The sequence below is a fragment of the Nonomuraea sp. NPDC004580 genome (genome assembly GCF_040609855.1).
GTDB classification, from domain to species: domain Bacteria; phylum Actinomycetota; class Actinomycetes; order Streptosporangiales; family Streptosporangiaceae; genus Nonomuraea; species Nonomuraea salmonea.
This window is the reverse complement of the sequence record NZ_JBEXLH010000042.1, coordinates 1-57,111: the sequence shown is the minus strand read 5'-3', so window position 1 is coordinate 57,111 and position 57,111 is coordinate 1. Positions and strand designations below refer to the sequence as shown.

The 57,111-nt window shown below is 68.6% G+C and carries 49 protein-coding genes and 4 pseudogenes; 28 read left to right on the top strand and 25 right to left on the bottom strand.

All coding sequences use genetic code 11. The annotated features are described in order from the left end of the window. Positions 1–185: 185 nt before the first annotated feature. On the top strand, positions 186–6,188 hold the full coding sequence (locus ABZW11_RS32395) for an RHS repeat-associated core domain-containing protein (protein WP_355425397.1): 6,003 nt from the start codon (positions 186–188) through the stop codon (positions 6,186–6,188). 4 nt (positions 6,189–6,192) lie between these two features. Then, positions 6,193–6,783, top strand: a complete 591-nt coding sequence (locus tag ABZW11_RS32390) for a hypothetical protein (protein WP_347624688.1) — start codon at positions 6,193–6,195, stop codon at positions 6,781–6,783. On the opposite strand, the gene ABZW11_RS32385 is transcribed toward ABZW11_RS32390, so the two are convergent. From ABZW11_RS32385 to ABZW11_RS32375, 3 genes are all read right to left on the bottom strand, one after another. Further along, positions 6,773–7,027: an integrase core domain-containing protein gene (locus ABZW11_RS32385; protein ID WP_355425446.1), complete on the bottom strand. Its 255-nt coding sequence runs from the start codon at positions 7,025–7,027 to the stop codon at positions 6,773–6,775. The genes ABZW11_RS32390 and ABZW11_RS32385 overlap by 11 nt on opposite strands. A gap of 127 nt (positions 7,028–7,154) precedes the next feature. Further along, entirely contained in the window at positions 7,155–7,331 is a 177-nt protein-coding gene (locus tag ABZW11_RS32380; protein WP_355425393.1) for a hypothetical protein, read from the bottom strand. 41 nt (positions 7,332–7,372) lie between these two features. After that, on the bottom strand, positions 7,373–7,591 hold the full coding sequence (locus ABZW11_RS32375; RefSeq protein WP_355425390.1) for a hypothetical protein: 219 nt from the start codon (positions 7,589–7,591) through the stop codon (positions 7,373–7,375). A gap of 709 nt (positions 7,592–8,300) precedes the next feature. Here ABZW11_RS32375 and ABZW11_RS32370 point away from each other — a divergent pair. Further along, a complete protein-coding gene (locus ABZW11_RS32370; RefSeq protein WP_355425387.1) occupies positions 8,301–9,368 on the top strand; it encodes a beta family protein in 1,068 nt (355 codons plus the stop codon). On the opposite strand, the gene ABZW11_RS32365 is transcribed toward ABZW11_RS32370, so the two are convergent. Continuing rightward, on the bottom strand, positions 9,369–9,845 hold the full coding sequence (locus ABZW11_RS32365) for a hypothetical protein (protein ID WP_355425384.1): 477 nt from the start codon (positions 9,843–9,845) through the stop codon (positions 9,369–9,371). Positions 9,846–10,346: 501 nt separating this feature from the next. Between ABZW11_RS32365 and ABZW11_RS32360 the strand changes: the two genes are divergently transcribed. The 5 genes and pseudogenes from ABZW11_RS32360 to ABZW11_RS32340 all read left to right on the top strand — a co-directional run. Further along, entirely contained in the window at positions 10,347–10,811 is a 465-nt protein-coding gene (locus ABZW11_RS32360) for a hypothetical protein (protein ID WP_355425380.1), read from the top strand. A 1,056-nt stretch (positions 10,812–11,867) separates the two neighbouring features. Next, positions 11,868–12,965 (top strand): NucA/NucB deoxyribonuclease domain-containing protein, encoded by a 1,098-nt coding sequence (locus tag ABZW11_RS32355; protein WP_355425377.1) that lies wholly within the window; start codon positions 11,868–11,870, stop codon positions 12,963–12,965. Positions 12,966–13,680: 715 nt separating this feature from the next. Next, entirely contained in the window at positions 13,681–13,893 is a 213-nt protein-coding gene (locus tag ABZW11_RS32350) for a hypothetical protein (protein ID WP_355425455.1), read from the top strand. Between the two features lie 59 nt (positions 13,894–13,952). After that, positions 13,953–14,981, top strand: a complete 1,029-nt coding sequence (locus tag ABZW11_RS32345) for a DUF6461 domain-containing protein (protein ID WP_355425374.1) — start codon at positions 13,953–13,955, stop codon at positions 14,979–14,981. A 998-nt stretch (positions 14,982–15,979) separates the two neighbouring features. Continuing rightward, positions 15,980–16,406 (top strand): annotated as a pseudogene (locus tag ABZW11_RS32340) (transposase family protein); the annotation flags it as partial. A gap of 48 nt (positions 16,407–16,454) precedes the next feature. On the opposite strand, the gene ABZW11_RS32335 reads toward ABZW11_RS32340, so the two are convergent. Beyond that, positions 16,455–17,042 carry a TetR family transcriptional regulator gene (locus ABZW11_RS32335; RefSeq protein ID WP_355425371.1) on the bottom strand — a complete coding sequence of 196 codons (588 nt, stop codon included), beginning with the start codon at positions 17,040–17,042 and terminating at the stop codon, positions 16,455–16,457. Between the two features lie 73 nt (positions 17,043–17,115). On the opposite strand from ABZW11_RS32335, the gene ABZW11_RS32330 reads away from it, so the two are divergent. Both ABZW11_RS32330 and ABZW11_RS32325 read left to right on the top strand, forming a co-directional pair. Continuing rightward, complete coding sequence (locus ABZW11_RS32330; protein ID WP_355425369.1) at positions 17,116–17,688, top strand: dihydrofolate reductase family protein; 573 nt, start codon at positions 17,116–17,118, stop codon at positions 17,686–17,688. Positions 17,689–17,705: 17 nt separating this feature from the next. Then, the gene (locus ABZW11_RS32325) at positions 17,706–17,864 is read left to right on the top strand and encodes a hypothetical protein (protein ID WP_355425366.1); all 159 of its coding nucleotides are present in this window, start codon (positions 17,706–17,708) and stop codon (positions 17,862–17,864) included. A gap of 424 nt (positions 17,865–18,288) precedes the next feature. Here ABZW11_RS32325 and ABZW11_RS32320 read toward each other — a convergent pair whose 3' ends face one another. Beyond that, positions 18,289–18,654 (bottom strand): hypothetical protein, encoded by a 366-nt coding sequence (locus tag ABZW11_RS32320; RefSeq protein WP_355425363.1) that lies wholly within the window; start codon positions 18,652–18,654, stop codon positions 18,289–18,291. A 50-nt stretch (positions 18,655–18,704) separates the two neighbouring features. Here ABZW11_RS32320 and ABZW11_RS32315 point away from each other — a divergent pair, with 50 nt between their 5' ends. Together ABZW11_RS32315 and ABZW11_RS32310 are read left to right on the top strand one after the other, a co-directional pair. Continuing rightward, the gene (locus ABZW11_RS32315) at positions 18,705–19,454 is read left to right on the top strand and encodes a DeoR/GlpR family DNA-binding transcription regulator (protein ID WP_355425360.1); all 750 of its coding nucleotides are present in this window, start codon (positions 18,705–18,707) and stop codon (positions 19,452–19,454) included. Between the two features lie 70 nt (positions 19,455–19,524). Next, entirely contained in the window at positions 19,525–20,325 is an 801-nt protein-coding gene (locus tag ABZW11_RS32310) for a GNAT family N-acetyltransferase (RefSeq protein ID WP_355425357.1), read from the top strand. Positions 20,326–21,032: 707 nt separating this feature from the next. On the opposite strand, the gene ABZW11_RS32305 is transcribed toward ABZW11_RS32310, so the two are convergent. Then, positions 21,033–21,935 (bottom strand): MerR family transcriptional regulator, encoded by a 903-nt coding sequence (locus ABZW11_RS32305; RefSeq protein WP_355425354.1) that lies wholly within the window; start codon positions 21,933–21,935, stop codon positions 21,033–21,035. A 67-nt stretch (positions 21,936–22,002) separates the two neighbouring features. On the opposite strand from ABZW11_RS32305, the pseudogene ABZW11_RS32300 reads away from it, so the two are divergent. After that, positions 22,003–22,086, top strand: a pseudogene (locus ABZW11_RS32300) (IS5/IS1182 family transposase); the annotation flags it as partial. Positions 22,087–22,198: 112 nt separating this feature from the next. Here ABZW11_RS32300 and ABZW11_RS32295 read toward each other — a convergent pair. Both ABZW11_RS32295 and ABZW11_RS32290 read right to left on the bottom strand, forming a co-directional pair. Further along, the gene (locus tag ABZW11_RS32295) at positions 22,199–23,416 is read right to left on the bottom strand and encodes a pectin acetylesterase-family hydrolase (protein ID WP_355425351.1); all 1,218 of its coding nucleotides are present in this window, start codon (positions 23,414–23,416) and stop codon (positions 22,199–22,201) included. A gap of 58 nt (positions 23,417–23,474) precedes the next feature. Next, the gene (locus ABZW11_RS32290) at positions 23,475–24,671 is read right to left on the bottom strand and encodes a GDSL-type esterase/lipase family protein (protein ID WP_355425348.1); all 1,197 of its coding nucleotides are present in this window, start codon (positions 24,669–24,671) and stop codon (positions 23,475–23,477) included. 278 nt (positions 24,672–24,949) lie between these two features. Between ABZW11_RS32290 and ABZW11_RS32285 the strand changes: the two genes are divergently transcribed. Further along, positions 24,950–25,540: a helix-turn-helix domain-containing protein gene (locus tag ABZW11_RS32285; RefSeq protein ID WP_355425344.1), complete on the top strand. Its 591-nt coding sequence runs from the start codon at positions 24,950–24,952 to the stop codon at positions 25,538–25,540. 150 nt (positions 25,541–25,690) lie between these two features. On the opposite strand, the gene ABZW11_RS32280 is transcribed toward ABZW11_RS32285, so the two are convergent. After that, a complete protein-coding gene (locus tag ABZW11_RS32280) occupies positions 25,691–27,214 on the bottom strand; it encodes an FAD-dependent monooxygenase (protein ID WP_355425340.1) in 1,524 nt (507 codons plus the stop codon). A gap of 49 nt (positions 27,215–27,263) precedes the next feature. Continuing rightward, positions 27,264–27,962, bottom strand: coding sequence for a helix-turn-helix domain-containing protein (locus tag ABZW11_RS32275; protein WP_355425337.1), 699 nt, complete (start codon positions 27,960–27,962; stop codon positions 27,264–27,266). Positions 27,963–28,094: 132 nt separating this feature from the next. Here ABZW11_RS32275 and ABZW11_RS32270 point away from each other — a divergent pair, with 132 nt between their 5' ends. Then, positions 28,095–29,225, top strand: a complete 1,131-nt coding sequence (locus tag ABZW11_RS32270; RefSeq protein ID WP_355425334.1) for an NAD(P)/FAD-dependent oxidoreductase — start codon at positions 28,095–28,097, stop codon at positions 29,223–29,225. Positions 29,226–29,591: 366 nt separating this feature from the next. Beyond that, positions 29,592–30,638, top strand: a complete 1,047-nt coding sequence (locus ABZW11_RS32265; RefSeq protein ID WP_355425331.1) for a DUF6461 domain-containing protein — start codon at positions 29,592–29,594, stop codon at positions 30,636–30,638. A 642-nt stretch (positions 30,639–31,280) separates the two neighbouring features. Here the strand turns inward: ABZW11_RS32265 and ABZW11_RS32260 are convergent. Then, positions 31,281–31,670, bottom strand: a complete 390-nt coding sequence (locus ABZW11_RS32260; protein WP_355425329.1) for a helix-turn-helix domain-containing protein — start codon at positions 31,668–31,670, stop codon at positions 31,281–31,283. A gap of 99 nt (positions 31,671–31,769) precedes the next feature. On the opposite strand from ABZW11_RS32260, the gene ABZW11_RS32255 reads away from it, so the two are divergent. The 5 genes from ABZW11_RS32255 (at position 31,770) to ABZW11_RS32235 (ending at position 36,675) form a co-directional block, all read left to right on the top strand. Next, positions 31,770–32,177, top strand: a complete 408-nt coding sequence (locus ABZW11_RS32255; protein WP_355425326.1) for a RidA family protein — start codon at positions 31,770–31,772, stop codon at positions 32,175–32,177. 219 nt (positions 32,178–32,396) lie between these two features. Then, entirely contained in the window at positions 32,397–33,323 is a 927-nt protein-coding gene (locus ABZW11_RS32250; RefSeq protein ID WP_355425323.1) for a glucosyl-3-phosphoglycerate synthase, read from the top strand. A gap of 90 nt (positions 33,324–33,413) precedes the next feature. Beyond that, on the top strand, positions 33,414–34,622 hold the full coding sequence (locus tag ABZW11_RS32245) for an acyl-CoA dehydrogenase family protein (RefSeq protein WP_355425320.1): 1,209 nt from the start codon (positions 33,414–33,416) through the stop codon (positions 34,620–34,622). Between the two features lie 467 nt (positions 34,623–35,089). Further along, the gene (locus ABZW11_RS32240; protein WP_355425317.1) at positions 35,090–35,641 is read left to right on the top strand and encodes an RNA polymerase sigma factor; all 552 of its coding nucleotides are present in this window, start codon (positions 35,090–35,092) and stop codon (positions 35,639–35,641) included. Beyond that, on the top strand, positions 35,638–36,675 hold the full coding sequence (locus ABZW11_RS32235) for a CU044_5270 family protein (RefSeq protein WP_355425314.1): 1,038 nt from the start codon (positions 35,638–35,640) through the stop codon (positions 36,673–36,675). Before ABZW11_RS32240 ends, ABZW11_RS32235 begins: the two co-directional genes overlap by 4 nt. A gap of 85 nt (positions 36,676–36,760) precedes the next feature. Here ABZW11_RS32235 and ABZW11_RS32230 read toward each other — a convergent pair whose 3' ends face one another. Further along, on the bottom strand, positions 36,761–38,131 hold the full coding sequence (locus ABZW11_RS32230; RefSeq protein ID WP_355425311.1) for a glutamine synthetase family protein: 1,371 nt from the start codon (positions 38,129–38,131) through the stop codon (positions 36,761–36,763). 124 nt (positions 38,132–38,255) lie between these two features. Further along, positions 38,256–39,296, bottom strand: coding sequence for a PP2C family protein-serine/threonine phosphatase (locus ABZW11_RS32225; RefSeq protein ID WP_355425308.1), 1,041 nt, complete (start codon positions 39,294–39,296; stop codon positions 38,256–38,258). 294 nt (positions 39,297–39,590) lie between these two features. On the opposite strand from ABZW11_RS32225, the gene ABZW11_RS32220 reads away from it, so the two are divergent. The 5 genes from ABZW11_RS32220 to ABZW11_RS32200 all read left to right on the top strand — a co-directional run bounded on the left by ABZW11_RS32220 (position 39,591) and on the right by ABZW11_RS32200 (position 43,991). Beyond that, a complete protein-coding gene (locus tag ABZW11_RS32220) occupies positions 39,591–40,592 on the top strand; it encodes a hypothetical protein (protein WP_355425305.1) in 1,002 nt (333 codons plus the stop codon). Further along, complete coding sequence (locus ABZW11_RS32215) at positions 40,589–41,881, top strand: hypothetical protein (protein ID WP_355425302.1); 1,293 nt, start codon at positions 40,589–40,591, stop codon at positions 41,879–41,881. The genes ABZW11_RS32220 and ABZW11_RS32215 overlap by 4 nt, the downstream gene beginning before the upstream one ends. Next, entirely contained in the window at positions 41,878–42,264 is a 387-nt protein-coding gene (locus ABZW11_RS32210) for a hypothetical protein (RefSeq protein ID WP_355425299.1), read from the top strand. Before ABZW11_RS32215 ends, ABZW11_RS32210 begins: the two co-directional genes overlap by 4 nt. 106 nt (positions 42,265–42,370) lie before the next feature. Beyond that, on the top strand, positions 42,371–43,312 hold the full coding sequence (locus tag ABZW11_RS32205) for a sulfite exporter TauE/SafE family protein (RefSeq protein ID WP_355425296.1): 942 nt from the start codon (positions 42,371–42,373) through the stop codon (positions 43,310–43,312). A 136-nt stretch (positions 43,313–43,448) separates the two neighbouring features. Next, positions 43,449–43,991, top strand: coding sequence for a hypothetical protein (locus ABZW11_RS32200; RefSeq protein ID WP_355425293.1), 543 nt, complete (start codon positions 43,449–43,451; stop codon positions 43,989–43,991). On the opposite strand, the gene ABZW11_RS32195 is transcribed toward ABZW11_RS32200, so the two are convergent. The 3 genes from ABZW11_RS32195 to ABZW11_RS32185 form a co-directional block, all read right to left on the bottom strand. Next, positions 43,975–45,036, bottom strand: a complete 1,062-nt coding sequence (locus tag ABZW11_RS32195; RefSeq protein ID WP_355425290.1) for an endo-1,4-beta-xylanase — start codon at positions 45,034–45,036, stop codon at positions 43,975–43,977. The genes ABZW11_RS32200 and ABZW11_RS32195 overlap by 17 nt on opposite strands. Positions 45,037–45,161: 125 nt before the next feature. After that, the gene (locus ABZW11_RS32190; protein ID WP_355425284.1) at positions 45,162–46,268 is read right to left on the bottom strand and encodes a DUF418 domain-containing protein; all 1,107 of its coding nucleotides are present in this window, start codon (positions 46,266–46,268) and stop codon (positions 45,162–45,164) included. Between the two features lie 89 nt (positions 46,269–46,357). Beyond that, the gene (locus ABZW11_RS32185; RefSeq protein ID WP_355425281.1) at positions 46,358–47,332 is read right to left on the bottom strand and encodes an aldo/keto reductase; all 975 of its coding nucleotides are present in this window, start codon (positions 47,330–47,332) and stop codon (positions 46,358–46,360) included. A 75-nt stretch (positions 47,333–47,407) separates the two neighbouring features. On the opposite strand from ABZW11_RS32185, the pseudogene ABZW11_RS32180 reads away from it, so the two are divergent. Then, positions 47,408–47,839: pseudogene (locus tag ABZW11_RS32180) on the top strand (CHAT domain-containing protein); the annotation flags it as partial. A gap of 70 nt (positions 47,840–47,909) precedes the next feature. Further along, entirely contained in the window at positions 47,910–49,589 is a 1,680-nt protein-coding gene (locus tag ABZW11_RS32175; protein ID WP_355425278.1) for a RyR domain-containing protein, read from the top strand. 150 nt (positions 49,590–49,739) lie between these two features. Here ABZW11_RS32175 and ABZW11_RS32170 read toward each other — a convergent pair whose 3' ends face one another. The 8 genes and pseudogenes from ABZW11_RS32170 to ABZW11_RS32135 form a co-directional block, all read right to left on the bottom strand. Further along, a complete protein-coding gene (locus tag ABZW11_RS32170) occupies positions 49,740–50,102 on the bottom strand; it encodes an STAS domain-containing protein (RefSeq protein WP_355425275.1) in 363 nt (120 codons plus the stop codon). Between the two features lie 140 nt (positions 50,103–50,242). Continuing rightward, complete coding sequence (locus tag ABZW11_RS32165) at positions 50,243–51,139, bottom strand: class I SAM-dependent methyltransferase (RefSeq protein WP_355425272.1); 897 nt, start codon at positions 51,137–51,139, stop codon at positions 50,243–50,245. Positions 51,140–51,168: 29 nt separating this feature from the next. Next, positions 51,169–51,777: a TetR/AcrR family transcriptional regulator gene (locus ABZW11_RS32160; protein WP_355425269.1), complete on the bottom strand. Its 609-nt coding sequence runs from the start codon at positions 51,775–51,777 to the stop codon at positions 51,169–51,171. A 59-nt stretch (positions 51,778–51,836) separates the two neighbouring features. Then, entirely contained in the window at positions 51,837–52,280 is a 444-nt protein-coding gene (locus tag ABZW11_RS32155) for a CBS domain-containing protein (protein WP_355425266.1), read from the bottom strand. 138 nt (positions 52,281–52,418) lie between these two features. Then, positions 52,419–53,081, bottom strand: coding sequence for a TrkA family potassium uptake protein (locus tag ABZW11_RS32150; RefSeq protein WP_355425443.1), 663 nt, complete (start codon positions 53,079–53,081; stop codon positions 52,419–52,421). Beyond that, entirely contained in the window at positions 53,074–54,426 is a 1,353-nt protein-coding gene (locus ABZW11_RS32145) for a potassium transporter TrkG (protein WP_355425263.1), read from the bottom strand. The genes ABZW11_RS32150 and ABZW11_RS32145 overlap by 8 nt, the downstream gene beginning before the upstream one ends. A gap of 162 nt (positions 54,427–54,588) precedes the next feature. After that, positions 54,589–56,721, bottom strand: coding sequence for an ATP-dependent RecD-like DNA helicase (locus ABZW11_RS32140; RefSeq protein ID WP_355425260.1), 2,133 nt, complete (start codon positions 56,719–56,721; stop codon positions 54,589–54,591). A 35-nt stretch (positions 56,722–56,756) separates the two neighbouring features. Then, positions 56,757–57,111 (bottom strand): annotated as a pseudogene (locus ABZW11_RS32135) (acetate kinase); the annotation flags it as partial.

Below are 57,111 nucleotides of genomic sequence, written 5' to 3'. Positions count from 1 at the left end.
ATCTCCGGCTTGGGGATTCCTGACAACCTCGTTGTTCCGGCGGCGGCGTCGGTATCAGGTCCAGATCCTGAGACGTCGGTGGACGGCCGGCCGGTGACGAAGGCCAAGGTGGCTAAGGGGGCGGAGGAGTCCCAGCCGAAGGCCGAGCGTAAGGAGCCGGTCTGGCCGAGCCCGGGAGTCGCGAGGTGGATCCTGGCGAGAAGGCGATCAGGGCGGGCCAACTGCCGGTCCGGCTGTCCGAGATAAAAGGCACCGATGCCGGCACGGTGAAGGTGGAGACGCTGCCCGCCGATACCGTACGCAAGCTCGGCGGAGTGGGCGTCGCGGCCCGTCTGACGGCCGATAAGGCTGGCAAGGTACGGGCGGAGTTCTCGTACGCGAGCTTTCGCGACGCCTATGGCGGTAACTTCGCGACCCGTCTGCAGCTTCTGCGAGTGCCGGCCTGTGCGCTGACGACCCCGCGGCCGCGCGACTGCGTGGTCCGCCCGCAGCAGGTCAAGGCGCACAACGACGTCAGGACCGGCACGCTGACCGCCGACGTCGATGTCGACCCCGCCGCCGGTAAGGCGGCCCCGCTGACGCTGCCCAAGAGCCAGACGGGCAAGGACGCCACGCCGAACGCGGCGCAGGCGTTCACGTCGGGGTCGATGTACATGCTTGCGGCCGGCATGACCGGCCCGGACGGGAACTTCGGCGCCACCGACCTCAAACCGTCGGGCACCTGGCAAGCGGGCACGTCGGGTGGCGGTTTCTCTTATGACTACCCGCTGCCGGAGGCGCCATCACCGGTGGGCACCGGGCCGAACCTGTCGCTGCAGTACGACGCCTCGTCGGTGGACGGTCAGGGCAACTGGACCAACAACCAGTCCGGCGTGACCGGGATCGGCTGGAACCTGTCGAGTGGGTTCATCGAGCGTAAGTACCGCCGTTGTACGGCGTGGAACGAGTTCGACCCCAACACGGCCGATCTGATCTGGTATGCCAACGAGGACGGACCGTTCAGCTCAGCGGTGTGCTGGGAGTCGCCGGACGAGGCCGACAGCAGCATCCCGGCCGCCAGCAAGGACTACACCCAGTCGGAGCTGGTGCTGAACCTGGCCGGCCGCTCAGCCTCGATCGTCAAGGACCGCACCAGCGGGCTGTGGAAGACGGTACCCGACCTGGGCTGGAAGGTTGAGCAACTGACCGGCGGCGCCGACGGCTTGGAGTACTGGAAAGTTACCTCCAACGACGGGCAGGTACACCGCTTCGGCTACACCAAGGACGCCCAGTGGCAGTTGCAGTACATCGGCAACCAGCGTGCCGAGCCATGCGCGGACCGGTACTTCAACGACATGATCCCGCCAACCTGCGCCGGGGTGTGGCGGTGGAACTTGGACCAGTCGATCGACGCCAACGAGAACGTCATCGACTACACCTACCAGCGCGAGACCAACTACTTCTGCATGCCCGGCTGCGACTACGAGACTTATCGGGTGTTGCCCTACGATCGGGGCGGCTTCCTCAAGCAGGTCAGCTACGGCCACAACACCCAGGTGACCGGCAGCACGCCGACCTCGCGGATGACGTTCACCACCTCCGACCGCGGCGGTCTGGACGTGCCGACCGACCTGACCTGCACCACCACCTGCACGACCAACGACGCGATCGCGTTCTACTCCACCCGCAAACTCGACTCGGTCCTCACCGAATCCAAGAACCCCACCTCCGGGGCCTGGGAGCCGGACACCCGCACCGACTTCCGCTACCGGTGGATCTACACCCGCACCGACTTCGGCCCCGCCTACGACCCAGTGCTGTGGTTGGACAGCGTGCAGCAGACCGGCTTGGCCGGCGATAGCCCTGTCATGCTGCCGCCGGTTGCCTTCGACGCGGCCATGGTGGCCGGGCGGATGGACTACGACAACTGGTCAGACTGGGCCGATTTCCTGTCCTGGCGCATGGTTCCCCGCGTGGCCGGGATCGGCAACGGGATGGGCGGCCGGATCGAGGTCACCTACGGCCAGGCCGACCCGTGCGGCGGCGGCAAGGGCCGCGACGGCACCAACTACTTATCCGACGCCACCGGCGACTGCTACCGCGTCGACTACGACGCCGACCCGGAAATCGGCTACGAAAGCTGGGCCCGCTTCTACAAGCAACTCGCCATGAAGGTCGTCGAACGCGACCTGGTCGCAGGCTCTCCCGACATGGTCACCAGCTACGACTACCTCGGCGCCCCGCGCTGGACCAACCCCGTGGCCTACGCCCAGCCCGACCTGGCACCCGGCAGCAGCGACTGGCGCGGCTACCAGGCGGTGCGCACCACCCGCGGCTCCGGTGCCGATCCGAACGATTACAGCGTCACCTCCGAGACCTTCTATCGGGGCATCGACGGCGCCGCCATCACCACCTTCGAAGGCGTCACCATGACTGACGCCCGCGCCTTGCAAGGTCAGCTGTTGCAGACACAGACCTGGAAGCTGACGAGTACAAACCCGCCTTCTTACTCCGAGCTCGAGTCCGTCCGCTACGAGTACGAGGTCAGGTCTACCGGCAGCGGTCCTGGCGTGCTCGATCCAGCCTTCGTTTTGCAAACTCGTGAACGGTCGCGCGAGCAGGTCACGGGCGGTGGTTGGCGGTACACGGACAAGAGGATCGAATACAACGCCGACGGTTTGCCGGTGAAGGTAAACGACCGGGGTCAGGACAGTGTCTCGACAGACAACTCCTGTACTGCGACGACGTATGCCCGCAACGTCGAGGGAGGCCAGTACTTCACGAAACTCCCGTCGACAGTCGAGCGTCGAGCAGGTGACGACTGTGCGACCGGCGCTCTCTACGGCAAGTCAGTCTTTCTCTACGACGGCGGATCGAACCCAGCGGCCAACGCGCCCAGCGACGGGAACGTCACAGAGACCCGTCTTCACTTCAGCGCCACGGGTACCTCCGTTTCCAAGGCAACTTTCGACGAGTACGGGCGCACACTATCGACCACAGACGCACTGAACAAGATCACCACCACGTCCTATGACCCGCCTGTCGGGTGGCCGCTCAACGGGGTCACGACGACGAACCCCCTGGGGCAAAAGACAACGACGAAGTACGGGCACCGCACCGGCATGGTGACTTCGGTCCTCGACGCCAACAGAAGATTGACCGAGATCGACTACGACAGTCTCGGCCGGTCGGTCAGGTTGTGGGCCACGGGAGAGCCGAGAAGCGGTGGGACACCCACCGCCACTGTTGCCTACGTGATCCCCGTCGCAGGTACCGGTAGCCAGCCGAACGGTCCCATCAAGACCGTCATGCGGCAGTTGCAATCCGGTGCCGGAAATTCGGCGAAGTACACCGAGTCGCACACGTACGACGACGGATTCGGCCGGGTCCGTGAGGTGCAGACACCGTCACCCACAGGGGGCCGCACGGTAGCGGTCACGGCCTATGACCCTCGGGGCCTGGCCTACGTCAAGGCGCTGCCGGTCTACAACGGAGCCTCCCCCGGCAGCGGGTTGCTCAACCCGGTATTCGAAAGCCTGCCGCAGTGGACGAAGACGCTCTACGACGCGCTCAAGCGCCCGATCGCCAACATCGACATGAACCTCGCGGTCGAGTTCCGGCGGACCCGAACCAGTTATCCAGGGATGGATCGCGCCGAGGTACAGCCATCGGTGGGCGGAAAAGTGGCGACCGTCCTCGACATCGCAGGACGTACGGTCAAGAAGGAAGAGTGGAGCGACGCCTCAACGCACCACGACACGACGTACACGTACAACCTGGCTGGAAAACTGACCCGGCTCACTGACGCCAACGGTAACATTCGCACTTTCTCCTATGACTGGCTCGATCGTCGAACCGCAACAACCGCCCCAGACAGCGGTAGCACCTCCACCGGGTACGATGCCGCCGGACGGATCCTGTGGAATGTGGACGGGAACAACCAGAAGACCTCCTACACCTACGACGACCTGGGCCGTAGAAGGACTCAGTGGGCTGGAGAAGTCAACACAGGCGTCAAACTGGCCGAATGGGTGTACGACACACTCGAGGAGGGCCAGCTCTCCTCCAGCACCCGCTACGTCGGCGGCCAAGCCTATGTCAAGGCTGTCACCGGATACGACAGTTCTTATCGCCCTACCGGCACCAAGGTAACCATTCCCGCCGTTGAGACAGGGATCGCGGGGGAATATGCCTTCGCTGCCACCTATGACAAAGCTGGAAACCCGCTCACGCGCACTTTGCCGGCGGTAGGGGGGCTTCAGGAGGAGACGCTCACCTATGGCTACTCGGACCTGGGGCTGCCCACGGGACTTTCATCGGACCTGAACGGCGGCACAGTCTATGTCAAGAACACCTCTTACAGCTCCACCGGCCGAATCGCCGAACGCTCATATGGATCCGACGGTGAGGTGAAACGGACCTTCGCTTGGGATCCCGAGACCGGCTGGCTGAGCAAGCTGACCACTTTCACGAAAGCGAACACATCGAGCCCCATTACTGCCCAGGATGACATTTTCAGCTATAACAAGGCCGGTGAAATCACGCGCGTCCTTGACGCCACGTCGGCGGCCGGAAGCAGCCCAGGGCAATCGGAGTGCTTCGGCTACGACGGTCTGAGCCGGCTCACGTCGGCCTTCACCACCACAAGGGCTGACTGTGCCGCAGGCTCTGATGGACAAGGCATCGACCCCTACCGCCATGCCTATGCGTACGACGCTGTGGGCAACATCACGTCCCTGGACGATGGAACGGAAACTGCTACCTACCAGTACCCGGCGCCCGGATCTTCGGCGATACGTCCTAACGCGGTCACCTCCATCACGCGGCCATCCAGAACTGACACGTATTCGTATGACAACGCTGGCCAACTAATCAGCCGCACCGTCAATGGCAAGCAGACAACATTTACCTGGAGCCCGACGGGGCAGTTGGAAAAGGCCACTGTTGACGGCTCTGACACCTCCATGGTCTATGACGCCGACGGCGAGCGGCTGATACGGCGTGAACAAGGCGGCGCCACTCTTTATCTGGATGGAATGGAGGTGCGCACCTCCGGCGTTACAAAGGCGACGCGCTACTACGTCTCAGCCGACGGCGCAGTCATCGCCATCCGCACCACCGATGGGTTCCACTGGGCGGCCTCAGGCTTGCACGGCTCAATGCAGTTGGCCATTGACGGCACCACCGGCCAGGCCGCCCGGGAACGCTATCTGCCCTACGGCCAGCGCCGTGGCGGAGATGATCTGCCCTTCACCGACCGTGGCTTCTTAGGCAAGACGGAGGACTCCGCCACCGGGCTGAGCTATCTATCCGCGCGCTACTACGACCCTTCTACAGCGAAGTTCTTGTCTCCCGACCCCAAGTTCGACACCGAAAATCCGGAACTGACGAGCCCCTACGGCTATGCGGCCGACAACCCCGTCGGCCTATCCGACCCGGACGGTCTCGATGTTGACGCGGGAGGCGGTAGCGGCAGTTATGTGTCTGCTATCGAGATCATCATCGGAGCGCTCCCGAACGAAGCGGTAAGGTCCAAATTCATAGAACGTTGGCGCGCCCGCGCCCCAGACCACTTCAAGAAATACTCCGATGCATTGAAGGATGATCGCCTCAGGACACAACAGGAATTCTTCCTGGCCATGTCCATCTGCGAGGAAATAGGCTTCACATCTTGCGGAAAGAAGGCCACCGACTTCTTCTTCAATGGGATCTGGGCGCGCCACGATCTTGATGAGCTCATGGGTAGCGATAGGGGCAAGGTTGGTGGTAAGGCCAGCATGTTCAGTAGATTCCGCATAACTCCTGGAAAGGGGTTCAGGGTAGACGTGCCGAGCGCGGCCGGCGGAAGGAGCTACATCACCTACGTGATCCGCAACAGTAAGGACCAGATCGTTTACGTAGGCAAGGCCAGCGGCAAGGGAACGCCCCAGCAAGTGCTCAACGCACGCTTCAAAAAGCAGAAGTCCGGGCATGACCATTACCACCCAGAGTTAGGTGACAAGGCGCCGGAGATTATCGACGTATATGCCTCCAGGGATGCCATGTCCGGCGGCGAGCAATTCTACATCGAAGCTTATCGAGAAGAGGGCGCGCATCTCAGGAACAAGATCGAGGGTATGAGCTGGGACCGCCCGGATCGCCGCAAGAGGTCACTCACGAAGCTGGACGCGTTCTTCCTTGAGAAGATGTTCAGAGGGCAGATAGAGTAGAGCCGTGGAAGTATTTATCAGCTGGCTGGGCGATGCGAGTGCTAGCAAAGCCGATATCGAAGATCTGATCGAGGGTATCCTCGGCGAGCAGGGTGAGGTGACGGGGGGAGGCGAAGGTGACACCGGCGGAAATATCGACCTAGAGATATTTGAGGATGCCGACACCGACCGACTGATGTCTGAAATCGTCCAAGCGATCTCGGACCACCTCCCGATGAACGCCTCGTATGTCCTTGCCGACGACGAGGAGAGGCATTTGCTGCGGGACCAGTTGCCAGGCGCACCCCAGGTGCCCATGCAGCTACAGGCGGCCAGCGAGGGTATATGCGGCGGTCTCAACCGGGCACTGGAGGCCGCCGCCCGAGCGCGAGGAGAGGCCATGCCCTTCAAATGCTTGTATGGCATGGTGGTAGGCACGACAGTGGTCTCCCAGTTGGTGGGGCGCCTCCCCGTTCAGACAGTGCGAGAACGACTCGAATCCTGGGTGAACGGCGAGGCCGCTGCCATGATCAAGCAACCACTTGATCTTGTCGGCGCCACCGCTTGGGAGGCTCACTACAACGGTTCGCCTCTTCTGCGCGTGCCTATTCCGTGAGTATGGGGCCGACGGCGCCTGATTGGGGTCGCTCTGGTGGATGAGACCGGGCCCACATCCTTGGGACGCGGGCCCGGAGCTCGTCGGGCGGGAGGTGTCCGATGGCTGAGTGCAGGCGGGTGGTGCTGTACTGGGCGACCCATTCGGCGACGGTCAGTTCGGCGTCGGCCAGGCTGCGCCATGGACCGCGGGGTGAATCGCCCTGAGCTTCCCCCCGTTCTCCGGACACTTGACCTGAGGTCATCCTTGAGGAGCCCCAACTGCGGGTGCTGTTCGCAGGCGGGCTGCTGTCGGTCACCGCGCACCGCCTTCAAGGAGGGGTCTGTCCAGTAACCGGGCTCTGGCCCACTTTCGGTGGCGACGAAACGTGGCTAGCCGAGCAGGATGCGGTGGCGAAGGTGAGCGAACCCGGAGCGGCCGCACATCTGCCGTTTGAGGAGCTTGGTCTTGGTGTTGACGCCTTCGGTACCGCCGTTGTGGAATGGCAGGCTGAGCGCGGCGTTTCCCGCGGCGCGATCATTGGCCAGCCCCCGGGTGAAGGCGTGCACGTGCGGCAGGTCGACCTGTCGTGCGAGCTCTATCCAGGCGGTCAGCAGCCATCGTTGCCGTCCTTCGGGTCGAGGAGGGCGGCGAAGTCCCGGACGAGGCCACTCAGCATGGTCATCTCACCGCAGTCGGCGATGGCGGCATCGAGGCGTTCCCGCTGGGCGTCGGTCAGGGGGCCTGGTTCACTGAGGAGCAGGCCCGCCAGCCGCTTCGGCGAGAGCGCGAGCTGGAGCCGAAGAGCCCGCCGTCTCGACGCCGGCACCACCCGGATGTTGCCCCGTCTGCTGAAAGGCCGGGAGCTTCGCAATCAGGAGCAGCCTCAGCTCCTTGCACTCAAGATTTTTCTCAGCGCCAACGGCTGTCCGCCGGTTCCTCAATCCCGGGATTCCCGCACGGTCAAGAATCGGCGCATCCTGACCACGACCTCGCCGGGTGGGTGGGCGTTGTGGGCTATCTCGATCCAACCCACGGCGAGGGCCCTGCCAATTCCTGTCCGCGCCGGCGATCTCACGTCCCGTTACGTGTAGGAATTTTCGGATGCCGCTTCGTTGGCCAGTGTGCTGCCGGCCCTGCCGTTAGATCGTCGATACACCCGTTCGGTGGGACACCACAGACCGCTGGCGTACTGCCTGGGCTGTGGTTCTGCAGACATGGACCGGTACTTACCGGACTTAGCTGAAGGCCGACTCCGATCGCCTCGTACAGGGGGAGAAGCGGGCCGCAGGACGGTGCTCGCATCTGGGCACACGAGGCAACAAACGCCGCTGCAATTGCAATGCATATCCCCTCGCTCGCCGATGCCCGCGATTCACGCCAGTGAGGCATTCTCGTAATATCTAACTGTATGGATATTGACGCCCTTGCAGTACCGGTTCACTGTCGAGGCACGGGACAGGTGGCGGACTGTCGGTAGGCGAGGGACGGCCGCTCCACCGGTCATGAGGTTCGCCAACCGCACGGAGAACCAGGTCATGACGGTGTACATGCCGATACTGAAGGGTCGCGCGAGCGAAATTCAGGCTCTAGGAAAGATCCAGAAAGAAAATCTCGCGTCCGTTCGGGCGCTGATCGAGGTAATGCCCCCCGACCAGAGTCCAGAAGATGGGCGCCAGGCAGTGATAGAAGCCGCCACTATTTTCGAAAAGCGCGTCAAGGATCATCTCCCACGCCAGCGAGTTTTTGCTGTCGATTGCACGCGCCTACTGAGTAGGCGCTGGCCTCATGTATGCGGGGCTATATCCGGCGTTTCCAACATCATGCACAGGCACGGATACAGCGTCATCCCAGTGATCAGGCCGACAGACCGTGACTGCGAGCTGGTTGACGCTGGCCGGGCCGCCAAGCAGCACCAGAAGGGTGTCTGTCTTCGGGTGCAGTGGGGGGAACATCGAACCGCGGCCGATGATGGCCAGTTGGCTCGACGGGTACGCCAGCTCATGGGTCTGGGTCTCTCAGACTTCGACCTCCTCGTCGACGTGTGGTCGGTGGATTCCGACAGTCGGCTCCGGAAGGGCATCGAACGCGCCCGCCAAGCCCTTACCTGGGCCGGGAAGTGGCCGTTCAGGTCATTGACCTTGGCCGCCGGCGCGTTCCCCAAGGATCTCGGCGACGTCCCCTTCGACACCCCGACGGCGATTCCTCGACATGACGCCTGCCTGTGGAGCAGTGCTGCCGCCGCCTACGAGGGTCCCTTGGACGTCTTCTACGGTGACTATGGCGTCTCGAGCCCGCGTGCTGGCCAGGGCTTCAATCCGCACCCCAACCTTCGCTACACCGTTCGCGATCAGTGGGTTGTTTACAGATGCAAGAAGCTTGAAGGGCCAGGTGCTCTCCGTGGCTTCCAAGATCTATGCAGGGCCGTGATCGCCGACCAGTGGCCACCCTTTGCCGCCTCGTATTCCTGGGGGGACCAGCAGATCGAAAGATTCGCCCTTGGCCAGCCGGAGTTGCCGTGGAAGATGGAGTCCTGGCAGATCTGTGGCATGTCGCACCACTTCGCCACAGTGCTTGACCGGCTGGCCAACCTCGGACAGGCGTGATCAGCCTGCTCGCTCTTGCCTCGACGTTGGTTCGGAGTCGGCGTTGCTGCGAGCGTGGATGCATTCCATCCACGCCACCGCAGTGGCTGCGACCTGCGCCAACTGTGCGTATAGGCGTTTGTCGAGTTCGTCGCGCCCCGTGGCGAACCGGTCTTGGTTGAATACCCTGCCGACTCCCCCCACTTCGTCGATCAGGGCGGCGAGCTTGGCCTCCTCGATCAGATTCGGGTTGGACGGGTCGAGTATGCCGTTTGTAGCCCGTTGGCGTGCCCGTTCCTGCTGCACTGACACCAGCGAGCTTTCCAAGCGAAGCTGACCGGCGTGGCCAGTCACCGCATCCACAACGAATTGCGCGGTCTTCCTGGGTTCCTCAGCGCCTAGGACTTCCATGTAAAAGCTGTGCTCGTCGCTGCCGCCGCCGACGATGCCCCAGGCACCGTACTCGTTCTCGTCGGGATTGGACTTGCCGGGGACCACTCGCCAAGTGGTGAGCTCGACGGAGCCAGTCTGTTCGGGCTCAGGTATCACGATCGTCCTCCTGCTCGTAGTCATTCGGGGTGGTACGGAGGTGGTGCGTGAGGCTGGTCCTATGCTTGCGGGACTGCGTGATCGGCGTATGCATAACGCGGTGGAACGGCCGGGCGGATTGTGTGGCTTGTTCGCGACTTGACGTGCAACCTGCTGCTCCTGCTGACCTTTGGCCTAATAGGGGCCCGGCAAATGACGCTCCCGTGCCAGCGATCCAGCAGACGTAGCCGGATGGGTTCGGGCCCAGCACGTCAAACCGCGGGACGGCGAAGGATCACATGCGCGGAGCGCCCGAGGCGTGCCCACGCTCGTGCCCGTGCGGCGTCGCCCGATAAGGGCGGCATGGTGGAGGGCCCATGACACCAACATGAGCACCGGGCCAACTAAGTAGCTCTACGCAGCGTCCTACCTACCGCTCGTGTTCGCCACGTCTACGGAAAGAAGCCCCCCATGCCCGCCTCCAAGAACAGCAACGCTAAAGGCTGTGGCTGCCTCATCGTCGTCGCCCTCCTCATCGCAGGCGGCTGCAGCGCGCTGTTCGGCGGAGGTGACAACACCGACCCTGCCTCCTTCACGCCGCCCTCTATCCCGTCCTACACGCCATGGACCCCAAAACCCTGGACACCAGGCGCCACACCAAGCCCCGACCTCGACGGCGATGGCATCGAAGACCGCTACGACGACGACGCTGACGGCGACGGCGTCCAAGCTCACAACGACATCGACGACACCGACCCCGACCAGGGCAAGCGCCGCCCCAAACGGAAGGCCACCCGCCGACCGCAACCCCAGCCCGAGCCCGAGCCCGAACCGGTCCATATTAGCAACGTCCACCTGGGCGGTTTCTGCGGCACCCCCGGCGCTGTTGGGACGGCCTCGAACGGGCGCACTTACACGTGCCTCGACGGGCACTGAAGGAGATAGTGGCAGATCCGCTGAACGTCGCCTATCTCAGCGTCGGAGGAACGCTCGCTGCCACGGTCATCAACTTCCTTGGCACCAGTTTCCTTCAGTGGCACAAAGAACGCGTCGCCGACCGCAGGGCGCGTGAGCAGACCCTGTGCGACACGCTCGTGGCCGCCGTCATGTTCTCCACAGCCGTGCAGGTCTTCCGTACCGCGTGGGTGGATCACGCCACCTGGCGAAGGACGGCACTCAATCTCCTCGCCGTCTTCCCGACAGGGCAGACGAGCGCCGGGTGGCCAGGCCGCGACGGTTGCGTCCACGGGAGTGGTGTACGAGCCGGCCCTGTCCGCGGCATCGCTCGGTTGGCTGAGCCCGGCCCTGCAGTGGGAAGAATTGGGCATGGTGGCTGGCCGATGCGGTGGTCTGCGGCCAGTTCGTCGCCCAGGGGAGCGACGACGCCCTCGATGACGATGGCCGGTTGCCGTTCCGGGTTGTACGCACGTATTTGGCACGATCGACGGCTGCGTCACCCACGGATGGAGGCGGTCGTAGCGGGTTGTCGCTGCATAAGTGCTCCGGAATCGGTAGTTGACCTGGGGAAACGTCTTCAAGATCATCCCCTGAATGTCCCCTGATCATGGTCGTACGGCTGCGTACGGGCACTGTCCGCTGCCTATCGAGGGTGGTGAAGCAAAAGATCTGCGGCTGTGAAACCGCAGGTCAGGGGCCATATATGGCGATCTAGGTGAGTGCCCCCGGCAGGATTCGAACCTGCGGCACCCGCTTTAGGAGAGCTCCAGCAACAGCGAGTCCAGTTTCTCTACTAATGGGACAATATGTAGGTGCTCCTTGACATGTGTTGAGCTCTTCGGCGTGGGCCTGCTGAGGATCAGCTCATCATGGGTGTTGCGCCTGGTCAGAGCCACATTTGTGGAAGGAGGACCGCAAGGCGTTCCCGCTGTTCACATGCGGGTGCCTGTATGCGAGTAGTGCTGCGCAGTCCTCCACCGACGCGACCGAGGGCTGGGGCTGGCCGCGTGCTATTACAGCATCACTCTCGGTGGCGTGGCCTTACGCGTCGTAAAGGACGCACAGGGTCGTCCGGCAACCACCGATGAGGTCTGGTTCCCGCAAATTTTGATCGGGCGCACCTATCAGGGAAGTCGGACCATAGAATTCGATCTCTGGGTGGACGAAGCGATTCATAACCCCTTCAAAGGTGACTACTTCAAGGGGAAGACGTTCTCCATCGGTATGATGGGGACCGGCTACCCCAACGGAAATGCCTGCCTTCCGGTCACCAGAGACGGCCTGAAAACGTCGTACATCGGAAACGAAGATTACTGGGACGACCGAACGGTGCACTTCAAGTTCGAGTCCTATGTCGACGCAGGATCGGCAGGGTCCAACAACCGCGAACTGATCGGAACCTGTACTACGAGGACCACCCTCCATCTCATCGGTTTCAACGACTATCAAGAAGGAATGGCTCCGCCGAAGCAAAGCATCCGATGCGATTCCGCCCACTATGTTGGATATGCGGAAGGATGCATCTTCGATCACGAGACACCCTCGATCGCTCTGAAGGAGAGCATTTACCCGAACGCATACTCGCACATCTCCTTGGCCTACTCCAACCCCAATGCCACTCATCCCAAGCCAACGGACCATGCGAACGCCTGGCCCACGAATGTTCCGGAAATCCGGAAGGACACTCCAAAAGTAATTCCGGGCTTCACAAAGGATAAAGTCATTCACCGGCTCTACCAATATGAAGACGAACGCGTCCGAGACGGTAACTGCAATGCCCGTAACCGCGGCAGGTCGCAATCGGCATGCCGCTGGTCATACTTCCCCACGTGGAGCGGCACGGGGCAAGCGCCATGGGTTACCGCTGGAAACGAATGCGACGAATTCCCGTTCGCTTCTACCTACGAAGGCTCGTGGGTATGGTGGCAGGAAAATCTTCCGAACGACGCGGGTAACTACCGGCCACGAGGCGTCAACTACTCGGTGAAACCCATCCCAGCCGCAGAGAACGGTGCATGGGGCGACAACCGTCAAGGCGGCATCCTGTATTACTATGCATACGATCGCATGCTGGATGGAGACGCCTTCTTCCTCCGCCTCTACAACAGGGCGGGCACGCGAATCAATCCCTAGTCCGACTCAACACAAAAACGTGATGCCCATCTAAATGCAGTGTGCTGCCTCCGCGGAGGCAGCACACTGCATCATTATTGGACGTATGGAGAATGAATGTCACAACTTGTTGATCGCCTCCACGAGGTCATCACGGTGGAGAGAAGCCAATTTCTGCTGAGAGATCAGGAGGGTACACTGGACGAGCCACCTGGTTGGCCTCGCCTGGAGGAGATCTCAGCACGTCTCAACCATGGCTCCTGGTTCGAGGCGACCTTGAACTGGGCAGTATTCCTGAGCAGTGCTCCGTGGCACGAAACCTCGGTCACCCTGGAATTATGGGATGGCCCCCCTCCCGACATCTCCGGCTCCTGGGAGAGAAGTAAGACCGCATCCTTCTACTCCAGTTCGGGTCTCGTCTACTTGAGCGAGCTGTTCGGCAGCGGGCCCCCGAGTGTCCTCATGGATCTGCGCAAAAATGCCAGCGATTGGGCAATCAAGGCAAGTCGTCGTCCAGGAAGCGGCTGGAGCTGGCCAGATGAAGATGCTCCTCCACGAGGAGCTGAGGAGTGGCTTATACAGTTCTGGCCGTCGCAAGGCTTTGATTCCAGCCTCACTAAAGCCCCTCGTAGAACAGAGTAATCGCCAAGCATCCGAAAGAACCTCGAGACCCTGCCCAGGACACACATGTGATGCTCCAGCCTGTTGATCGGGGGAAGCGTTGTGGTGTGCGGAGATGCTCCGCCTGGCCGGCGCCGGCCTGGTCAAAGCCCACGACGAATGGCGGGTCGCCGACCGCCATTGCCTGCCCGAAAGCTCCATGGCCCTCGTCACGGCATCCAGCGCCAATCTCCAGGAGGTGGCGCACACCGAACTGACGACGGGCATAGTCAAACCAGCAGAGCCTCACGCGAGAGCCGAGATGCACCACCAGCCACCCGCCCAGTAAGCGCTGAGCCGGCGGGCGTTCCAGGACGCCCGCCGGTTCCTCACAATGGAGACCGCGGCATGAGGGAAGACGACTTCACCCATTACGAGGGACTCGTCTCCGCGTGGTTCTCCGATCCCACCTGTCTGACCTGGTGCGAGGCATCGGGGCTGGAGGACGTGGCGCGAGCCTTCGGTGCCGACCTCGCCGCGGCCGAGTCTCTGAGCTTCGAGGATGCCCAGCTCGAGCAGTACAACGCGGACATTCCCGGCCTTCTGCCCATTCTGGTGGCCGGGACGATCGGTGACTGGATGCTGGTCGTCGAACCGAACGGGTGCGAGGGCGCACGGCCCGAGGTGCTGAAGGCGTTGTCGGTCCGGGGGCGGGTGGTGAACGTGCTGCTCGACGGAGGCCGGTACGACCGACTCAATTATGCCGCCGCCGGGTGGTTGCCGGCCGTCCGGCTGACGTCCTCCCCGTCCCGCTCCGGCCGCCTTCCGGGTGACGCCGACGCGGCCATCGACGCGGTCGGCACCGATGATGTCATCGGGCTCCAAGCCGCCACGCTCCTGGAGGCGGAGCACATCACCGGTGCTCGCCTCACGGAGGAGTGGTTGCTGGGTGGCGGTCTCACGCGTCTGCTCGTCGAGATTCCGCTCCCCGAAGACATTGTTCCCGATCAGTTACGCGACCACCGCGTACTGAACCGACCCGACGTACGGGCCATCCTTGATGGTCTGTCGCCCGGCAACGCGGCTCCCATCCGCTATCTGATGACGGAGGCGGTGGTCCAGGGTTCGCAGCTGTCGCACCCCGCAGTGGACGAGGCGCTGGAGTTCCTGCGCGGCGACGACGACGCCACCTGGCGGCGGGAGGTCCGCCGCCAGGTCGCGTTACTGCGCGACGAGGTCTCACGAGAACCTGGCCCGGACTGGACACCGCGCCGTGCGGCCGTGAAGGTGCTGCTGGACGCGCTGGGAGACGATCTCACCGAATCCGCGGACGCGGTCGCGGGCCGCGCCTACATGGGACATCTCACCGACGATCAAAAAGCCGTCGTCGTCATCATGAAGCGGTGCCTGCAGCGCATTGGCCGCACCGCGCCCTGAACGCGTATCAGAGCTGCTGACAAGCCGGCAGGGCCGGTCATCGACGCGATGTGCCTCTGACCACTCGTCCCGTCGCCCAGGGTGTGAGCCGGGCGGCCGTCGATGCGGCGACGGACCTCGTCGGTGCCGAAGTGGTAGTCGATGCGCCGGGTGGCCTCGGCCCAGTCCTCCATCGAGCGGACCGCTGACAGGGCCTCCACGACGAACGGATCGCTCCATCGTTCCTGGACGCGCTCCCCCAACAAACAGCGGCCCCTCGGAAGGCGCCCTTCGATGGAAGGGTGCCTTCCGGTGATGGCCATACTCCACGATTTAGTGCCGCGTGTCAGGGGTTGCGTCCACGGGAGTGGTGCACGAGCCCGCCCTGCCGGCGGCATCGCCCGGTTGGCTGAGCCCCGGCTCTCCACGGGAAGGATCTGGCATGGTGGCTGCCCGATCGCGATGGTCCGCGGCCAGGGCGTAGTCCAGGAGAGTGACGACGCCCTCAATGGCGATGACCGGTTGCCGTTCCGGGTTGTACGCACGTATTTGGCACGATCGACGGCTGCGTCGCCCGCGCGCGGAGACGGTCGTAGCGGGTTGGCGCTGCGTGGATGACCCGGAATCAGGGGTTGACCTGGGGAAATGTCTCCAAGATCATCCCCTGCATGTCCCCTGATCATAGTCGTACGGCTGCGTACGGGCACCGTCCGCTGCCTATCGAGGGTGGCGAAACAAAAGACCTGCGGCTGTGAAGCCGCAGGTCAGGGGCTATATATGGCGATCGAGGTGAGTGCCCCCGGCAGGATTCGAACCTGCGGCACCCGCTTAGGAGAGCGGAGGTTTCCTTACTCGTTCAGGTACGCTGAACTGGGTAGACAGCCCATGCAGTGAGGTTTCCAACCTGAAGCCGCAGGTTGCGGGCATGGCGTGCGGGGGATACTGATCGACAAGTAGGAGAGCCCCTGGTAGAAGGGTTGTCGACCAAGATCAACCGTCATACCAGAGGCTCCGAGTAGCTGTTCTACCGCGCCGCGCTGTCGTTGTCATCTCAGACCCTGTCCTACCTGTCCGGCGTCCTGCGCCGGCACCGCAAGGCGATCGACTCGCCATGGCGGCGCCTCAACCCCGGCCAGCAGGCACCTCATCCACCTACGCAAAAGCGAGACGTTCACCGAGGTCGCCGCCGGTTCCGGCGTCGGTGTGGCCACCGCCTGGCGTTACATCCGCGAGGCCATCACCTTGCTGTCGGTCCGCTCGCCCCGCGTGGATCAGGTGTTACGCGCCGCCAAGCGCGCCGGCCATCCCTTCCTGGTGCTGGACGGCACCCTCATCCCCATGGACCGCGTAGCCGCCGACCGCCCCTACTATTCGGGCAAGCATAAGAAACACGGCATGAACATCCAGGTCCTGGCCACGCCCGACGGCACACCGCTATGGGCCTCCGGCCTTGCGCAGGTGGGTGACCAGCGCGGCGGCCGTTCGGCCAGGTGCTCATCCTCCCGTGATCCCGTCACGGAGCGATCTACGTACGGCGGCGTCCACCAGATCGTGGACCTCCTGCTCGGTGAAGATGTCCGGCAGTGTCAGCCGTTCCACGATCAGCCAGTTGAGGGTGAGGTAGAGCAGCACCACCGAGGTGGAGTCGCCGGGCAGGCCGGAAGCGGCGTGGTAGCCGATGTTGGCGTCGATGTCCTCGCGGATGCGCTTGGTCAGCACGGCGCGCAGCTCAGGACGCCGAGTGGACTCCAGCCGTAGCTCCAGCAGAGCCAGATAGCCGGAGTTGAACGCGGAGATGCGATCCACCAGCTCGTGCATGAGCTCGGCATAGCGGGCTTCGTCCTGCACGCCCTCGCGGCTACGGGTCACGGTGGCCTCGTCCGGCAGCAACCGCTCATAGATGCGCCCGCCGACCTGGGTGAACAGATCATCGCGGTTGGCGAAGTAGTTGGACGCCGTGCCTGGGGGGACGGCCGCCTCCGTGTCGACGGCCCGGAAGGTCAGCCCGCGGGCTCCTTCCCTGGCCAGCACCTCGATGGCCGCGTCAATCAGAGCCTGCCGCCGCTCCGGGTTTTTCCGCACTTGACACCACTCCATCCGTAGTGCTACTTTCAAAGTACTTCAGTCATAGTACTATAGCAGGAGTTGAAAGCGCATGCGTAAGCTCGTCTACTACATCGGCGTCTCCCTCGACGGCTACATCGCCGGCCCCAAGGCCGAGGTCGACTTCTACCCGTTGTCGGACCAGATGGCCGCCTGGATCAACAGCCGCTACCCCGAGACCCTCCCCACCCACGTCCGCAAGCTGGTCGGCCTCGAGAACGTGCCCAACCAGGTCTTCGACACCCTGGTGATGGGCCGCGGCACGTACGAGCCGGCTCTGGACGTTCCCACCACCAGCCCGTACTCCCACCTGCGCCAGTACGTCGTCTCCAGCACCTTGACGATCGACGACCCGACGGTGCGGGTTGAGACGGGCGACCCCATCGAGCTCGTCCGGCGGCTGAAGGCCGAGGACACCGGCATGGACATCTATCTGTGCGGCGGCGGCAAGCTCGCCGGCTCCCTGCTCCCGGAGATCGACGAGATCATCCTCAAGAGCTATCCGGTGGTGGCGGGGGCGGGCATTCCCATGTTCTCCGGCCACTTCCGCCCCACCCTGTTCACGCCCACGCGGCGCGAGTCCTTCGACAACGGCGCCCAGGTCACGTGGCTCACCAGGGCCTAGAACGGCAAGGAGCAACCATGCACATCAAGCTTCCGGCCACGCTCAACCAGGCCAAGATGGACGACCAGTCCCGATCGTCGCATCGCCACGAACACCCGGCACGCACCCTCAAACTCACGGCCCGGACCAACCTCTCCCGCCGGCCCACCGCCGCCCCTCGTCGCAGCGGGTACTGAGCACGGCACTCACCTTCGCGCGTGCGCGGGTTTCCGGGAAGGCCGCCACCCCAGGGGCGTCAGGCGCTTCCGCCTCGGGAGACGACCAGCGTCGCGGGCGAGCGGTTGCCCGAATACCCGGGGAACAACGCCGGTGTCGAGCGCCTCGGTGATCTTCCGGGCCATCTCGGTCAGGGTGGGGCTCGGCCGGCCCTTCTGGTTCCGGGTGGCGGCTTCGAGGGCGACGGTGACGGTGCGGCGGAAGTTGTCGGCCTCGGCGGGGTCCTGCTCGCGTTAGGCGTGAGCGGCCCCAGCGTCGAGCCCGGAGCCGGTCGCTGAGCCGTGACTGGATCAGCGGACCGTGCTGGACCTGCACGAGCACCCCCAGACGCTGGGTGATCGCCCTCAGGGCGGTCGCGAGGCCGGGCGTCGTCGCCGGTGCCGGTCAGGCGGCGGGCCGGTAGCCAGGGATGTCCTCGACGCGGTAGTAGACCGGCAGGCCGCGCTCGGTGGCGATCCGCACGTCCTCATCCGCGCCGGTCGACGCCCCGGGCAGGCGAAGGACCGCGTCGCAGTGCCGCAACAGGCGTTCCGCGGTGGGGTACATGATCTGCTCGGCGACCGGGTCGGCCGGCCCGGTGCCGCCCGCGCCGCGTAGGACGGGCAGGGCCACCCATTCGCCGATCATCGGGACATGGCCGCTGCGGAAGATCGGCCATGCGGCCTCCTCCAGTCGGGCCAGATTGTTCGCCATCAGTGCGGGGTCGTCACCCGTGCCAGAACGGTAGGGACCCGCGATCAGAATCATCACGTTGCGAAACTATAATAGGAAGGAACCGGAAAGAACAAGGAGAATCGTGCATGCTGGCCGCCCAACGCCGTGAGCTGCTCCTGGAACGCCTCCAGCTGAACGGCCGGATCATCGCCAAGGATCTCGCCGCCGAACTCGGCATCTCCGAGGACAGCATCCGCCGCGACCTGCGTGATCTGGCGGCGGCGGGTCTGTGTCAGCGGGTGTACGGCGGCGCGCTGCCCGTCTCGCCCGCGATCGCCGACTACGCCACCCGCCAGGGCGTCGAGGTGCCCGGCAAACAACGCGTGGCCGCCGCCGCGGCGGCGCTGATCAGGCCGGGCAGCACCGCGATCCTGGACGGCGGCACCACCGCGCTCGCGGTCGTCCGCGCCCTGCCACTCGACCTGCGCGCCACCGTCATCACACACAGCCCCACCGTGGCCGGCGCGCTGGCCGAGCATCACGACGTGGAGGTGTACCTGATCGGCGGCCGGCTGTTCAAGCACTCCATGGTCGCCTGCGGCGCCGCCGCGGCGGAGGCCGCACGCGGGCTGAACGCCGACCTCTTCCTGCTCGGTGTGACCGGCGTGCATCCCGAGATGGGGTTGACCACCGACGACGCCGACGAGGCCGCCATGAAGCGCGTCCTGGCCAGGCAGGCGGCGGACACGTACGTGCTGGGCAGCGCGGAGAAGATCGGCGCCGCCTCCCGGTTCGCCGTTCTGCCGCTGACGGAGGTCGCGGGGATCGTCACCGACGTCGACCCCGCCCACGCCACGCTGCGGGCGCTCAGCGTGCCCATCCTCCACGCCACCTGAGCGATGAACGCGGCGAGTCTGGAGGTGCGTACTTTTCCACGATTGTGCGTGATGCTTTATAGTCTGGCTCATGTCCGTCCCCGTACCCGACCTACCTGCCAGGATGGAGCTCAACCTGGCCGGACACGCCTGTCATCTGCACCGAGGCTTGGCAGGCGCGACCGTCCTGGAGACCGACGACCTCCTGATCGCTGACAGCGGCCTGAACGACGACACCTTCAACATCGTCGCCGCGGCTCGCTTCACCCCCGCCACCGCACCGGCACGCATCGCCGAGAGCGTCCGGAAACTGGCCTCCACCGGCCGCCGCTTCTCCTGGTGGGTGGGGCCCACCTCGTCACCGCCGGACCTGAGCGCCCGGCTGTCGGCAGCCGGCCTGCCGGCGACCGAGCGGGAAACCGCCATGTGGGCCGAACTCGACGACACCCTGCCGCCGCCCGCCGCGGAAGGGCTGGACATCCGTACGGTGACCGAGCACGGGCAACTCGCCGACTACGCCGCGATCCTGGCGGCGAACTGGTCCCCGCCCGCCGACACGGTCCGCCGCTTCTTCTCACGGGCCGCTCCGCAGGCGCTGGCCGCCGACAGCCCGGCCCGCTACCTGGTCGGTTACGCGGCGGGCCGGCCGGTCTGCTCCGCCGAGGTCTTCCACCACGCGGGCGTCGCCGGCATCTACAACATCACCACCCTGTCCGCCCACCGCCGGCGCGGCTACGGAACCGCCATCACCCTCGCCGCACTCCACGCCGCCCGCGACCGGGGCCATCGCATCGCGGTCCTGCAGGCCTCCGCGGCCGGCGAGCCCGTCTACCGCCGCCTAGGCTTCCGCTCCTGCGGCCATTTCACCGAGCACGCCATCAACGCCACCTGAGCGTGGCGGCACCATGAACGCGCGATGCACGCCGGGGCGTTCCAGCCGACCGACGGCCTACCGGGCTCTGGCGGGGACGGTGCCTGAACATCTTTGACGTTTTCATGAGGGCAAGGAGACTGCGTGGGGGCTTCGAGGAGACCCTGACGGTGCAGGAGCGGGTCGCCCGTACGTGGGACAACCTGGCCGCCTTCATCGCGAAGGCGGTCGCATAAGCCAGGCGGGTCGCCGTCACCGTCAGCGGTCCCTTCCGGCTCGGCTGGGACGCGCTGCCGCCTCCCGTGGGGTCGAGGCCCTGCGGCTACGAGAACGGGTGACTGTACGGATGGTCTTTGACCTGGTCGTAGATGCGGCGCAGCCACGGCTGCCGAATCGGCGCCAGTCGCTCCTACGTGCAGCGGAACACCCGCCCATCAGGGCGGAGAGGAGCGGTCGGCAGCAGCGGGGGTGAATCATCACGGCGGCGCGGTGGTCGTGACGCACGACCTGGCGACCCGCCCCCGGCGAACCGGGTACAGAACCCCTCTTCGCACCAGATCATCGAATGTGCCCCGCCGAGGATCAACAATGCGGTGGCATGGGCCGGGACGCCGAACGCCTCGCAGCACGGGTCTACCCCGTCGATGACGACCGTGTGCCTGGTCATGGTGCGTGCTTCAGTCGTGGCGGGGCGCGGTTCGGAAGAGCCCAGGTCCGTTGCCGGATGATCAGCTGATGTCGTCGGCGTTGTCGGTGGAGGCTGTTGAGAGCTGATCAGCTGGTCTGTGGGGCGTGTCGCCGTTCTGCCGGGCGTGTAGCAGTTCGAAGACGCGTTCTTCGTACCGGATGCGGGCCGGGGAGAAGTCGTACGGCATCTTGCCGATGGCCTCCGACGCGCTCATCGTCGTCTCGCTCTCGTCCTTGTCCGCAGCCTCGTCGTACTGTTCAAAGAGGTCGTCGTGCGTTTCCTCCAGCCCGGCGTCCTCGATGGCGGCGAGCAACGCGGTCTCGTGTGCGCACCGCTGGATGGCGAGGGCCTCCACGCGGGGGTCGTCGGGGGAGACACTGTCGTCCAGGGCCGCCTCGGCCTCCGCCAGGCGGTCGTCCTCGGCCCGCAGGTCGGGCCGGGCGGCCAGGACGATGAACCGGTCGGCCTGGACGACAGCGCCGAGCGGGCCGAAAATGCGCTCGGTGACCAGGAGGGTATCGAGGTCAGCAGGGCGCAGGGCACCGGGCGGCACGTGGCGCAGTCGGCCGGTGACCAACGGGGAGAGCAGGCCAAGGGGGTTGCCGGACTCGCGCAGGTGGCGGACGGCGGTCCGCTGGTGTTCGATGGCGGCGGCCTTGGCGGTGAGGGATTCCTCCAGCCGGGCGAGCGACTGCTCGATGTCGATGGTGCCCTCGAAGGCGGTGCGGATGTCGTCCAAGGGGATACCGGCGTCCGCCATTTTGCGGATCCACAGCAGCCGGATCATGTCGTCGTAGCCGTAGCGGCGGCGGTTGTCGGCGCCCCGCTCCGGTTCGGCGAGCAGCCCGATGGCGTGGTAGTGGCGGATGGCTCGGGGGGTGGTCCCGGCGAATGCGGCAGCGTCGCCGATCTTGACCCAGCGGGGCATCGCAGGCAGGTGCATGAAGGAAACCTCTCAACGTCGTGCTCACCGTCCACTGGACCACATGCCGCTACGGCATACGCAACCCCGCCGGCGCTGTTGCCCGCGCCGCGCCACCACGATCGTGGAGGCCATCCTCGTCCTTCAGTTCATCGAAGAAGGCCGCTACTGAGGATGAGAAGGGCTCCATGTCTTCACTATCCGTGTTTGACACTTTGTCGCCATGGTCAGCGCCTCGGTGGCGGCGTCGAGCGCGACGCCGTGCTCATGAAGGCGAAGGGGCGTCAGGCAAGCAGCTCGTGTCCGAGCGAGAGGTCTTCGTCGTCGATGACGTTGCGCTTGATCCATGTGGAGAAGAGGACCCCGTCGGCCGTGCACTTGTTGTAGAACTCGTTGGTCGTCAGGGTGTGTTCGGTGGTGTGCTTCTTCGGGTTGTGGCCCCAGTCGGTGAGGAAGAAGTTGTAGTGAAGGCCGGACTGGTTGAGGCGTGCGATCGACGCCTTGGTGTTGGCTGCCCAGTCGTCGATGAACGCGTCGGTTTTGGTTGATGTGCGGTTCAGTGCGGCGCCGAAGCGGGTGAGGGTGTCGTCGTAGAGCGTGTTGGCCTGCAGGTACTTGATATCGCGCGCGGCCTCGTCGGAGCGGTGAAGGAGCGCGTCCTCGTAGAGGTCGTCGCCGAGGTCGAAGCCCAGGGTTTTTGCGCTGTCGGCCTTCCAGATCGTGTCCACGATGTCGCGCCAGCGCTCGGTGACGACTCCGACGCCGTCTGAAAGGCAGTAGAGCTTCGAGTCTGTGTAGTGGTCGGCGATCTGCGGGGCGTAGAAGGCGGAGGCCCATGCGCCGGCGCTTTCGCCGGAGACCAGAACCTTGTCGGCTTCCGGGAAGTTGGCGTAGACCCAGTCGAGTACGGCCGTTGCGTTGTTGCGCCCGTTGTGGTGGACCGTGATGGTCCTGCCGTTGTGGGAGTAGGTGTTGATGGTGTCACCGACGTGCAGGTCCCCGGTGCTGTAGGGGACGAAGACGAAGTTCCAGTCACGGAAGGCGTTGGTGGTGTCGCGGCGGTTGGCCATTCCGGCGAGCGCGGCGGGGAACAGTCGGGTCAGCGAGTTGAAGTAGAACATCTGCAGCTCTCGCGTGTATCCGCGCACGAGGCCGAGGAGCGTGATCGGACGGGCGGCGGTTTCACCGTCCCAGCAGGCTCCGCCACCGGAGAAGTGGATCACGAGGTTGCTGGACGTGCCGCGCCGGACGAACATCCGGTACGCGGAGCCGTCGGCGCTCATGGTGGTCTTCCCCAGGTCGACGGTGTGCCATTTGGTGTCCGTGACCTCGTTGAGGCTGGCCACGTGGCTCGGGCGGCCGAAGTAGATGAAGTACACATAGAGGAGTCCCAGAACGAGTACGGCACCGATCGCGGCCGCGGTCACCGCCGCGTTCGTGTAGAGGCCGAGGGTGACCGTGGCGCAGATGACTGCGGCGACGGCCCATTTTGCTGCTTTCATGCGTTCACTGCCTGTCCGTGTCGTGGGGGTGGGTGTTCGGTGAGGCCTTGGCAGAAGGTCAGTCGAAGAGGGTGAGGTCGATGGACTGGGCGAGGGCGGCGTAGCCGGCGTCGTTGCCGTGGAGGTTGTCGCCCATGTGCAGGTCGTCGCGGATGCGGCTGGGGTCGGCGGGATCGCGCCAGACGGCGTCGAAGTCGAGGACGGCGTCGAAGGCGCCGCTGGTGCGGATCCACGTGTTGATCTGCTCGCGGGCCTCGTCGCCTTCGGGGCTGTACATGTCGGAGTCGCCGTAGGGGGCGATGGTCGCGGCGTACACCTTCGCGCCGTGGGCGCGGGCGCGGGCTGCGGCCTGGAGGTGGGCGGCGATGATGTCGTCGACGCCGACGGGCTCGCCGGGGAACATGGCGAGGAAGGCGGCGTTCTCCTCGGTGCGCGGGGCGTAGGAGAAGACGAGGTCGTTGCCGACGGCGATCACGACGTGGCCCAGGCCCGGTGTGGCGAGGATGTCGCGGTCGAAGCGGGCGAGGGCGGCCGTGCCGATGCCGTGGGTGAGCAGGCGATTGCCGCCGATGCCCTGACTGACCACGCACCGGGTCGGGCTGTTGTGGGTGTGCAGGCGCGCGGCGAGCAGGTCGGTCCAGCGCCGGTCGGCGCCGGATGTGGAGCCGATGCCGTCGACGCGGGAGTCGCCGAGCACGGCGATGGCCCGGGTGGGGGTCTCGGGCTCGACTTCCACGGCCGTGAGCAGGGCCTGCGCCGCAAGAGGCGTGGCGTCGCCGGGCAGTGCGGCGTGTTCGGTGGTGTCGCCGGACGTGAGCCAGCCGAGGGTGTGGAAGGTGCCGTGGCAGGTGGCGGTGTCGACGCGGCCGGGCAGGTAGAGGCTGATGGCCAGCTGCGCCAGGTCGTCCACGGCCAGGTCGACGGGGTCGCTCAGGACTGGGGCGCCGGCCGGCACGGTGATGGCCGGCTGGCCGCCGAAGGTCAGGGCCTGGCTGCTGCCCTGGATCGCGCCCGCGCTGTCGGCGGCGAGAGCGACGCGGGCGGCGCCGACGGTGAGGGGCGCGGTGCCGTATTCGTTGCTGAGGCGGATGCGCAGGCGCCGGCCGCCGCCGCTGATGCGGACGAGCTGGCGCAGGGTGGCGTCGGCGAAGGGCTTCAGGGAGCTGACGGAGTTGTCCGGGGCCTGCGGCGAAGCACCCCACGTACGCACCCACGCGGGGGCGTGAGGGGCGGCGGTGGAGATGGTGGTGTTCATGGTCGTTTCCCCTCGCTGGACGGTTGCATGGAGGTGTTCGAAGGCCGCCTGTGACAGGTGAGTTGGGCTGCCGGGGTTGATGTCCTGGGGTGCAGCGGTCGTCGTGTCCGCGTCGGGCGGGCCCGCGGGGTAGGTGCGCTGCCGGCGGCGGGACAGAGCAGCCGCTGTCAACGGCACAGGACTCGTGAGGGCAGCAGAATTAGCTTCACTCAGACTCTTGCTATACCGAGATTACTTTTAACGTCAAGGTAGAAAGAGTCCGAGGGTATGATGCGGATATGGTGGATGCAGAGCCCCTAGGGCGGCGTGAGCGCAAGAAGGCGGCGACGCGGGCGACGATCCTGGAAGCGGCGACGGCGCTGTTCCTGGAGCGGGGTTTCGATGCGGTGACGGTGCGTGAAATCGCGGACAAGGCCGACGTGACGCCCAAGACGGTCTTCACGCACTTCCCGCACAAGGAAGCGCTCGTCTTCGCGGACGAGAAGGAGCGGCACGACCGGTTGGTGGCCGCCGTCCGGGACCGCCGCCGGGGTGTTTCGGTCTCTGACGCGCTCAAGGCGCACTACTTGGCGGAGATCGCCGCGCTGAGGAACGAGCCGCAAAGCCGGATCCTCGCGCTGATGGACGGCACGCCGGCGCTGATCGACTACGCGGAGAAGATGTGGCTGCGTCACGAGGATGCGCTGATCGCCACGCTCACCGAGGAGTTCGGTCTCGCCGAGCCGAGTGAGGAGATCCGCTTCTACGTGCGCTTCGCGCTGCAGATCCAGCTCATGGCGGTTCGCGAACCTGATCCGGAGGCGTTCGTCGAGACCGGTTTCCGGTTCCTCGACCAGGGCTGGGCCCACTACGGCAAGGGCGGGCGCTAGCGCAGTCCGTGTCGGTGCCTTCCTGCGCTGGTGCACTGTGGTCCACCGGCCTTCGGCATGGGAGCCCTGTGTGGTGCAGAGTGCTCGGTTGCGGCACCGCCTTGTTCTCGGGGCGGCGCCGCAGCTTGTGCGCAGGGGATGCCGTGGGCTCTACCGGTTCGTGGCGCCGAACCAGCGTGCGGCCGCGTTCTCGAACTCCGCAGGGGCCGGGGCGTGTTCCCGGGCCCAGGCCACGACGCCGTCCGGGCGCACGAGCAGGGCGCTGAAGCCGAGGCTGTTGCGTACGGGGCCGGTGGCGTACTGGATCCGGCCCTGCCACTGCTGCGCCGTAGGGCGCAGTGCCTGATCGGCGGTGAAGTCCACCGCGACGCCGTGGCCCGTCTGCAGGAGCTCACCGAGCCGGGTGCCGTCCTCGAAGCAGAAGTCCGGGGCGCTCCTGCCGGCCAGCGGGTGGCTTTCGCCCAGGTCGTAGTGGTGGAACAGGCCGGAGGTGCGGCGGTAGACGTGCGTGGTGCCGTCGGTGGTGCGCATCAGGTCGTGGACCAGCCGGCGCAGGGCGGGGGCGTTGGATCCCGGGGCCATGGTCGCCACCTGGGCGCGGGACCAGTCCAGGATGGCGGCGCCGATGGGGTGGCGCTCGGTGGTGTAGGTGTCGAGGAGCCCCTCGGGCGCGGTGCCGTGAACGGTGGCGGCGAGCTTCCAGCCCAGGTTCATGGCGTCGCCGATACCGAGGTTGAGGCCCTGGCCGCCCAGCGGTGAGTGGATGTGGGCGGCGTCGCCGGCGAGCAGGACACGGCCGTTGCGGTAGGTCGTCACCTGCATGGCGCGGTCGGTGAAGCTGGAGGCGAGGTGCACTTCGTCCAGGGTCACGTCGGTGCCGGAGACGCGGCGCAGCACGCCCTGCAGGTGCTCGCGGGTCAGCGGCTTGGAGCGGTCGAAGGTGCCGCCGTCGAAGTCCATCATGCCCAGGTGCCCTTCGAGGGGCGTGCGCAGGAACATGCCGGTCTCGGTCAGGTTGAAGCCCATGGGCAGCCGGTCGGGGTCGGCGAAGGTGACCTTGGCGACGTAGCCGGTGAACAGGGGGTCGGTGCCGACGAAGTCGAACCCGGCCAGCCGGCGCACCGCGCTGCGGCCGCCGTCGCAGCCCACCAGGTACTGCGCCTGATACTGCTGCCCGCCCGCGGTGACGACGACGCTCTCGTCGTCCTGGCTCACGGCGGTGACGGGGGCATCCCGGACGATCTCCACACCGAGTACGGAAGCCTGCTCGGCCAGCACGGTAGTGACCGCGTCCAGGCTCGTCATGAAACCTTCCATCGCGGGGCTGGGCAGCCGGTAGGGCAGGACGGCGGTGTCGACATCGGCCGCGTCCAGCATCATGCCCGCGAAGTGGCTCAGTTCCCGCGGATCGGGCGCCTCGACCGCTTCCGGCTCCGCGCCGACCTTCTGCGGATCGGCGCCGGACGCCTTCATGACCGCTTCGAGCAGGCCGCGCCGGTAGAACGTCTCGGCGGAGCCGGCGTTCAGGCCCCGCAGCCCCAGCGGAAGCTCCTTCAGCGGCGGGTGCGGGTCCTGGTCCCGCTCGAGGACGAGGACGGAACAGCCGGCCAGGGCCAGCTCGTCGGCGGTGAACAGCCCGACCGGGCCGGCCCCCGCGACGATGACGTCATGCATGGGAGGTGTCCTTTCTCAAAGTTCTGGCTGGGACTGCCCGGCCAGGGCGTCAGCGCAGACGGGTGAGGCCGTCGAGGATGACGGCGATGCCCGTGAGGAACTGCTCGCGGTCGTCGTGATCCCGCATCTGGCCGACGATGGCGTGCATGAACGGATGGGTCTCGGGTGTGAGTTCCTGCCGGCCCGCTGAAGCCGCGCCGAGGTGCTCCTCGCGGTCGGCATCGCCGTCGATGCCGGAGGTGTCCCCTTCGATGCGGACGTTCTGGCTGACCGCGCCGAGGATGTAGTCCCTGAGCGTGGAGGCCGCGTCGAACCAGCGCTCCTGTGGCACACCGAGTGCCTGCACCTGCCGGCCGATGCGCTCGAAGATGCCGACCGTGACCGGCCCGACAGGGTTGCGGACGATCTGCAGGGTCAGCCGCGTGGCCAGCCACGGGTGAGCGGTGATCGCATCGAACAGGGCCAGGGCGGCCACGCGGATCTCCTCGGCCGGCGCGGACGCCGCGGGAGCGGGCGCCGCGGCCAGCGCCGCCGTCACCACCGTCTCGGTCGCCGCGTCCAGCAGATCGTCCCGCTTGCCCACGTGGTACGCGATCGCCCCGGCCCCCGTCGACAGGCGCTCACTGAGGGCCCGCACGGTCAACGCACCCTCGCCGCCACCGTCGAGCAGCTCGATGGCCGCGGCAATGATCTGATCCCTGGAGAGCACCTGATTACGCCGCCCTGGGCGGCGGGTTGGCGTTGTCATGCCTCCATGGTGCCACATTTAGTGCACTGTGCCAATTTGGTGCGAGGAACCATAGTGGTGTAGCGTCCCATTTTGGCACGCCGCACCAAATAGCGTGCGCGGCTGCATCGATCCAGTTCAAAGGGAGTCGTCATGACAACTGTCACGATCATCGGCGCCGGGCTCGGCGGCCTCACCCTGGCCCGCGTCCTGCACGTGCACGGCATACCGGTCGAGGTCTACGAAGCCGAAGCCTCGCCCGATGCGCGGGCACAGGGCGGCATGCTCGACATCCACGACTACAACGGCCAGCTGGCCATCGAAGCCGCCGGCCTGCAGGACGCCTTCCACGCCATCTTGCTGGAGGGTCGCCAGGCGATGCGGGCGCTGAGCCCGGACGGAACCGTGCTGTTCGAGAAGGCCGACGACGGGCAGGGCGGCAGGCCCGAAGTCCAGCGCGCGGACCTGCGGCGGATGCTGCTCGACGCACTCCCCGCCGGCACGGTGAGCTGGGGCGCCAAGGTCACCGGTGCCCGCAGCCTCGGCGAGGGCCGCCACGAGGTCACCTTCGCCGACGGCCGCACGCTCGTCACCGACCTGCTCGTCGGCGCGGACGGCGCCTGGTCGAAGATCCGCCCGCTGCTGTCGGCGGCGACACTGGCGTACGCCGGCACGTCGTTCGTCGAGACCTACCTGTACGAGGCCGACACGCGGCACCCGGGCGCCGCGAAGGCGGTCGGCGGCGGCATGATGGTCGTCCCCGGACCCGACCGTGAGATCACCGCGCACCGCGAACGCGGCGACACCCTGCACGCCTACATATCCCTCACCAGGCCGCTGGACTGGTTCGACCAGATCGACTTCACCGACCCGGCCGCGGCTGCCACCCGCGTCGCCGCCGAGTTCGAGGGCTGGGCCCCAGAGATCACCGCACTGATCACCGACAGCGACACCCCACCGGTCCTGCGCCCGCACTTCGCCCTGCCCGACGGGCACCGCTGGGAGCGCACACCAGGGGTGACCCTGATCGGCGACGCCGCACACCTGCAGGCCCCCAACGGCGAGGGAGCCAACTGGGCCATGTGCGACGGCGCCGAACTCGCCGGCGCCCTCGCCGCTCACCCCGACGACATCGAAGCCGGCCTCGAAGCCTACGAACAGGCCCTGTTCACCCGCATGAGCCAGGCCGACGACATCATGAACCAACACCTCGGGGAGGCCTTCGGCGATGACATCCCGGAAGACCTGCGGGCGCTGATGCCCGAACACCAGCAGGACAACTGAGCGCGACCAGGCTGATGGGGCCGCATCCTCTTCGGCACCGACGTGGCGCTGACCGGCGTCGGGCTCGCCTCCAGTCGCACCGAGCGGTGGCGACGGTGAGCCCGAGGCCGATCAGCGCGACGCCGCCCGCACCGCCGATCATCGACAGGATCGCAGAGAACCCGCTGAGTCCGACGCCTCTCACCCGGGCCTGGCCCGGGAGAGCGCGGGCGACGTCGAATACGAGAACAGGCGGGTCGTCGGCAGGACGTGCGCGGAGCGTTTCGGCCGTACACAGTGCTCCCTGGAGACACGTTCTCTGTGAAGATCTATGACGGGCAGTCGCCCGCCCAGTAAGCGCTGAGCCCACACGATGGAGGCCGCGGCATGAGGGAAGACGACTTCACCCATTACGAGGGACTCGTGTCCGCGTGCTTCTCGTTCTCCGATCCGACCTGTCTGACCTGGTGCGAGGCATCGGGGCTGGACGACGTGGCGCGGGCCTTCGGCGCCGACCTCGCCGCGGCCGAGTCGATGAGCTTCGAGGACGCCCAGCTCGAGCAGTACAACGCGGACATTCCCGGCCTTCTGCCCAGTCTGGTGGCCGGGACGATCGGTGACTGGATGCTGGTCGTCGAACCGAACGGGTGCCAGGGCGCACGGCCCGAGGTGCTGAAGGCGTTGTCGGTCCGGGGGCGGGTGGTGAACGTGCTGCTCGACGGGGGCCGGTACGACCGGCTCAGTTACGCCGCCGCCGGGCGGTTGCCGGCTGTCCGGCTGGCGTCCTCCTCGTCCGGCTCCGGCGGGCTTCCGGGTGACGCCGACGCGGTCATCGACGCGGTCATCGACGCGGTCGGCACCGATGATGTCATCGGGCTCCAAGTCGCCACGCTTCTGGCGGCGGAGCACATCACCGGTGCCCGCCTCACGGAGGAGTGGTTGCTGGGTGGCGGTCTCACGCGTCTGCTCGTCGAGACTCCGCTGCCCGTCGACATCGTTCCCGATCAGTTACGCGATCACCGCGTTCTGGACCGGCCCGACGTACGGGCGATCCTTGATGATCTGTCGCCGGGCAAGGTGGCTTCCATCCGCTATCTGATGACGGAGGCGGTGGTGCGGGGTTCGCAGCTGTCGCACCCGGCAGTGGATGAGGCGCTGGAGTTCCTGCGCGGCGACGACGACGCCTCGCGGCGGTGGGAGGTCCGCCGCCAGGTGGCCCGGCTGCGCGAGGAGGTCTCACGTGAACCCGGCCCGGGCTGGACGCCGCGCCGTGCGGCCGTGAAGGTGCTGCTGGATGCGCTGGGAGACGACCTCGCCGCATCCGCGGACGCGGTCGCGGGCCACGCCTACATGGGACATCTCACCGACGATCAAAAAGCCGTCATCGTCATCATGAAGCGGTGCCTGCAGCGCATCGGCCGCACCGCGCCCTGAATGCGCGTCAGAGCTGGCGACAAGCGGCAGGGCCGGCCATCGACGCGATGTGCCTCCGATCACTCGTCCCGTCGCCCAGGGTGTGAGCCGGGCGGCGGTCGATGCGGCGACGGACCTCGTCGGTGCCGCGTGGCCTCGGCTCGGTCCTTTATCGAGCGGACCGCTGACAGGGCCTCCACGACTAGCGGGTCGCTCCATCGTTCCTGGACGCGCCCCCGCAGCGTGCCGGCGTCCTCAGTGACGAGACTGCCGACGGTGCCCTCGTAGATGGGCGGTGGTCCGCGGCCAGGGCGTCGCCCAGGGGAGCGACGACGCCCCCAATGGGCGATGGCCGGTTGCCGTTCCGGGTTGTACGCACGTATTCGGCACGATCGACGGCTGCGTCGCCCGTGAGCGGAGACGGTCGTAGCGGGTTGTCGCCGCGTGGATGACCCGGAATCAAGGGTTGGCCTAAGGAAATGCCTCCAAGATCATCCCCCGCATGTCCCCTGATCATGGTCGTACGGCTGCGTACGGGCACCGTCCGCTGCCTATCGAGGGTAACGAAACAAAAGACTTGCGGCTGTGAAACAGCAGGTCAGGGGCCGTAGATGGCGATCTAGGTGAGTGCCCCCGGCAGGATGCGGACCTGCGGCACCCGCTTCAGAGCGGGTCCGGGTTGTCGAAGTGGGTGCGGGCGGACTCGATGTGGTTGAGGAAGCGTTGGGTCCAGTCGCACATGGCGTCCACCGTCGCCTGCAGGCCGCGTCCCGCCTCCGTCAGGGTGTACTCGACGCGTGGTGGCACCGTCGGGTACACCCGCCGCTCGACCAGGCCGTTGCGCTCCAGCATGCGCAGGTTCTGGGTGAGCATCTTGTGGCTGATGCCCTGGACCTGCGTACGCAGCTCGCTGAAGCGCAGGGTGCGCTCGCCGAGCGCCTCGATGATCAGCAGGGCCCATTTGTTGGCGACGTCCGAGAAGATCTCGCGCGCCAGGGAGTCGGCCCTGCGCAGATCCGCCGCTGCCGGGCCGTCGAACTGCTTGCTCACCATTTGGTGCCCCAGTCACGGAAAAGTGCGTTCTTCCACGTCAGGGGACACTCTCCTACAGTTCCTCGGTAACCACAAGAGAGCTGAATCGAGGAGAAAGTCATGGCCATCACATTGCTGAACCCGGACGGGCTGATCGAGTCGCCCGCCTACCGGCAGGTCGCGGTCGCGTCCGGGTCGCGGCTCGTCTTCATCGCCGGACAGGTCGCCTGGGACGCCGGCGGGAAGACCGTGGGCGCGGGGGATCTCGCGGCGCAGGTCGAGCAGTGCTACCGCAACGTCGCCACCGCCCTGGCGGGCGCCGGGGCCACGTTCGAGGACGTGGCGAAGCTGACCGTGTACGTCGCGGGCTGGAGTCCCGAGCAGATGCCGCTGTTCATGGAGGGGGTGTCGCGGGCCATGGCGGGGCTGGGGGTGACGGCGGCGCCGCCGGCCACGTTGCTGGGGGTGGCGGCTCTGCACGTACCGGAGCATCTGGTGGAGGTGGAGGCGATCGCCGTCCTCGACTGACCGAAGGCCCGTCCCCTCGTCGGACGGCCGCCACCGCCGCCGGAAAGTGCTATTCCTGACGCTCGCGAAGCTTGTCCCGCATCCGGCTGCCCCTTTGCGGTGGCGTTGCCCGGCCAGCGGATCCCTTCAAGCCGCCTTGACCTTCGCGGACGACGAGCCCAGAAGCCGGATCGGCACTTCGCTTACGCTGATTAATTGGGATACGGAGGGAGGGGTCGCATGCTTCCTGAAGTGCACGGATGGTTGCGACGCCGCACTTCGTCCGCCGGGGACTGGCCGGTCCAGGACCTGGTGGCCGCCAAGGGGGAGACCACGGTCAGCGTGGTGCTCCCGGCCCGCGACGAGCGGGAGACCGTGGGAGAGATCGTCGGAGTGATCCGGCGGGAGCTGGCTCCGCTCGTGGACGAGCTCGTGGTCATCGACTCGCGTTCGACCGACGACACCGCCCGGGTGGCCGCCCGGGCCGGGGCCAGGGTGCACGCTCAGGACGAGATCCTGCCGCAGCTCAAGCCGATGGACGGCAAGGGGGAGGCGCTGTGGAAGTCGCTGGCGGTCACGTCGGGTGACGTGCTCGTCTTCGCCGACGCCGATATCCGGAATTTTCGTGCTTCGCTGATCCTCGGGGTCTTGGGGCCGCTCCTGGCGGACCCGACCGTTGTGTACACGAAAGGGTGTTATGACCGCCCGCTGCACGGCACCCCCAACGGCGGCGGCCGCGTCACCGAACTGGTCGCCCGCCCCCTCATCAACCTGCACTGGCCGGAACTCGCCGGTTTCATCCAGCCCCTGGCCGGGGAGTACGCGGGTCGCCGCTCCGCGCTCGAACGCGTCCCCTTCCTCACCGGGTACGCCGTGGAGCTGGGCCTGCTCATCGACCTGCTGGAGCTGGCCGGGCTCGACGGGTTCGCGCAGGTGGACCTGGGCTCGCGCGAGCACGCGCCGCAGTGCACCGAGGCGCTGGGGCGGATGTCGTCCCAGATCATGCTCGCCGCGTGGTCGCGGCTGGAACGCCAGGGCCGCATCACCGCGGCCACCGCGCCGTCGCTGCGGCTCTCGCAGTTCAGGAGGGGGCCGGAGGGGCACGAGGTGCTCGTCCGCGACATCGGCATCGGCGAACGCCCGCCGATGATCACCGTGGCGGGCTGAGCGCGTCGCCGGAACGCCGTGCCCCGCGAGGCTACTCATCGGTAAGGTGTTACCAGCGGTAACGGCGACGCGGTCCGAGAGGTGCGGCACATGGCGGGTTTCTGCCCGGAGCTCAGCGACGACGTCAAGGAGGTCCGCGACTGGGTGCACGCCTTCGCCCGCGACGTGATCCGCCCCGCCGGCGCCGAGTGGGACGAACGCGAAGAAACCCCATGGCCGGTCATCCAGGAGGCCGCCAAGGTCGGCCTGTACTCCCTCGACTTCTTCGCCACCCAGTGGTTCGAGGAGAGCGGGCTGGCGCTGCCCGTGGCGTTCGAGGAGCTGTTCTGGGGCGACGCCGGCATCGCCCTGTCGATCACCGGCACCGGCCTGGCCGCCGCCGCCCTCGCCTCCAACGGCACTCCCGAGCAGGTGGGGGAGTGGCTGCCACAGATGTTCGGCACCGAGAACGACGTGAAGCTCGGCGCGTTCTGCGCCTCCGAGCCGGACGCCGGCTCCGACGTCGGCGCCATCCGTACGCGCGCCGTCCGCGACGGCGGCGACTGGGTGCTGAACGGCGTCAAGACCTGGGCCACCAACGGCGGCATCGCGAACGTCCACATCGTCGTGGCCTCCGTGGACCCCTCGCTCGGCACCCGCGGCCAGGCGTCCTTCATCATTCCGCCCGGCACGCCGGGATTGTCCATGGGACAGAAGTTCCGCAAGCACGGCATCCGCGCCTCGCACACGGCCGAGGTCGTCCTGGAGGACGTACGGGTGCCCGCGTCGTGCCTGCTCGGGGGTGAGGAGAAGCTGGAGGCGCGGCTGGCGCGCGTACGGAAGGGGGAGCGGGCCGGCGAGCAGGCCGCGATGCGCACCTTCGAGACCACCCGCCCCGTGGTCGCCGCCATGGCGGTCGGCATCGCCCGCGCCGCCTTCGAGTACGCCCGGGACTACGCCCGCGAACGCACCCAGTTCGGCCGCAGGATCGGGGAGAACCAGGCCATCGCCTTCCTCCTCGCCGACATGGCCACCCGCGTCGACGTGGCCCGCCTCCTCACCTGGCGCGCCGCCTGGATGGCCCGTAACGCCCGCCCCTTCGAACAGGCGGAGGGCTCGATGTCGAAACTGGTGGCAGGAGAGACCGCGGTGTGGGTGACGGAACAGGCCATCCAGATTCTGGGCGGCGCGGGCTACACCCGGGAACACCCGGTGGAACGCTTCCACCGCGACGCCAAGATCTACACCATTTTCGAGGGCACGTCGGAGATCCAGCGCCTCATCATCGGCCGCGCGGTAACCGGCCTCCCAGTCCGCTGACATCCAGGTGCGTCACCATTGCGGACGGTGAAGGCAACCGGTGATCGTCACGGTGAGGGCGCAACCGAGCATGACCTGACCGAGGTCCTGCCCCTTGAACCAGGGGTGACGCGCCGTCAGACCACCTCCGTCGTCGAGGTCCGGCTACGTCATTGATCGTATTGCGGCGAGGAAGTCAGGCGCACGGCGGGTTCCTCATGCGCGCACCGCCGCTCTTGGACCGGCACGTTCGGGTGATCTGCGACGCTTCCGATGCCGACTCGAACGCTCTCTTCGAGGGCGGGCGCGACGGGTCGCGGGCCGGCGTGTCCGCTCCCGGGCCCGCCGGAGGCCGGGAGCGGAAGAGCAGGTGTAGGAATGATCTGCTGGGCGTGAACACGAATCAGGGGAACGGCGAAGTAGGCGTGTCCATGGTTCTTCTTCGAAGGGCAGGCATGCCAGCTCCCCCTCCGCAGTCGGCTCCGCCAATGGCTGAGACCGACGCGCAGCTCATCGAGGTGTCACTGCACCGTCCTGAGCGGTTCGGTGCGCTGTTCGACCGGCATCACGAGGCCATTCACCGCTATGTGCACCTCCGTCTCGGCGAATCGGCGGCGGACGACATCGCCGCGGAGACGTTCCTGCGGGCCTTTCGCAGCCGTGAGGGCTACGACCTCTCCCGCTCCGATGCCCGCGCCTGGCTGTACGGCATCGCCTCCAATCTGGTGGAGGGCCACCGGCGTGCCGAGGCCCGCAGGTACCGCGCCCTGGCCAGGAGCGCCGAGGTCACCGATGTCGTGAGCCACGACGATCGGGTGGTCCAGCGGGTCGCGGCCGCCGTCATGCGGCCGCGGCTGGCCGCCGGTCTGGCCGCGCTCTCGCCCGGTGACCGGACGGTGCTGCTGCTGGTGGCCTGCGCTCAGCTCTCTTATGAGGAGGTCGCGGTGGCGCTCGGCGTCCCGCGCGGCACCGTCGGTTCCCGGCTCAACCGGGCCCGCAGGAAGCTCCGCCCGTTCATCACCATCGAGGAGTCGTCATGACCGATGATCTGCAGGAGATCAGGACGTTCCACGACGCGCTGCCCGGTCCCTCCGCCACGGCCACCGCCAAGGCCAAGGACCTGCTCGCGGCCGAGGTGGCGGCGGAGCGAACGCCGCGTACCGGCTCGACCAAGCGTCTCCTCCTGTTCAGGACGGCCGCGGTCGGCCTGGCGGCGGCCGTCGGCGCGGTCGCCTTCCTGGCCGGTACCGACGGCCGCGGGGCCCCGGCCGACGCGGCGGAACTGCTCCTGGATGCGGCCACGGCCGCCGGACGGCAATCGGCGCCAGGGCCGGGGCAGATCCTCTACGTCAACCGTACGGACCAGAGCAGGACGGCCGTATGGGGTCGCGACCGCCATTCCGAGGTCACTCGGGAGATCGACCGCGAGTACTGGATTCCCGCCGCCGACCCCGGCGGCGCGCTGACCCGCCTCACCTACGGCAAGCTGCGCACCCACACCGGCCCGGTTCCGACCAGCATGGAGACCCCTGGCACGGTGGAGTTCCAGCGCGCCGGGCCGTGCACCGTGAAGGTGCTCTCGCCGGCCGGCGGCGACGACCTGCCGACCGACCCGGGCCGGCTGCTCGCCCGGATCCGCGCGGACGCCGCTGCCTCGGTGAGAAACGAACGGCCCACGCCCGGCGAGGACCAGATCGAGCGGCACATCGAGCACACGGTGGTGAGCCGGCTCGTCACCCTGGCGGGAAACCCCTTCCCCGGTCCCGGCCTGCGGGCGGCGGTGCTCGGCGCGCTGGCCGAGATGCCGAACGCCACCATGCGCACCGACCTCGCCGACCTGGCCGGGCGGAAGGGCGTCGGCGCCTCGATCAGGTATCAGGGCCCGGACGGATGGCAGCGCGCCGAACTGATCTTCGAGCCGGGGACCTACCGCTTCCTCGGCTCGCGATTGCTGTGGACGCCACCGGGCGGCGGCGCGGAGGTGGTCACCTACGCGAGCGCGGTACGGGAAACCCGGATCGTCGACTCCATGCCGAAGACCCCGGCCGGCACGCCCGATGCGGTGACCTGCTGAGCACCGGACGCCGCGTCGGTGAGCACACTGAGCGTGAAACGTACGGGATGGTGATCCGCAACGGTGACGGGGGCGCGTCGCCGGGTCAGTAGAGCCAGCGGTAGCGCCGGATCACCTCGTCAGGGTCGAGATCCGCCGCCCGCGCCGCGTCCGACAGGCGCACCACCCGGAAGGCGTCCGTCAGCTCCTCGCCCAGCGCCGCGCGGATGCGCCCGTTGCCCAGCAGGGCGCCCAGCTGCTGCTCCACCGTGGAGGGCAGGCGGCGGATGCCGTGGTCGGCGCGGCGGGCCTCGCTCCACTCGCCCGGGTTCTCCTGCACGGGGGCGGGCGGCGTCAGCGCGTCCTCGATGCCGCCGAGGCCGGCGGCGATCACCGCCGCCAGCGCCAGGTAGGGGTTGGCGGCGGCGTCGGACGGCTTGAGCTCGACGTTCGCGTGGCCAGGGCCCAGCAGCGGGGTCGCGGGGACCAGCCGGAGCGCCGCCTCGCGGTTCTCCACGCCCCAGAACGCGTACGCGCCGCACCAATAGCCGGGGCGCAGCCGCTGCAGCGACGACAGGCTGGGCGCGGTGACCGCCACCACGGCGTGCAGGTCGCGCAGCAGGCCCGCGAGGTACGCCGCCCCCTCTGCGGTCATCCCGGCCGGGCCGTCGCCGCCCGACAGCAGGTTGACCCCCGACCGCGAGACCGAGGTGTGCAGGTGCCAGCCGTTGCCCACCTGCCCTGGCGTGACCAGGGGAGCGAAGCTCGCCCGCAGCCCGTGCGCCCTGGCCGCCGCGTGGATGGTCTGGCGGGCCAGCAGCTGGCGGTCGGCCGCCGTCACCGGGTCGGCGGGCGCCAGGGAGAGCTCGAACTGGCCCGGGCCGTATTCGCCGTGGAACTGACCGATGGGCACGCCGTTGTGGTGCAGGTCGCGCAGCAGCTGCTCGGCGAAGCCGTCGACGGCCAGCAGCTTGGCCGGGCCGTAGGAGGGGCCGTCGTAGACCGGGCGGCCCTCACCGTCGTCGGCCCTGCTGAGATGGAACTCGATCTCGTAGCCGGCCAGGAACTCAAGGCCCAGCGCCGCCGCCCGCTCGACCTGCCGCTCCAGCGCGCCACGCTGGTCGTACGGCCACGGCGACCCGTCGGCCGCCACCTGCCGGCCCGGCACCCAGGCGAACCCCGGCTGCCCCGCCAGCCGGACCATCCGGCCGGCCACCGGCACCAGCCGGATGTCGCCGGAAGGGGTGCCCAAGGGCGCGTGGCCGAAGCAGATGCCGTCGTGGGAGTCGAACACCGCGAACAGCGGCGTCACCCCCACCCCGCGCTCGGCCACCGCGTCGAACGCGGCGGCCGGGACCGTGCGGGAGCGCGGGATGCCGTTGTTGTCGGCCCACACGATCGTGACCCCGGCGACGCCGGGCGGGCCGAGACCGCCCGCTTCGTCCTGTGCCGCACCGGCGATGGCTTGGTCGAGCATCGGACGCCCCCTCATGACCCTGAGTGATTGCCTGATCACCCTACTGTCTGCGGGGGTCACCTGGTCGCCCCCGAGGGTCCCTGGTGCGACAGTGGCCGTATGCCGGAGAGCGAGCATCGTCAGCTCAGTGGCCGGGGCGGTGGAGGAGGAGCATGGCGGCGTCGTCCAGGAGGGGGCCGCCCGTGTGCGACACCAGGTCGGCGCGCAGCGCGTCCAGCGCCACCTGCGGGTCCTCGCGCCGCAGCAGCCCCGCCCGCTCCTCCAGCGGGTAGAACTCGCCCGCCGCGTTCCTGGCCTCGATGACGCCGTCGGTGAAGAACAGGATGCGGTCGCCCCGGTGGAACGGCACCCGGTGCGCCTTGGTCTGCGAGGCGTCGAAGACGCCGAGCCCGAGCGGCAGCCCCTGCTCGGGCGGCTCGGCGGTGGCGATGCCGCCGTCGGCGTGGATGAGCAGCGGCGGCGGATGCCCGAAGTTCACCAGCGACACCTCGGTGTCGTGGATCTCGGCGATGATCGCCGTGACGAACTGCTCACTGTCGAGATGCCGGGCCAGGCTCGCCTCCAGACGTTCGCCGATGTCGGCGAGGTCGGTCTCGTCGTAGGCCGCCTCGCGGAAGGCGCCGAGCACCCACGCCGCCGTCTCGACCGCCGCCAGGCCCTTGCCCTGGACATCGCCGATGAGCAGCCGGACTCCCTGCGGGGTGGTGACCACCTCGTACAGGTCGCCGCCGATGCGCGCCTCGGCCGCCGCCGACGTGTACGACAGCCCCACCCGCAGATCCCCGGCCCGCCGCGGCACCGGCCGCAGCAGCACCCGCTGTGCCGCCTCCGCCACCTGACGGACGCTGGCCAGCTCGCGCTCGCGCTGCAACCGCAGGCCGGCGGCCAGCATGCTCGCGCCCGTCACGCCCGTGATGCCGATGACGGTGAGGTTGTTCTCCCAGGTGAACAGCAGGTCGTTGTAGATCGCCATGGGCACGCAGATGCCCAGCGCTACCGCGCCCACGAAGGCGGTGCGGCGCACGCCGCCGGACACCGAGGCGAACGCCGGCCCGAGCGTGAGCAGCGGCAGGAAGACCAGGGAACGGCCGGCCAGCATGTCCGTCACCGCGACGCCCGCCATGACGACGAAGGGCAGCCAGCGCAGGACCCGCAGAGAGCTCATCCCACCCCCGACATCGACCATCGATCGCTGCTGACGTACCAGCATCGCTCAGGGCGCGGGCGGTTCTCAAGCGGGGCTCACCGGGGAACCACCACAGATGGCCATTTATCCCCTCAATTCATTCTGTTTCGTGTTCATCGCAGCACTCTGTGTGGGAATCGCGGCGGAATATCGGGGCGCGCCATTTCGGGAAAGGAGGCTAGATTCTTGAGGGGAGAAAGGAGTCGCAAGGTGGCCATGGCCGACGCCGGCATTCGGCGATTACTGGTGGATTCAGGTGAGCCGCGGTCGTGGGTGTCCCCGCGGACCGACCTGATCACGGCCCTGTTCGGCGTCTGGTTCGGCGTCGGGCTGATGATCGACGCGTGGGCCCACACCAACCTGTCCGAGCTGGAGACGTTCTTCACGCCGTGGCACGCGGTGTTCTACACCGGATTCGCGGTGGTGGCGGGCTGGATCATCTGGCAGGTGTGGCGCAACGTGCGCGCCGGGCGTCAGGGACTGGCCGCCGTGCCGGCCGGATATCTCGCCGGGCTGCTCGCGATACCCGCGTTCGCCGCGTTCGGATTCGCCGACATGATGTGGCACACCATTCTCGGCATCGAGACGAACATCGACATTCTCTTCAGCCCATCACATCTCGGGCTGATCGTGACGATGTTGCTCATCATCACCACTCCGCTGCGTTCCGCCTGGAACGCCCCCGACATCGGCGAGAGCCCCACGCTCGGCCGCCTGCTGCCGGCGCTGATCGGGCTCGCGTTCGCCGCCACGCTGGTCTCGCTCTTCCTGTCGTACGCCGACGCCATGCAGTACCGCCCCACGTCCATCGTGGAGGCGTTCTCCGCCGTCGAGAACTCCGGCGCCGGCGGCCTGGCCGCCGCCATCGTCGTCAGCGACGTCATCCTGCTCGCCCCCGTGCTGCTGCTCGCCCGGCGCTGGCGGCTGCCGTTCGGCGCCATCACGATCATGTACGCGATCGTCGTCCTCATGCCCGGTGCCCAGACCGAGTTCGAGAACGTGCCCGTCCTGCTCTCCATCGTGGTCGGCGGCCTCGTCGGCGACGTGCTGATGAGCCTGCTGCGCCCGTCGGCCGAGCGGCGCGGCGCCTACTGGGCCTTCGCCGGGCTGTCGGCGTTCGCCACCTGGTCGCTCTACATCGCCTTCGCCTCGGTCGCCGCCGGCCGCCTGCCGTTCGTGGCCGAGCTGTGGACCGGCGCGCCGATCGTCGCCGGGCTCGTCGGGCTGGCGCTCGGCGCGCTGTTCCTGCCCGACGCCCGCCCTGCGCGGGCATGATCCGAGCGCTGTGCCTGGCCGCCCTCCTGGTGCTGGCGATGGCCGCGCCCGCCGCCGCCCACAACGTCACGGCGGGCGCGGACCTGCGGTTCGCGCAGACCATCGCGGGGGCCGAGGTCACGGTGGTGATCAAGGGGACGTCCCGGGTGCCGGGGCCGCTGCGGATCGGGGTCATCGCGTACGAGCCGGTCGCCGGGCCGGCCGTCGCCCTTGAGGTCCGCTCGGTCGAGGACGGCCGTACGGTCACCGGCACCGCCCGCGCCGCCGCCGATCCGGCGTACACCGCGCTGCGGGTCGAGCGCACCGGGCCGCACGAGCTGAAGCTGAGCGCGGGGGACGAGGTCGCCGTGCTGCCGTTCCGCGTGCTCGTCGACCGCGGCTCGCCAGGTGACTTCCTCATCTACGGCGGGTTGTTCGTGGCCGCGCTGCTGCTGGTGGGCGGCCTGCTCACCGGGGCGCTGACCCGGCCCGGCCCGGCGATGGGGCTGGCCGCCGTCTCCGCCGCCGGGGTGACGGTGGCGGCCATGGTGATCGTGTTCGAGCCGCAGCTGCCGCCCGCACCGCCGGACGGGGCGGCGCCCGCCGTCACGACCGCAGGCGGGCGGCCGTACGCGCAGGCCAGGGTCGCCACGGAGCCGGCGCGGCCCGCGGCGGGGGAGGAGTTCACGCTCCGCATCGACCTCGTGGACGGCTCCACCGGGCGGCCCGTGGACGACCTCGTCGTCCATCACGAGGCGCTCGCCCACGCGATCGTCACCTCCGAGGACGGGCGCTTCTTCCGTCACGTCCACCCCTTGCGCACCGCCCCCGGCCGCCTGGAGGTCCGCCTGCGGGCCGACCGCCCCGGCCGCTACTTCGCCCACGCCGAGCTGGAACGCGAGGACTCCGGCGGCCAGCTCGCCACCACGTCCTTCGAGATCGGCACAGAAGAGATCGGCACAGGAGAGACTGGCACAGGGGGAGAGGTGACGACCAGCACGAGCCCGGACGTGGAGGCGGCCCCGGTGCTGCGCCCGGCGGTCCCCGTCGCGGGACGCCCGGCCACGATCGAGCTGACCGCCCCCGCCGGCGTACGGCCGTGGCTCGGCATGACGGGCCATCTGATCGTCCGCGACCAGGACGGCTCCTTCCTCGGCCACATCCACGAGATGGGCACGCCAGGTCCCCGCCTGCGCTTCACCTTCAGCTTCCCGGAGCCCGGCCGCTACCTCGCCTGGGCCCAGTACGCCGTCTCCGGCCGCATCGTCACCGCCCCCTTCACCGTCGACGTGACGGAGGGCGGCCGATGAGGCGCATGCTGATCGCCGCCGCGCTGGTGACCGTCGCGGTGGCGCTCTTCGTCGTGGGCAGGAGCGCCTCGGCCCAGCCGGTCCGCGTGAGCACCACCGGCGCCCATTACGCCGCCACCGTCGTCATCGACGACCCGTCCCCGGGCCGCGGCACGGTGGAGGTCGTGGTGGAGCGCGGAGAGGCGGACACGGTGCACGTCTCCGCGGTGATGACCGGCATGGGACACGCCACGCCCGAGCTGACCGCCACAGAAAAGACCCGCGGTCACTTCACCGCCGAGGGCGACCTGTTCACGATGACCGGCGGCTGGGACCTGACCGTCCGCCTGGACGGCCCGTCCGGCACGGAAGACCTCACGGTCAGAACCCTGATCACCGAATAATCCTGGTTCGCCCCTGGGCTTTGCCTGGATGGGGGTTGACAGATGGGCGCCCGGTCTAAAGTATTATTCCTACTTCTATAGTAGGAATGGTAGGGAGAGGGAGATCGTGCGAGCGCTCATCCTGCTCGGGCTGGTCGGTCTCGCGGCCCAGCTCGTCGATGGCAGCCTCGGCATGGCGTACGGCGTCACGTCGACCACGCTGCTGCTGGCCGTCGGCACCAACGCGGCGGCCGCGTCCGCCACCGTCCACCTCGCCGAGATCGGCACCACACTGGCCTCGGGCATCTCCCACTGGCGCTTCGGGAACGTCGACTGGAAGGTCGTCGCCAAGATCGGCATCCCCGGCGCCGTCGGCGCGTTCGCCGGCGCGACGTTCCTGTCGAGCCTTTCCACCGAGATCGCCGCCCCGGTGATGTCCACCATCCTGCTGTCGCTCGGCGTCTACATCCTCATCCGCTTCACCGCGTTCGGCCTGCCGCGCGGCAACCTGGGCAAGCCGCTGCGCAGGCGGTTCCTGGCGCCGCTCGGCCTGGTGGCCGGGTTCGTCGACGCCACCGGCGGTGGCGGCTGGGGCCCCGTGGGCACGCCCGCCATCCTGGCCAGCGGCCGCCTGGCGCCCCGCAAGGTGATCGGCTCCATCGACGCCAGCGAGTTCCTCGTCGCCATCGCCGCCAGCGTCGGCTTCTTCGTCGGCATCGGCTCCGAGAACATCGACTTCGCCTGGGTGGCCGTCCTGCTGCTCGGCGGTGTCATCGCCGCGCCGATCGCGGCCTGGCTGGTCCGCCACATCCCGCCGCGCATCCTCGGCTCGGCCGTCGGCGGCGTCATCATCCTGACGAACGTCCGGACGCTGCTGCGCAGCGACTGGATCGATGCCTCCAGCGGGGTCCAGACGGTCGCGTACATCGTCATCGCGCTGCTGTGGGCGGGCGCGATCGCGTACTCGGTGCGCGAATACCGCCGCGACAAGGCCAACGAGTCCGTCGAGGCGGTGGAGAGCGACCTGCGGGAGCGCGGCGCGGAAGAGGAGGAGACGGCCTCGGCCTGAGGGCCCCCGTCTGGGACCGCCTGCGCAGCCACGAGAACGCGCTGCTCAGCGAGATCGCCCTGGCCGTCGTGGTCGCCGCGGGTGACGACCACGACGCGCCCGCCGAATCTGCTGAACCCCGTGGCAGGGTGGGGGTGTGCGTTTCGGAGTGCGGGAGTTCGAGCTGGCCCTGATGCATCGCATGCGCGACCTCAACCCTGGACGGGTCGAGGAGGCGCTGCGGGACATGGGCGCCTCTCGGGCCGAGGTACGCGCGGCGCACGCGCACTGGACCCGGCTGGCCCACGCGCCCAGGGCGCCCAAGGGGGCCGCGGCGCTGCGGATGGCGCTGGGGCCGGCGCCGTACCGGGGGAGCAGGCCCGCCGGCAGCCTCACCTGCGACGTCCTGCGCTGGCCGCTCCCGTCGTGGCCGGGCCTGATGTACGAGGCGCTGCTCGGCCCCGGAGGCGAGCTGTGGAACCAGTGGTTCGTCCGCCCCGCGGGCCCCGCCCCGTCCGGCCTCGAGCCCTGGACGTGCGTGGTCTCCGACCTCGCCGCGATTCCCGGGGCCGTACAGCTGGAGGGCCCGGCGCCGCACCACTGGACGGTCGACTTCCCGTCCGGCGGGCGGACTCGCCGGGCCCGTTTCGTCTACGGTCTCCTGCAGCGCCTCGACGAAGGCGTCACTTCCGGCCCTTGACCGACAGCAGGGCTTCGTATGCGGGTTTCGGCGCGTAGTTCTCGTCCATCAGCGTCGCGGCGCCTTCGCCGTCGAACCAGCCGGGCACCCACGAGTGCAGGTCGGTGAAGCCCCAGACGGTCAGTTCGCGGCAGGCGCGGACGCTGAGGCAGTCGGTGAGCGCGCGCCGGTAGTAGTCGGCCTGGGTGGCGAGCTTCTCCGGGGTGACCGGCAGCACCATGCGGACGTCCAGCTCGGTGACCGCGACCTCCAGCCCGAGGTCGGCGAAGCGTTGCATGACGTTCGCCCAGTCGCCGGGGTAGTCGTACTGGATGCCGAGGTGGCCCTGGAAGCCGATGCCGTGGATCGGCACCCGCTTGGCCTTGAGGTCCTTGACGATGTTCAGGGTGGTCTCGATCTTGGGGGCGTTCCACTCGAGGTTGTAGTCGTTGATGAACAGCTTGGCGTGCGGGTCGGCCCTGTGGGCCCAGCGGAAGGCGTCGGCGATGTAGCCGGGGCCGAGGTGGGTCAGCCAGATGCTCTGCCGCATCGAGCCGTCCTCCTCCACGACCTCGTTGACCACGTCCCAGGCGCGGATCTTGCCCTTGTAGCGGCGTACCTGGGTGGTGATGTGGTCGCGCAGGATCTCGCGCAGCTCGGTCGCGTCGATGGAGCCGTCCTCGACGCCGCTGGTCAGCCAGGCGGGCAGCTGGTTGTGCCAGAGCAGCGTGTGGCCGCGGATCTGCTGGTGGTTGCGGCGCGCGTTCTCGACGAGCGCGTCGGCGTCGTCCCAGGTGTAGACGCCCCGCTGCGGCTCGACGGACTCCCACTTCATCGCGTTCTCCGCGGTGACGTGGTTGAACTCGCGGTTCAGCGTCTTGCGGTACGTCGGCTCGTCGCGCAGCGAGGCGATGTCGACCGCTGAGCCGATCTTGATGTGCAGCTGCTGGGCGAGCTGGCGCAGGTCCTTGGCGGGACGCGGATGGTGCCCGGGGCCGGGGTGCGCGCTCGCGGGACTCGCGGTTACGGCGAGCACGAGCGCCAAGGCGAGGATCAAGGGTTTCACCGAACGAACCTCCGAATGCCGGAGCAGGGGTGCCAGGGCGATTTCCGAAAGTTTCGGAACTGTGTCGATAATTTCACCGACTGCCGGAACGTTAAGCGACGCGGAAGACCCCGTCAACACCCGGTTCAGGTTCGTACGCGCTCCCGCCCCCGCCACGGCGCCTGGTACGCCCACTGCCAGGCCAGCTCCAGCGGCCCCCGGTCGAACCTGCGCAGCCACCACGACGCCAGCCCCATGAACGACAGGCAGATCACCGCCCACGCCACCGGCACCCACCAGGGCCGCAGCCCGGCGAACCGGCCGGCCAGCCCCAGGCCCCAGTCGTAGCAGAGCACGCTCGCGGCCAGGTTCTGGAACACGTAACAGGACAGCGCCGTGCGCCCCACCCCGGTCAGGCCCCGCCGTACGACGCCCGGCGCCCCCTTCATGCCCAGCACGACGTGCGTGACCAGCGCCAGCAGGCCCAGGGCGACCAGCGGCGCGGCGACGTACCGATCCACCATGAACCAGCTCGGGCCCGCGAAGGACGTCACCAGGTTCAGCGGCACGCCAAGACCGAGCCCCACGGCCATCAGCCGCACCCGCAGCGCAGCCCCGCGCTCCTCGAACGCGCCCGCGCGCATCAGCCGGGCCCCGAGCAGGAACAGCACGATCCCCAGCGGCACGATGATCACCAGCTCGGCGCGGAAGACCGCGGCGTTGTCCAGCCGCATCCGCACCTGGCCGAGCCAGTCGCGCGGCGGCACGCCGCCCGACACCGGCGGGGCCACGGCCAGCGCCGCGGTGACCAGCGCGACGATGACCAGGTGCACGGCGCCCGCCGCGACCATCCACGCGGTCACCGCCCGCTCGCTCCGCCCGATCAGGTACGCCACCACCATCGAGGTCAGCGCGTACCCCATGAGCACGTCGAACTCGAAGACCAGCACGTAGTGCAGGACGCCCTCGCAGAACAGCAGCGCCGCCCGCCACAGGTACCGCCCAGGCCAGGGCGTCCCCCTGCGGGCGGCGCTGCGGTACTGCAGCTCCAGACCCACCCCGAACAGCAGCGTGAGCAGCCCGAGGAACTTGCCGTTCGACAGGAAGCGCAGGAAGGTCTCCACCACGCCGGTCCCGGGCCGCAGGAACCCCAGCGGACCCTCCGGCGCGGTGAAGAGCCAGATGTTCGTGCCGAGCGTGCCCATGATGGCCACCCCGCGCAGCACGTCGAGTGCGTCGATGCGTCGCGTCACACACTCCACTGTGCTGGTCGCGCGGGGCCAGGCCGTCGTCCCGAGGGGCGAAATACCGGGTACATCGATCGATGTACCCGGTCGTCCGCTCAGGAGGAGACGCCGGCCTCCTTGGCGGCCTGGTCGATGGAGGCCAGCTCGTCGGCGGTGAAGTCGAGCCGGTCCACCGCCGCCACGTTCGCCTCGAGCTGCTCGGGGCTGGAGGCGCCGACGAGCACCGAGGTGATCCGCGGGTCGCGCAGCGCCCAGGCCAGCGCGAGCTGCGCCACCGTCTGTCCGCGCGAGTCGGCCAGCTTCGACAGCGCCCGTACGAACGCCAGCACCTCGGGCGTCACCCGGTCCGCCGTCAGGAACCGGCCCTCGGCCGCCCGCGAGTCGGCCGGGATGCCGTCGAGGTAGCGGTCGGTGAGCAGGCCCTGGGCCAGCGGCGAGTACACCACGCAGCCCACGCCCTCCTCCTCCAGCACGCCGAGCAGCGCGTCCTCGATGCCCCTGTTGAGCAGCGAGTACGACGGCTGGTGCACCAGCAGCGGGGTGCCGAGCCCGCGCAGCAGCCTGGCCGCCTCGGCGGTGCGCTCCGGCGAGAAGTTGGACACGCCGACATAGAGCACGCGGCCGGTGCGGACCATGTGGTCCAGCGCGGCCACCTGCTCCTCCAGCGGCGTCTCCTCGTCGTCGCGGTGCAGGTAGAAGATGTCCACGTAGTCGAGGCCGAGCCGGGCCAGCGAGCGGTCCAGCGTGGCCAGCAGGTGCTTGCGGGAGTTGCCCTTCCCGTACGGGCCGTCCCACATGGGGTTGCTGCCCTTGGTGGTGACCACGACCTCGTCGCGCAGCGACCGGGGGAAGATCCGGCCGAACGCGGACTCGGCGGCGCCGATGGGCGGGCCGTAGCGGTCGGCGATGTCGAAGTGGGTGATGCCGAGGTCGAGCGCCTTGTGCAGGATGGCGCGCTGGCTGTCGAGTGGCTTGCCCTCGCCGAAGTTGTGCCACAGGCCCAGCGAGACGGCGGGGAGGAGCAGACCGCTGCGGCCGCACCTTCTGTACGGCTGGCGTTCGTAGTCCAAGGGTGACCTTCCGCAATAAAGGGGGTGAAACGTTTTACGCGTCCCAGTTAAGCACCTCCGCTCGCGTCGCCGCGTGCCACGCTGGAGGCGCTCGACGGCGCGTCCATCGCCCACTTCGCCGCGCACGGCCACCACGAGCGCGAGAACGTGTTCTTCTCCCGGCTCGTGCTCGCCGACGGGCCGCTCATGGCGTACGACCTGCGGCGGCTCGGCCGGGCGCCCGGCCACGTCGTGCTGTCGGCCTGCGACGTCGGCCAGGCCGTGGTCAGGGCGGGCGACGAGCTGCCCGGGTTCACCGCCGCCCTGCTCTACCTCGGCACCTCCACCGTCATCTCCAGCCTCACCCGCGTGCCCGACCAGGTGGCGGAACGCGTCATGACGGCCTACCACCAGGCCGTCGCGGAAGGGGCGCGCCCCGCCGACGCCCTGGCCACCGCCTCACTCGGCGAAACCCGCGGCCACCTTCGTCTGCTTCGGCGCCGGGTGATCATCTCCGGGAAGCGGTAACGCCGGGGACACCGGCTGCTATGAAGGAGCGGACGGTCCTTGTCGTCTCAGGCTGCGGAAGCGGGGCGGGATGCGAGAGACGGGCTCCATCAGGTCCTCGGTGATGGCCGGGTTCGGGTTCCTGGCGCTGGTGTCGCTGGCGCTGGGGTTCATGGGGCTGCGTACGCACCTCGCCGCCGCGACCCCCGCACCCACCCTCCTCGACCTCGTCTACTACGACCTCCAGCTGTTCGTCATCGACCCCCAGCCGCTCGGCACGCCGGGCCCGCTGCCGTGGCCCCTGGAGGTCGCCAGGTTCACCGCGCCCGCGGTCACGATCTACGCGCTCGCCGAGACGGTACGCCTGCTGCTCGGCGCCGAATACCGCAGGCTGCGGGCCCGCGAGGCGTCCGGGCACGTGGTCGTCTGCGGCACCGGCCCGCTGGGACAGGCGCTGACGCAGCGGCTGCGCGAGAACGGCCGCACGGTCGTCGTCATCGGCGGCCCGGCCGGCGACCCGCAGCGGGCGCGCGGGGTGTTCCACGTCGCTGGCGACGCCAGGAACCCGCAGGTGCTGCGCGCGGCCGGCGCCCACCGGGCCCGCGTCGTCTACGCCTGCGAGGACGACGCCACCGCCAACGTCGCCATCGCCGCCGCCGCGCACGGCCTCGGCAGCGGCTCGCCCGTGTCGGCCTACGCGTACGTCCCCGACCCCGGCCTGTGCTCCGCGCTGCGCGCCCGCCGCCTCGGCTCGAAGGGGCCGCACGAGCGGCGGCTCGACTTCTTCAACCTGGAGGAGCTGGCCGCCCGCGTGCTGCTGCTGCGCGACCCCGTCACCCACGAGGGCCCCGTCCTGCTGCTCGGACTCAGACACTTCGGCGCGGCCCTGCTGGTCGAGCTGGCCCGGCAGTGCCGGCTGCGCGCCGGGGCCCGCGTCCCGGTCCGCGTGATCGCTCCCGGCGCGACGGCCCAGGTGGAGGCGGTGTGCAGGACGTACCCGTTCGTCGCCGACCACTGCGCCGTGACCGCGTACGACGCGGGCGGCGACGGGCTGCGCCCGCTCCTGGAGGACATGAAGGAACGTCCCCAGCGCGTCTACGTCTGCTACGGCGACGAGCGCGACGCCCTGACCGCCACCCTCACCGTCGCCCCGCTGTGGACCGGCGCACCCATGATCGTCCGGGTGGGCCAGCGTAGGGTGTTCGCGGAAGCGTTCGGAACCGCGGGGCTGCTCGACGACGTCGCCGGCACGCTGCGGTTCTTCGCCGTCACAGAAGAGGCGGGACGACCGGAATTGATCGACGAGGACGTGATCGAGCGGCTCGCGCGGGCGATCCACGAGCGATACCTGATGGGGTGCGCCGAGCGCGGCGAGACCCCTGAGCAGAACGAGTCCATGGTGCCGTACGAGGCGCTCACCGAGGCCAAGAAGGGCCAGAACCGCGACCAGGCCGCCCACATCGGCATCAAGCTCCGCATGATCGGCGCGGTACCGGCGCCGAGCACCGACGCGCCTTCCACGTTCGCGTTCGAGGACGACGAGATCGAGCTGCTGGCCGAGCTGGAGCACCGCCGCTGGATGTCCTACCTCCTCGACCGCGGCTGGACCCACGGCCCCACGCGCGACGACGCCAGGAAGCAGCACCCGGACCTCCTCGACTGGGAATACCTGTCCGAGGAGGCGCGCGGCAAGGACCGCGCGGCCGTCACCGGCCTGCCCGCCCTCCTGGAGGACGCCGGGTTCCGCATCGTCCGTGTCCCGCCCGGCTGAGGGCGGTCAGCGCAGCCGGACGCCGACCAGGCAGGTGTCGTCGTCGGTGCCGGAGCCGGAGTGGGTCAGCAGGTCGTCCAGGCGGTGATCCAGCGTGGCGGCGGCGCGTCCGGCGACGGCCGGCAGGCGGTCCTGGGCGTGACGCAGCCGTCAGAGGGAATGGCCCGCCGCGGTGAGCGCGGCGACGGCCGTCTCCACCGTGTCGTGCACGGGGACGTACGCCGCCACGCCGGTGAGCTCGAAAAGGCGGGCGGGCAGCGGCTGCACGCCCGCCAGATGCACGGTGCCGCCGTTCCTGAGACAGTCGGTGGCGCAGCGCAGCAGCACGTGCAGCCCCGAACTGTCCATGAACGGGACGCCCGACAGGTCGAACACCATGCCCCGGGCGAGATCGACGGGCAGGTCACGGACGTAGGCCTCGAGCTGGGCTCGATTGGTGGCGTCCATTTCGCCGTTGACGGCGATCACGATCACCCCGCGCGGGCGCTGGCACGCCAGCTTCAATGGCGGCATCTACGGCTTCTCCGCTTTCGCCGGCGGAATACGACCCCATCCCACGAAGAATAATCCGCAAAAGTGTCGCGGGATATCCCTGGATTTCCGCCAGAAGCGGGGACATCCGCCGGGCCGCGAGAGGGGCTCGGGTGAGAGGTTCAGGGGGTCGTGCGCGGTGTCGTACGCGGTGTCGTACGCGGTGTCGTACGCGGTGTCATACGCGGTGTCTTACGCGGTGCCGTGAGCAGGGTCGTGGCGACGGTGACCGTCGCGTACGGCATCACGAACCGGCCGCCCAGCGCGTCCACCGCCGCACCCATGCCCGCCAGCAACTCCTCGCGCTGCTCCGCGGGCAGCCTGCTGTGGCCGCCGAAGGTGGGCAGCGCGTCCAGCCACTCCTCCCGCGTGTACGTCCGCTCCCAGTCGTCCCGCCACCGCTCGGGCTCGTGGAACGCGCCGCACGCCTCGATGCCCTCGCTCGCCTTGCCTGCCATCACCGCGTACGCCTCCAGCGCCGGCGCCGCCGCGCCCACGGCCGCCATCTGCGGCAGCACTCGCCGGTAGACCTCGGCGAAGGCGTCGGCCACGACGGGCGGCGGCTGCATGACGTTCCAGAACAGCGCCAGCCGGCCGCCGGGCCGCAGCACCTCGGCCGCCCTGGCGGCGCCCGCCACCGGGTCCACCCAGTGCCAGGTCTGCCCGGCGGCCACCGCGTCGAAGCGGCGCCCGCGCGCGTCCCAGGTCTCGAACGGCGCCACCTCGGCCTCCAGGCCGCGCTCCCGCGCGAGCCTGACCATGCGCTCGTCCACGTCCACGCCGAGCACGCGGCAGCCGGCCGCCTGGAACTGCCGGGCGGCGATGCCGGTGCCGCAGCCGACGTCGAGGACGTCGGTGCCGGGTGCGGAGCCGGCGATGCGGGCGATCAGGGGCTCGGGGTAGCTCGGGCGGGCGCGGTCGTAGCGGTCGGCCTCGGTGCCGAAGGACTCGGCGACCTCGCGGATCTGATGGGTCTCCTGCCCGGAGGGAAAACCGGGCTCAGGGGAGGTAGTGGGCATGCGCCCACAGTAGGTGGGCGCCCGCCCACTCAGCAACGCGTCCAGGGCCGTTTCGCCACGGGCGGACGCAGCAGCGACAGCATCGTGGTCACCAGGACCTTCTCCACCTCGTCCGGCGCCAGCCGGCCCGCCTCGAGCTCCTGCGCGGCGCTGTGCAGGATCGCGAAGAACGCCGTCACCAGCCATTGCAACGGCAGATCCGTACGGAAATCGCCGCTCTCCCGCCCCCGCGCGATCAGCCGCTCGACCCGGCGCAGCGGGCGCTCGTGCCGCTCCCTGATGCGCTCGGTGGGCAGCGCGCGGTCGGCGGCGAGGAACAGCCGGCGATGACGGTCGAGCACCTCCCACGACGAACGCAGCAGGCCCTCCATGGCCTCGGGCGGCGGCGCGGTGTCGATGCGGTCGTCCTCCAGCACGCCGTCCGCCATGCGCACCGCGTGGTCGAGCACCGCGTCCACCAGCGCCTCACGGGAGGGGAAGTGGCCGTAGAGGGTCACCCGGCCCACCCCGGCCTCCCGCGCGATGTCGGCCACGCCGGCCCCCGGGTCGGCACTGAGCAACCGCGTGCCGGCCTCCAGGATCGCGGCGATGCTGCGCCCGGCGTTCGCACGCCGGGCCGGAAGGGGCTGTCGAGCCACGGCCTTCACCATGACCCCACCCTACGTCGCCCGGTCCGTTATCCCTGGTAAGCCCGGTTTCACAGCTGGAGTGCGTGGTCGAGCAGGGATTGCAGGGTGACGGCCCCGATCAGCCGCTTGTCCGCCACCACCGCCACGAGCGGGCTGTGCGTCCGCGCCATCAGCGACGCCAGCTCCAGCACGGTCGCCTTCGGATCGGCCACCGGCAGCTCGCGCGGCTCGTCCGGCAGGCACTGGCGCACGGTCCTGCCGTCGAGGCGATGCAGGAACCGGTCGGCGTGCGCCTCGTCCACCACCCTGGCCAGCGCCGGGTCGTCCTGGCAGTAGGCCGGCACCGCCAGCCGCAGCACCTGCGTGCCCGGCAGGACGCTGTGCGGGAGACCGTCGTCGCCGATGAGGATGAGCCCCGGCAGGTCACGGTCGGCGAGCAGCCTGGCCGCCTCCGGCGCCGGGGTGTCGAGGGTGACCGTCGGGAACTCGACGGCGAGATCGCGTGCGCGCATGCGATGACCTCCTTACCCGGGTGAATGCCCCCTGCGTGGGGCGGCCGGCGTCCGGCCACGAGCATGTCACCGTCCGGAGAATCCTAGCGATTCTCCTGCCTGCCTCGCCGGCCGGCAACCCCACCGGTCGGCCGGTCGTCAGGGCAGCTCGGCGAAGCGCTCCACCTGCTCGGTGCGCCCGGAGACCAGCACGATGTCGCCGTACGACAGCTCCGTCTCGGCCGTCGCGTACGTGAACTCCTCGCCCGGCGGCTTGACCGCCACGATCGTCACACCGTACTTGCGGCGCAGGTTGGACTGGCCGAGCGGGATGCCCACATATTCCTTCGGCGGGCTGGTCTTGGCCAGCGCGAAGTTCTCGTCCACCTGCATGTAGTCGAGCATGCGGCCGCTCACCAGGTGCGCGACCCGCTCGCCCATGTCGTGCTCGGGGAAGACCACGTGGTGGGCGCCGATGCGGCTCAGGATGCGGCCGTGCTGGGTGCTGATGGCCTTGGCCCAGATGTCGTTGATCTCCAGCTCGACCAGCAGCGACGTGGTGAGGATGCTGGCCTCGATGTCGCTGCCGACCGCCACCACCGCCTGGTAGAAGTCGGGCACGCCGAGCTGGCGCAGCGCCTCCATGTCGGTGGCGTCGGCGGTCGCGATCTGGGTGATGCGGCCCGCCAGGCTCTGCGTGATCTTGGGCCGGTTGTCGATGGCCAGGACCTCGGTGCCGCGCCGGGTGAGCTCCAGCGCCAGCGACGTGCCGAACCTGCCCAGGCCGATGACGACGACCGGGGCGCCCTTGTACTCAGCCAACGATGACACGCTCCTCTGGTAGCTCGTAGTGCCGGGCGCGCCTGTTGAGGGCCAGCGCGGAGCCCAGGGTGAGCGGGCCGATGCGGCCCACGAACATGAGCACGACGAGCAGCAGGTGCCCGGCCGTGCCGACGTCGGCGGTGATGCCGGTGGACAGGCCCGCCGTGCTGAACGCGGAGACCACCTCAAGCATGACCTGGTCGAGGCTGTGCGGTGTGAGCGCGAGCAGCACGTACGTCGCCACACCCACCAGCCCTACCCCCAGCGCCGTCACCGTGACGGCCTGCCGCTGGTTGGTGTCGGGCAGCCGCCGGTGACCGACGTTGACCCGGCTCTCGCCGCGCAGCTCGGCCCACACCACGAACGCCAGCAGGCCCGCCGTGGTCACCTTGATGCCGCCCGCGGTGCCGCCGCTGCCCCCGCCGATGAACATCAGCAGGTCGGTGAGCAGCCAGCTCGACGGGTACATGGCCGAGACGTCGAGGGTGTTGAACCCGGCCGAGCGCGGCATGACGGCGGTGAAGAACGCGGCCAGCAGCTTGTCGGGCTCGTCGAGCGCGCCCAGCGTGCCGGGATTGCGCCACTCGGTCATCAGGAAGACGAGGGTGCCGAGCACCAGCAGCGTCACGGTGACGCCGAGCGTGATCCTGGTCAGCACGCTCCACCTGTGCGGGTGGCGCCAGGCGCGGGCCAGCTCGAACACGACGGGGAAGCCGAGCCCGCCGACGATGCAGGCGAACGCCACGGTCAGGCAGATCCACGGGTCGGTGACGAACCTCATCAGGCTGTCGGGCCACAGCGCGAACCCCGCGTTGTTGAACGAGGCCACCGCGTGGAAGCCGCCGAGGTAGAGCGCCCGCCCGAACGGCTCACCGTACGCGATCATGAACCGGCCGGTCAGCACGACGGCGGCGACGCTCTCGCACAGCAGCGTGAACAGCACCACCTTGCGGATCACCCGGCGGATGTCGCTGGCGCTGAGCGCTTTGGTCTCGGCCTGCGCCACGATCTTGGCCCGCAACCCTAAGCGGCCCGAGACGAGCAGCGTGAACACGGTGGCGATCGTCATGATGCCGAGCCCGCCCACCTGGACCAGCCCCGCGATCACCAGTTCCCCGAACACCGACCAGTGCGAGGCGGTGTCGACCACCGCGAGACCCGTCACGCACACCGCTGAGGTGGCCGTGAACAGCGCGTCGACCAGCCCGGCGGGCTCGCCTGACGTGGTGGCGGCGGGCAGCGCGAGCAGGGCCGTGCCGGTCGTGATGGCCAGGCCGAACCCGAGCACCACGACCTGCGCGGGCTGCTGGAAACGGGACGTCAGCCAGGCGAGAACGCGGCTCATGCACGTGCTCCGATGTGACGAGCACGGCTACGGTCACGCATTCGCGAACGCCTCCCCCGACCGTCCGGCCGGCAGTCCATGCCGACCAGACCTCCGGCGTACCGACGCACTACCGTAACACCGCCGCCGGGCGGCGGCGCACGGGCCGCCCGGTGGTCTCGCTCACCCGTCGAGCGCCAGCGTGAGCCGCCTGGCCAGGCCCGTGTCGCGGCGCCTGCCCAGGCGGTGGACGGCCAGCTCCAGCGCCTCGCGCTGCCCCACCAGCACCACCCACGCCTTGGCCCGCGTCACCAGCGTGTAGAGCAGCTTGCGGCGCAGCATGACGCCGCCCGACTCGGCCACGATCGGCGCCACCACGAACGGGTATTCGCTGCCCTGCGAGCGGTGCACGCTGATGGCATAGGCGTGGGTGAGGTCGTCGAGCTCGTCGAACCCGTACGTCACCTGCTCGCCGTCGTCGGTGCGGATCTCGACCGCGCGCTCCTCGCGCACCACGGCCGTCACCGTGCCGGTCTCGCCGTTGAAGACGCCCTTGTCGTAGTTGTTGCGGATCGGCATGACCCGGTCGCCCACCCGGAACACCGTGGACCCCGACCAGTGCTCGGGCTTGTCGTCGGCGGCCGGGTTGAGCTGGTCTTGGATGAGCCTGCCTAGCGCGGTGGCGCCCGTCTCGCCCTTGCGCATCGGGCACAGCACCTGCACCTGGCCGGGATCGACGCCCTGCTTGCGGGGGATGGCCACCATCGCCAGGTGCGCCACCCGCCGCGCGACCTGCGCGGGGTCGTCGAGCTCCTCGAACCAGAACCCGCCGCCGCCCGGCGTCGCCGGCAGCCGCCCCGCGCGGATGCGGTGGGCGGCCTGGACGATGCCGCTGCCGCCGGCCTGCCGGAAGACGTGGGTCAGCTCGACGCGCGGGATCGCGGTGACCCGCAGCAGGTCGGCCAGGACGTCGCCGGCGCCGATGCTGGGCAGCTGGTCGCTGTCGCCGATGAGCAGCAGGTGGCCACCCGGCCGCACGGCCGCGGTGAGCCGGGTGGCGAGATGCAGGTCGAGCATGGACGCCTCGTCGACCACGATCAGGTCGGCCTGCGAGGGCCGCTCGTCGAACAGCGTCTCGGGGTCGGCGTCGGGCTGCTGGGCGAGCATGCGGTGGATGGTCATCGCGGGCAGCCCGGTCAGCTCCGACAGCCGCTTGGCGGCCTTGCCGGTGGGCGCCGTGAGCGTGACCGTGCCGCCGGCGGCCCGCACGACGGTGGCGATCGCCTTGACCGTGTGGCTCTTGCCGCACCCCGGCCCGCCGGTGATGATCGAGACGGTGCTGGTCAGAGCCATGGTGACGGCCGCGCGCTGGTCGTCGTGGAGCCCGGGGTCCTCGTGGAACGAGCGCAGCGGCAGCGTGGAGCGGGCCCGCAGGAGCGCGGTGAGCTGCGCGGTCAGCGCCACCTCGCGGCTGTGCACGTGTTTGAGGTAGGCGACCGGCTCGCCGGGCCTTTCCGGATGGGTCTCGACGACCAGCCGCCGCTCGCCCGCCAGCGCGTCGACCATCGGCCGCACCAGCTCCTGGTCCTGCTCGATCAGCTGCGCCGCCTCCCTGACCAGGACCTGCACCGGGACGAAGCAGTGGCCGTCGCGGCTGCCCGCCGCCTCCAGCCGGTCGAGCAGCGCCGCCTTGACCCGCTGCGGGCTGCGCTCAGGCACCCCCGCGCGCAGCGCGATGCGGTCGGCGATGCGGAACGCGATGCCCCTGACCCGGCCGATGAGCTGGTAGGGGTCGGTGGCGAGAACCTCCTCCGCGTCTTTGCCGAACACCTGGTGGATCTTGGCGGCGAGCAGCGGGCTGACCCCGAGACCCTGCAGCGTGACCATGAGCGCGGCGATCGCCTTCTGCTCCTGCCACGCCTGGACGATCTGCCCCTGCCGCTGCGGCCCGATGTTGACGACCTCGGTGAGCCGCTCAGGCTCCCCGTCGATGACCTTGAGGGTGGCCTCGCCGAAGTGGTCGACGATCGCGTACGCCAGCTTCGGCCCGATGCCCCTGATCAGCCCCGACCCGAGATAGGCGCGGATGGCGCGGACCGACGACGGCGTGATCCGCTCGCAGCCGCTGACCGCGAAGCGCCGGCCGTGGCGGGCGTGCCTGCCCCACTCGCCGAACAGCCGCAGCGTCTCGCCCGGCTGCACTCCGGCCAGCGCCCGGCCGGTGGCCACGAAGTCGGGCTCGCCGTCGGCGCTCATGCGCGCGACGGTGTATTCGTCGTCACGGACGTAGACGAGCTGCTCGACGCTGGCCTCCACACAGGAGATCCAACCACCAGGCACCGACAACCCGGCTAACCGGCTGCCGTGTCCGCGGGAGGGTCGTCGAGCGTACTCAGGCACTCGCGGGCGAGCTGCAGCTCCTCGCGTACCTGGACCACGAGGATCGGGACCTTCGCCCCGTACGCGCTGACAAGCCCGTCGTCGCTCCGCTCGCGCAGCGGCGGCGGCTCGACGCCCAGGACGCCCAGCCGGCGGCAGACCGCCTCGCGCACCTCCGGCTGGTCCCAGCCGATCTCCCCGGTGAACACCAGCGCGTCGATCCGCGGCAGCGCGGTCGCCGCCGCGGCGATCTCCCCGGCCACCCGGTGGGCGAACACGCGCAGCGCCAGCCCGGCCGCCGCGTCGCCGTCGCGCTCGGCCGCCACC

Bases quoted from the DNA above. Each gene is read 5' to 3' on its own strand.
- ABZW11_RS32345 (WP_355425374.1), top strand. From the start codon at position 13,953: ATGAGGGAAGACGACTTCACCCATTACGAGGGACTCGTCTCCGCGTGG.
- ABZW11_RS32175 (WP_355425278.1), top strand. From the start codon at position 47,910: ATGCGAGAGACGGGCTCCATCAGGTCCTCGGTGATGGCCGGGTTCGGG.
- ABZW11_RS32260 (WP_355425329.1), bottom strand. From the start codon at position 31,670: ATGGTGAGCAAGCAGTTCGACGGCCCGGCAGCGGCGGATCTGCGCAGG.
- ABZW11_RS32330 (WP_355425369.1), top strand. From the start codon at position 17,116: ATGCGTAAGCTCGTCTACTACATCGGCGTCTCCCTCGACGGCTACATC.
- ABZW11_RS32210 (WP_355425299.1), top strand. From the start codon at position 41,878: ATGAGGCGCATGCTGATCGCCGCCGCGCTGGTGACCGTCGCGGTGGCG.
- ABZW11_RS32170 (WP_355425275.1), bottom strand. From the start codon at position 50,102: ATGCCGCCATTGAAGCTGGCGTGCCAGCGCCCGCGCGGGGTGATCGTG.
- ABZW11_RS32145 (WP_355425263.1), bottom strand. From the start codon at position 54,426: ATGAGCCGCGTTCTCGCCTGGCTGACGTCCCGTTTCCAGCAGCCCGCG.
- ABZW11_RS32315 (WP_355425360.1), top strand. From the start codon at position 18,705: ATGCTGGCCGCCCAACGCCGTGAGCTGCTCCTGGAACGCCTCCAGCTG.
- ABZW11_RS32235 (WP_355425314.1), top strand. From the start codon at position 35,638: ATGACCGATGATCTGCAGGAGATCAGGACGTTCCACGACGCGCTGCCC.
- ABZW11_RS32360 (WP_355425380.1), top strand. From the start codon at position 10,347: ATGCCCGCCTCCAAGAACAGCAACGCTAAAGGCTGTGGCTGCCTCATC.
- ABZW11_RS32370 (WP_355425387.1), top strand. From the start codon at position 8,301: ATGACGGTGTACATGCCGATACTGAAGGGTCGCGCGAGCGAAATTCAG.
- ABZW11_RS32385 (WP_355425446.1), bottom strand. From the start codon at position 7,027: ATGACCTCAGGTCAAGTGTCCGGAGAACGGGGGGAAGCTCAGGGCGAT.
- ABZW11_RS32270 (WP_355425334.1), top strand. From the start codon at position 28,095: ATGACAACTGTCACGATCATCGGCGCCGGGCTCGGCGGCCTCACCCTG.
- ABZW11_RS32215 (WP_355425302.1), top strand. From the start codon at position 40,589: ATGATCCGAGCGCTGTGCCTGGCCGCCCTCCTGGTGCTGGCGATGGCC.
- ABZW11_RS32285 (WP_355425344.1), top strand. From the start codon at position 24,950: ATGGTGGATGCAGAGCCCCTAGGGCGGCGTGAGCGCAAGAAGGCGGCG.
- ABZW11_RS32165 (WP_355425272.1), bottom strand. From the start codon at position 51,139: ATGCCCACTACCTCCCCTGAGCCCGGTTTTCCCTCCGGGCAGGAGACC.
- ABZW11_RS32245 (WP_355425320.1), top strand. From the start codon at position 33,414: ATGGCGGGTTTCTGCCCGGAGCTCAGCGACGACGTCAAGGAGGTCCGC.
- ABZW11_RS32295 (WP_355425351.1), bottom strand. From the start codon at position 23,416: ATGAAAGCAGCAAAATGGGCCGTCGCCGCAGTCATCTGCGCCACGGTC.
- ABZW11_RS32350 (WP_355425455.1), top strand. From the start codon at position 13,681: ATGCTCCGCCTGGCCGGCGCCGGCCTGGTCAAAGCCCACGACGAATGG.
- ABZW11_RS32230 (WP_355425311.1), bottom strand. From the start codon at position 38,131: ATGCTCGACCAAGCCATCGCCGGTGCGGCACAGGACGAAGCGGGCGGT.
- ABZW11_RS32225 (WP_355425308.1), bottom strand. From the start codon at position 39,296: ATGAGCTCTCTGCGGGTCCTGCGCTGGCTGCCCTTCGTCGTCATGGCG.
- ABZW11_RS32325 (WP_355425366.1), top strand. From the start codon at position 17,706: ATGCACATCAAGCTTCCGGCCACGCTCAACCAGGCCAAGATGGACGAC.
- ABZW11_RS32310 (WP_355425357.1), top strand. From the start codon at position 19,525: ATGTCCGTCCCCGTACCCGACCTACCTGCCAGGATGGAGCTCAACCTG.
- ABZW11_RS32240 (WP_355425317.1), top strand. From the start codon at position 35,090: ATGGCTGAGACCGACGCGCAGCTCATCGAGGTGTCACTGCACCGTCCT.
- ABZW11_RS32265 (WP_355425331.1), top strand. From the start codon at position 29,592: ATGAGGGAAGACGACTTCACCCATTACGAGGGACTCGTGTCCGCGTGC.
- ABZW11_RS32275 (WP_355425337.1), bottom strand. From the start codon at position 27,962: ATGACAACGCCAACCCGCCGCCCAGGGCGGCGTAATCAGGTGCTCTCC.
- ABZW11_RS32250 (WP_355425323.1), top strand. From the start codon at position 32,397: ATGCTTCCTGAAGTGCACGGATGGTTGCGACGCCGCACTTCGTCCGCC.
- ABZW11_RS32280 (WP_355425340.1), bottom strand. From the start codon at position 27,214: ATGCATGACGTCATCGTCGCGGGGGCCGGCCCGGTCGGGCTGTTCACC.
- ABZW11_RS32305 (WP_355425354.1), bottom strand. From the start codon at position 21,935: ATGCACCTGCCTGCGATGCCCCGCTGGGTCAAGATCGGCGACGCTGCC.
- ABZW11_RS32155 (WP_355425266.1), bottom strand. From the start codon at position 52,280: ATGCGCGCACGCGATCTCGCCGTCGAGTTCCCGACGGTCACCCTCGAC.
- ABZW11_RS32255 (WP_355425326.1), top strand. From the start codon at position 31,770: ATGGCCATCACATTGCTGAACCCGGACGGGCTGATCGAGTCGCCCGCC.
- ABZW11_RS32290 (WP_355425348.1), bottom strand. From the start codon at position 24,671: ATGAACACCACCATCTCCACCGCCGCCCCTCACGCCCCCGCGTGGGTG.